Consider the following 57,671-nt stretch of genomic DNA (forward strand, 5'->3'; position numbering starts at 1 on the left):
GAGTGTCTTAGGGTTCTCTCAGACGATCCGTGCCGCACTGGAGGACCATCCTCGCCATGTCCACTCGCACCATGCTGTCCTTCGGGCTGTCCTCCCATGTTCGGGCTGCCGTGGCCTCCTCCGCTGTGGGCCTGGTCCTGGCCTGTGGTCTGGCGGTCGCCCCCGCCCAGGTGGCCAGCGCCGAGCCGGACGCCGTCAAAGAGGCGCAGAAGAAGGTCAACGCCCTCCACGAGCAGAGCTCGCAGCTGGAACTGGAGCACAACAAGCTGGCGGAGAAGCTCGCCGCCGCGGACAAGAAGGTCGCCCGCCTCCAGAAGGACGCCACCGCCCAGCGGGCCAGGGTCAGCAGCATGCGCAAGAGCTTGCGCGGCGTCGCCCAGGCCCAGTTCCAGAACTCCAGGATGGGCCTGAGCGCACAGCTGGTCACGGCCAAGGACGAGACCTCGATGCTGCGCACGATGGCGACGGTGCATGCCACCACGCTGCGCACCACCACCCGCCTCCAGACCCTGCAGGCCGAGCAGGGCCGACTCACCACGCTGGAGAAGCAGCTGACCGACTCCCGTGACGAGATCAGGGTCGACAAAGAGAAGAAGTCGGACCTTCTCGCCGAGTACACGAAGAAATCCGAGGAAGCGGAGAAGGTCCTCAGCAAGCTCACCGCAGCGGAGAAGAAGCGCCTGGAGAAGCTACAGGACGAGGAGGCAGCCCGCCAGCTCGCGGCCCGGCGTGCTCGCGAGCAGCGCGCCGCCGCCACGCGCCCTGCGTCCACCGCAGCACAGGACAGAAGCACCACGGCGACGGACAGGACGCAGGACAAGAAGAAGCCGAACGCCACGTCCACCCCCGCCACCACGTCCACCCGGCAGGAGTCGACCCCCAGCGTGCCGGCGAGCAGTTCGGGCGCCGCTGCTGCGGTCGCCTATGCCCGCGCGCAGGTCGGGAAGGCCTACGTCACCGGTGCCGAGGGTCCCAACGCCTTCGACTGCTCCGGCCTGACCAGCGCTGCCTGGTCCCGCGCCGGGGTGAGCCTGCCGCGCACCTCCCAGGCCCAGGCCGGGGTCGGCGTCCCGGTCAGTCTGTCGAACATCCAGCCCGGTGACCTGGTCATCTTCTACAGCAGCGCCAGCCATGTGGGCATCTATGTGGGCGGCGGCATGCTGGTGGACGCGGCCAACCCGCGCAAGGGTGTCCGGCTCATCTCGCTGCAGAACTCCTGGATGCCCATCCACTCCATCCGTCGCGTTGGCTGAGTCGCAGCCGCGGATGCTGCCACTCGAGGCCGGGTGGCGCTGCGAGGCCGGGTGGCCCTGCTCTAGGGTGGGCACGTGCTGAGCATCGGTGTGGACATCGGCGGGACCAAGGTGGCTGCCGGGGTGGTCGACCCCATGGGCACGGTGATCCACAAGGTGCTCCAGCCCACGCCCTCCTACAGCCCCGAGGCCGTCGAGGACGCCATCTGCGCCGCGGTCGAGGAGTTGGGTCGCACGGATCCTGTGGTGGCGGTGGGCATCGGAGCCGCTGGCTGGGTGGACACCAACCAGGCGATCGTGCGTTTCTCCCCGCACCTCGCGTGGCGCAATGAGCCCTTGAAGGAGCGACTCCAACAGCGGCTGCCCTACCCGGTGTTGGTGGACAACGATGCCAATGCCGCTGCCTGGGCCGAGTTCCGGTTCGGCGCCGGGCGGAATGCGCGCGTCATGGTCATGATCACCCTCGGCACCGGGATTGGCGGCGCGCTGGTGATCAACGGCAGCCTCTTCCGCGGTCGCTACGGCATGGCCGGGGAGTTCGGCCACATGCAGGTCGTACCTGAAGGTCACTGGTGCCCCTGCGGCAACCGGGGTTGTTGGGAGCAGTATGCGTCCGGCAACAGCCTCGTCCGGGACGCCAGATCGCTGCTGTCCACCGGTTCCCCACAGGCAGCAGGCCTGCTCGACTTCGTGGGCGACCATGACATCAACGCCCTTCGGGGACCCGACATCACTGCCGCCGCCATGGCCGGCAATGCCACCGCCATCGAACTCATCGGGGACGTCGGGACGTGGCTGGGTCGCGGCATGGCCGATCTCGCAGCAGCCCTCGACCCGGACCTGTTCGTCGTCGGCGGGGGGGTGAGCGCTGCTGGGGAGATGCTTCGAGGGCCGGCAGAACAGGCCTTCCAGCGCACCCTCACCGGGCGTGGCTTTCGCGAGTACGCCGGCATCACCCTGGCCGCCTTCGGGAACGAAGCCGGTCTGATCGGAGCCGCCGACCTGGCCCTTCACAGCATTGAGCAGCCGCCGGGGGTGGCTCGTGGCTTCTGGCCACGCCGCCGCCGCAAGCGCATTCGTGGTGGCTTCCGCGGACTGGTGGACGCCCGCCGCAGCGTTGGCTGAGCCCAGCGGCGGGGATGCCATATCGTGAGGGCATGCTGGCGTACCACCTGTTCAAGAACCTCCTGTTCGCCCCGGTCTCCCGGGTCGCCTTCCGGCCATGGATCAGGGGTCAGGAGAACATCCCGCCGACCGGTGGCGTCATTCTGGCCGCGAACCACCTCTCGTATGGCGAGACCTTCCTGCTGCCAGCGCTGATCAAGCGTCGGATGACCTTCCCGGTGAAGGCGGAGATGTTCGAGATCCCTGGCGCCTGGGGCCGGGTGGTTGGCTGGTTCCTGACCTCGGTGGGGCAGGTGCCCATCGATCGTTCCGGGGGACGCGCGAGTGCCCAGGGCCTCGACCCGATCACCCAGGAGTTGGAGAGCGGCGGTGTGGTCGGCATCTTCCCCGAGGGCACCCGTTCTCCCACTGGCGACATGTTCAAGGGCAAGACCGGGGTGGCCCGCATGGCGCTCGAGGCCGGGGTCCCGGTCATCCCGGTGGGCATGGTGGGTACTGAGTTCCGCAAGGGCCGTCTGGGCATCCCCCTGATGCACCACCCGGGCATCATCATCGGCGAGCCGCTGGACTTCAGCGAGTACGCCGGCCGCGAGGGTGAGCTCAAGGTGTTGCGCCACATCACCGATGTCGTGATGACCGAGGTGCAGAAGATCACCGGGCAGCGATACGTCGACGTTTACGCCACCCGCGCCAAATTCGGCGACCTGAAGGACAAGGACCTGAGCCGCTTCGTGGTGGACCATCCCGGCGCCGGGCGCCCCCTGCCGGGCCCGGCGCCCGTTCGTGACGGAGTAGCTGAATGAGGCCGCAGGTGAAGGCCGGGCCGACCCTCGAGAGCGGGCGGGAGACCCTGCGCAGGGCTCGCAAAGTCGCGGAGCAGGCCATCACAGGGGTCGGGAGGAGGGCTGGGCAGCTGACCGAGCGGGTCACCGAGCCCGTCCAGGACTACCGCACCAGCCTGCGGGGGGAGGGCTCCGTCGAGGGAGCCGCACGTATCCCATGGGAGGGGCCGGCGATTCTGGTTGCCAACCATCGCCACCTGCTGGACGGTCGCGTCCTGCAGGCGCACCTACCCCGGGCCTCTCGCGTCATTGACGTGAACAGGCTCGGTGAGGCCGTCCAGCAGCGCCGGGCACACGAGGAGGACCGCAGCGACGCCTGGACCCGCGCCTTCGCTGCCCTGGGACGCGGCGAGCTGGTCATCGTCTTTCCCGAGGGAGCACCGTCCCCGGACCCGGCGGTGCACAAGGGACACACCGCGCTGGGATGGCTGGTGCTCGCCGCCCAGCGCATCGGCACCGTCCCGGTGGTCCCGATCTCGCTGGACAGCCGTCAGGGGCGCATCGTGGTCGGCCAGCCGGTGGACTTCAGCCGCCACGCCGACCTGGTGCCCGATCGCACCCTGGCGCGCGGGGTGGTCGACGAGGTGATGGATGAGTTGACCCGCGTCGTGGGCACCCACTACGTCGACACCCTCACCACCACCGCACGCGCCAGCCTGCGGAGCGCCGGGGCCACACGGCGTGATGGCAGGCGACTGGACGCGCTGGCCCGCAGGGACGCCGAACGTCGCGCTGAGGTGAAACGCCGGGTCGAGGCCCAGCTGGAGCGCGCCGACATGGCCGAACGCGCCAGACGCGCGTCCGAGGCCGCGCGGGCACAAGCTCTGGCAGCAGCAGAGCGTGATCGGCTTCGCGGCTCGGCAGAGCCCGGCGGGCAATGAGCGTGCCGCTGTCGACCGCACCGCTGCTGCGGTCCACCCACCGCGTCCTGGCCTGGCTTCGGTTGGCCCTGGCCGTGCAGACGATCGCCTTCAACATGGTGCGTGTGAACCAGGTCAGCCACCCTGTCGTCCTGATGACGCTGTCCGCGCTCACCCTGTTCTGGACGCTGGTGATGGCGCAGTGGAACCGCTTTCCACCGCGGTACCGCAAGCCGCTGGTGGTCATCGACGTGGTCGCCTGCCTGGTCGCGGTCCTGTGCAGCCGCTGGATCCTGGGACCCAATGCCAACCACGAACACGGCTTCGTTCCCTCCATGGTCTACTGGTACGTCGGCGCCTGCCTGGCCTGCGCCGTCAGCTGGGGCTCCTGGGTGGGCCTGGTCGTGGCGGCCATCTTCGGGGCGGCGAGCCTGCAGCAGGCCGGCACCATCCATGACCTGCGGGTCTGGACCACCAGCTTCGGCATCTGCCTGGCTGCCTGGGGAGCCGGCCAGATGGTCGACCAGTTGCGCCGGGCACTGAGCGAGCGGGATCGCAGCCTGGCGGCGTCCATCACCTTGGGCGAACGCGACAGGATGAACCGCATCGTGCACGACGGCGCCCTGCAGGTCCTCTCGCTCGTCGAGCGCGAGGGACGCAGCCTGGGCCCGCGCGGGGAACGTCTGGCGCAGCTTGCACGCCAGCAGGAGATCCAGCTGCGCAGTGTCCTGCAGGACCGCGCCGTGGAGGAACTGGCTGCCGAGGAGGGCCCCAGCGAGGTGGATGTCGCGGCGACGCTGGATGCCATGAGTTCGGACCGGGTGACGGTCTCGGTCATGGCCGGCGCAGTGCTGCTGCCCCCAGAAGTGGCCCGCGAACTGCAGGCGGCAGTGGCCCAGGCGCTACTCAACACCGAACTCCACGGCGGGCCCGAGAGCGAGTCCTGGATCCTGTTGGAGGAGGACACCGGCCAGCTGATCATCTCGGTGAGGGACAATGGCGTCGGCATGACCTCCGAGCAGGTCCAGGCGGCAGCCGATGCTGGACGCCTCGGTATTCGCCAGTCCATCATCGGACGCATGGAAGACCTGGGCGGGACCGCGGAGATGTCCTCCGCGCCGGGGCGTGGCGTGGAATGGGAGCTGAAACTGCCGATCGGTGTCGGTGAGGCGGGGCACCCCGCCGAGGAGAGGACGTGGAATGAGCGGGTCTGAGCACAAGCGCGTGATGCTCGTCGACGACCACCCGATGTGGATTGATGCCCTGGGTGACGACCTGGAGTCCGAGGGCTTCGACATCGTCGCGGTGGCCCACAATGGCGAGGAGTGCCTGCGCCGGGCCCGCGCCACGCGCCCTGACGTCATCGTGATGGACCTGCAGATCCCCGCCCCGGATGGCGCCACCTGTACCGAGATCCTGCTCAATGAGCTCCCCGGGACCCGCGTCCTGGTGGTCTCCGCCTCCGGCGAGCGCGAGGACGTGCTTCGCGCCGTGAAGGCCGGTGCCCTGGGCTACCTGGTGAAGTCAGCTCCCAAGGCTGAGCTGGTCGACGGCGTCCTGCGAACCGCCCGTGGCGACGCCGTCTTCACCCCCGGACTAGCCGGGCTGGTCCTGGGGGAGTTCCGGCGCATGGTCAACACCGCCCAGCAGCGCAATGAGCAGGGTCCGGTCCTCACCCCGCGCGAGGTTGACGTGCTCCGCCGGGTGGCCAAGGGGATGGCCTACCGGGAGATCGCCGAGGAGCTCGTGGTGAGCCACCGCACCGTGCAGAACCATGTGCAGAACGTGCTCCGCAAGCTCCAGCTGCACAATCGCGTGGAGCTGACCCTCTACGCGATCGAGCAGGGCTTCGACACCTGATCCCGGCCGCCCGGCGATCGGGCTCGCTGGGGGTGTCCCATGGCGGTGGACAGGTGACCCAGGTCACTGGGCCAGGTGGCTAGAGTGGCGACCATGACTTCGGCCATTCCGCCCCTCGACGAACTCCGCAGCCTCCCCCAGGTCCAGCAGCCGACCTATCTGGACGCCGCCGAGCGCGACGGTGTCGTGGAACGCCTTCGCCAGCTACCCCCCCTGGTGTTCGCAGGGGAATGCGACGACCTGCGCGACAAGCTGGCCGCCGTCGCCCAGGGCCAGGGCTTCCTGCTCCAGGGGGGCGACTGCGCGGAGACCTTTGCCTCGGTGCAGGCCGACAACATCAAGGGCAAGCTGCGCGTCCTGCTGTCGATGGCCGTGGTGATGACCTACGCCGCCCAGGTGCCGGTGGTCAAGGTCGGCCGCATCGCCGGTCAGTACGCCAAGCCTCGCTCGAAGGACACCGAAACGCGTGGCGGGGTGACCCTGCCGAGCTTCCGCGGGGACGCGGTGAACGGTTTCGAATTCACCGAGGAGGCCCGCCGCCACGACCCCGAACGCCTGATCAAGGTCTACAACGCCTCGGCCGCCACCCTGAACCTGGTCCGGGCCTTCGTCAAGGGCGGTTTCGCCGACCTGCGCGGCATCCACGCCTGGAATGCCGACTTCGTCGCGAACTCCCAGGTGGAGGCCAAATACGAGGAGCTGGCTGCCGAGATCGACCGTGCGCTGGCCTTCATGGTGGCCTGCGGGGTTGACGACCGCTCCATGAGCGAGATCGACTTCTACGCCAGCCACGAGGCGCTGCTGATGGAGTACGAGCATGCGCTGACCCGTATCGACTCGCGTACCAACGAGCCGTACAACACCTCAGGACACATGGTCTGGATCGGGGAGCGCACCCGCCAGCTCGACGGTGCCCACGTGGCCTTGATGCGCGCGATCCGCAACCCGATCGGCATCAAGCTCGGACCCACGACCGCCCCTGAGGACGCCGTCGCCCTGGCCGAGGCGCTGGACCCCGACTTCGAGCCCGGACGCCTCACCTTCATCATCCGAATGGGTGCCAAGAACGTCCGCGAGAAGCTACCGCCGGTGATCCAGGCCGTCGAGGCCACCGGACGCAAGGTGGTGTGGTCCTGCGACCCCATGCACGGCAACACCTTCGAGGCGGCCAACGGCTACAAGACTCGCTCGTTCACTGATGTCTGTGACGAGGTCAACGGGTTCTTCGAGGTGCATCGTCAGCTGGGCACCTGGCCCGGTGGCGTCCACATCGAACTCACCGGTGACGACGTCACCGAGTGTGTCGGCGGTGTGGACGAACTCCGCGAGGAGGACCTGGCCACGCGCTACGAAACCGCCTGCGACCCGCGCCTGAACCGCAACCAGTCCCTGGAGCTGGCCTTCATGGTGGCCGACAGGCTGCGCGAGGGCGCCCTTCGGGTGAACCCGGTGCAGGAGTTCACCGCGCGCGACCTCTGAGGGCGGCCCGGACCCTAGGGTGGGTGACATGGAGTTCACCCACCTAGGTCATTCCGCCGTGCTCGTCGAGGTTGCCGACACCCGAGTCCTGTTCGACCCGGGAAACTTCAGCGACGGTTGGCACCACCTGACCGGGCTGGATGCCATCGTCGTCACCCATCAGCACCCCGACCACTTCGACCCCGAGTTCGCCCCCGCGTTGATCGCCGCGAACCCGCAGGCGGTGCTGCTGGTCGAGCCCTCGGTCCATGAGAAGACCCATCGCGGCGAGCCCTTCGCTGCCGACGATTCCCGCACCGTCAAGAACCTGACGCTGACTGCGGTGGGCGGCCAGCATGCCGTGATCCACGCCGACATCCCCCGCATCGGCAACGTCGGGGTCATCCTTGAAGCTGAGGGCACCCGCTTCTTCCACCCGGGTGACGCACTGGACGCGGTGCCCAGCGACATCGACGTCCTCGCGGCCCCCGCCATGGGGCCCTGGGCTGCGATGAAGGAGGTCATCGACTTCATCCGCGCGGTCGATGCGCAGGCCGGCTTCCTGATCCACGAGGGGTTGCTCAATGACCGCGGCTGGACGCTGAGCTTTGACCGGTTCAGCGAGATGACCTCCACCCGCTTCCATGACCTTCGCGATGGGGAGCCGACGGAGCTGCCCCGGCGCTGACCCCGGCTTCTCTCGGCTCCGGGGTCGGGGATGTCCCGGCGCAGTCCGCCGGCTGGTTCCGCCGGGAAAGGAGGCCGCATGGTGCCGAAGGGGACCGTTGTGCAAGACGGGCTGTCGCGCTGCCCCTGGGCGTCCGAGGGGGGTGAACGTGATCGCGACTACCACGACACCGAATGGGGTCGCCCGGTCACCGACGAGCACGGCCTGTTCGAACGCATCAGCCTCGAGGCCTTCCAGGCCGGGCTCAGCTGGTCGATCATCCTGCGCAAACGGGACGCCTTCCGGCGAGCCTTCGCGGACTTCGATCCCGACCTCGTCTCCCGCTTCGGTCCAGACGACGTCGAGCGCTTGCTGAATGATGCGGGCATCGTGCGGAACCGCCGCAAGATCGAGGCGACCATCACCAACGCCCGCGCGGTGGTGGGGCTGCGCAACGGCCCCGGGCTGGTGGACCTGGTCTGGTCCCACCGGCCGCCGTGGCGCCCCGCGCCGCAGGGGGCCAAGGACGTGCCCGCCACCACACCGGAGAGTGTCGCCCTGTCGAAGGCGCTGAAGCAGGCGGCGATGGTCTTCGTGGGCCCGACCACCTGTTACGCGATGATGCAGGCGATCGGCCTGGTGAATGACCACCTGGCGAGCTGTGATTTTCGGGCCAGCTGTGACCTGGCTGCGCGCCGCGACAGCCTCGAGATCAGCTGACCCAGATTGTGACAGTGCTGCCCTTGGGCGCCATCTTCTGGGCACCCGGATCCTGCATGGCCACGACGTCGAGGCGCATCACCGGGCGGGTGTTGTAGACCACCTTCACCGCGAAGCCGGACCGCTCCAGGCGGGTGCGGGCTGACTGCTCATCTCTCCCGGTCACCTTCGGGACAACGACCAGCACGGGTCCTTTGGACACCACCAGCGTGACGGTGTCGCCCGCCTTGCCCGTTCCGCGAGCCGGGGTCTGCCGGATCACCTCGCCCTCCGGGATCGTGTCGTGATTCTCACCCGTCGCGGCGACGGTGAAGCCGAGGTCGGTGAGTGTCGCGCGTGCCCGGTCGTCGGAGCTGCCCACGGTGTCAGGAATCGCGATCGGCTTCGGCCCCGAGGACACCACCAGATCCACGGTCGCCTCAGGCTTGAGCCGGACGCCCTCGGCATGCTGGGCCGAGATCACTGTCCCTTTCGCGACCTTCTCGTCGTACTGGGTGCTCACCGCCCCAACCTTGAGGTGGCTTGCCTCGATGGCTTCGGTGGCACGCTGCTCGGTCAACCCGACCACCTTGGGCATGGCATAGCGCTCGGGCCCGCGGGACACGACCACGTTCACCGTGGACCCCTTGAGCACGCGCGTACCGGCCTCGGGGGTGGTCGAGATCACCAGACCCTTGGCCACGGACTCCGAATAGGCCTCGGTGGTGTGCACGGCGAACCCGGACTGGCTCGCCACCACTTCGGCCTGCTCCTGGGTCAGTGAACTGACCGCAGGCGCGGCCGTCCAGCGTCCGTGCTCGAGGTACCAGTAGCCGTAACCGGTGCCACCGAGGGTGAGGATGAGCAGAAAGAGCAACCCGACCAGCCCACGCCGGCGCTTGTGCACCGGGTCCTGGCTGATCTGGGGGAAGACCGGGGTGATGGCGCTGCGGGGCCGCCTGACCCGGCTGCTCTCCTCGCTCAGGTCCTCCCCGCCACCGCCTCCGTGGTCCCGCGCTGCACTGCCACGGGGACGCCCGGGGCGCGCCGCGGTGGAGTCCAGTGCCCGCGGAGCGCGTCGGGCCCCGGACCCTCCCCGGGGGCCGGCCGGGGGAGGGGGAACGGGGCTCCCGGCGCCCACGTGCTGCCAGAGCACCCGTTCGCGGGGCAGATCCACCGGCGACGTGGGGGTTCCCGGCCGGCTGGTGGCCCGGACCTGCCGCGCCCCGACCGGCTGCCGCGCGCCGATGGCATGCCTCGAGCTCACGGGGGAGGAGGCGCTGCGCTCCCGGAAGGAGACCGGACGCGCCGGCTCCTCGGCGGCGCGCAGGATTTTCTGGGGGGCCACCGCCGCGGTGGGGGCGGTGTGCTCCAGGTCGTGGTCGTCGACCATGACCGAGGCGCGCATGGCGTCGGTGAGTGCCGGGTCGTCCATGATGCCCTGGCTGAGGGCGGTGCGAGCCCGGCGCACCAGCTCCAGCAGCGCGCGTCCATCAGCAGGGCGGAGGGCGGGTTGGCGACGGGTGCAGGCGATGACCAGGGCGTCCAGGTAGGGCGGGATGATGCGTCTCGAATCGCGCTTCCAGGCACCGTCGGCATGCACCAGCGTGCTCGGGGCGGGAACATCGTTGTGGACGTGGCTCCACGCGACCTGGATCGGGGTGTCGCCCTTGTGCGGCTTCTGGCCGGTCAACATCTCGAACAGCAGGATGCCGGAGCTGTAGATGTCGGAGCGCTTGTTGGCGCGTCCATTGGTCACCAGTTCGGGCGGCAGGTAGCTCACGGTGCCGATCAGCAGGCCCTGGGTGGCGGTCGCGGTCTGAGCCGTGACAGCCCTGGCCAGCCCGAAGTCGGCCACCTTGATCTCGCCGCGCTGGCTGAGCAGCACATTTTCGGGCTTGACGTCGCGATGGACCAGCCCGGACTCATGCGCGGAGGCCAATGCATGGACCACCGGCTCGAACAGGTCAAGGGCCCGCAGCGGTTCCAGGGGTGCTTCCCTGGTCAGCACATGGCGGAGGGTGCAACCATTGACGAACTCCATCACGATGTAGGGGCGACCATTGTCGACGCCCTGGTCGAAGACACTCACCACGTGCGGATTGGAAAGACGTGCGGCGGCGCGAGCCTCGCGATCGAACTTGCGTGCGAACTCGGCATCGTCGCCGAGCCCGTCGTGCATCACCTTGACGGCGACCTCACGGGTCAGCCGGATGTCCTGGGCTCGGTAGACGGTTGCCATGCCGCCACGAGCCACTCGAGCCACGATCTCGTAGCGACCATCCAGCACACGCCCCACCATGGGGTCGCTCATGCCACGACTGGTCACAGAAATGCTCCAAACACGGTTCTTGGGGAAGGAAGAGGCCGTGTCAGCCTGCGGACAATACTAGGCGCAGGGATCGGCGGGCCCTGACGAGGATCCCCGGCGAGTCCCGGGCAGAATTTGTCAGAGGCTACTGCTATTTGCGGGGTGGGCCTTTCTGGCAAGCAGGCGTCCAGCGGGCGTTGACGACCTATCCTGACAGCGTGGTAGCACTCATCGGATTGCGCGAGAACCTGTTGCTCTCCCGCCTGCACCTGGTCGCCGACCTCCGCCGCTTCGACCATCGCGAGGACTTCGTCGACTTCGTCCATGCCATGTACGGAGCGGGGGTCGACATCATCCAGCTCCGCACGGAGGGTGTCTCCGAGGACAGGGCCCAGAAGCTCTTCGAGGCAGCAGTCCAGCCCGCCTTCGACCACCGCAAACTCCTGTGCGTGGGCAGTGACCCGAAACTCGCCGCCGCCGTGAAGGCCGACCTGCTGCACCTCAACGACGGCCCCGGACGAGTCCGGCAGGAGCGGGGCAGGCTGCACCAGTACTCGCTGGTGGGGTGCACCGTCGATTCGATCCATGAGGCTGACCGGGCGCTGACGGTACGCGCCGACTGGCTCAGCGTGGGCCCGGTGTTCCCCGGACGCACCCTGTTCGGGCGACGGGAGGGCGGTCTCGACCTGGTTCGCGAGTTCGCGGAGAAGTTGCCGGTCACCGACGAGCGCAGCGTCCCCTGGTTCGCCACCACCGGCATCACGCTGGACAACCTCGGTGACGTGCTCGACGCGGGGGCTGCCCGGGTGGCGGTCTCCACCGCGATCATGGACGCCGAGGCGCCAGCTGCCGCAGCAGCTCTCTTCGCCGACCGGCTCCGCGCCCACTGGGAAAGCCTGCCGGGGGCTGGGGACCACGCCTTCCGCGTCCTGGGCGGACCTCAGAAGAAGGCCACGTTCAGGGCTGTGCCGCCGATTCCCGGCGATTCCGGGAGCTGGGCGACGACGCGAGACCTCTCCCTCTGAGACGTGGGACTACTATGGCAAGAACGTGATCCACCCGGAGCCCCGGGGGAGGTCGAGACATGCTGCGCAGCAGCCCGAGTTGGCGGTGGTGTTTGCCCGATGACCCAGAACATCTTCGAGATCTTCAATCCGGGTGATCGGCATTGGCGCGAGAACAAGGATTTCGAGAAGGTCCATGTGTTCACCACCAAGAAGGGCGGACGCGGCCCGATGAAGGTCGACCTGGACGAGGGCAGCATCGTGCTGCCCTCACGGTTCTCCCGCACCCCTGCTGACGACAAGCCGGTGCGTCGAGGCTCGAAGCGTCCCGCTGCCCAGGACCCCGTGACCGACCCCGTGAAGGAGTCCGACGGGGATCAGGCCTGACGGTCGACCACGATCGCGGCCAGTAGTTCCAACGCCTCCCGACCCTCGGTGGTGACCGGGGTCTCGGCGAGAACGGACAGTGCCTGTGCGACGCTGGAGGCGATCTCGCCCTCCACGGCCTCGTGGGCGCCGACCCCCATGATGATCTCGCGTGCGCGGTCGATCTGTGCGGCCTCTAGGTGGGGATTGCCCAGCATGGCGTCGAGCTCCCTGGCCTGCTCCCGCGGCGCAGCCGCCAGGGCATGGGCGACCAGTACGGTCCGCTTGCCCTCGCGCAGGTCGTCCCCGGCCGGCTTGCCGGTCTTGTCCTCGTCGCCGAAGACACCGAGCAGGTCGTCGCGGAACTGGAAGGCACGCCCGATCAGAGAACCGAAGTCGCCCAGCCTGACCCGGGTGGAGTCCTCGGCCTCGGCCAGTGCGGCGCCGATCTCCAGTGGGTGGCGCGCGGAGTAGCGCGCCGACTTGTAGTCGACCACGCGGTAGATACGGTCGAGTTCGGCGGCCAGGTTGTCGGGGTTGAGCGCGTCCTGGTCGGCGAAGAGCTGGGTCTGGCTGACCACGTCCAGGAACTGTCCACAGGTGACCTCCTCGCGCATCTGCTCCAGCAGGCGCGTGGCACGCTCCCGGGTGGACATCGGCAGACCGGAGCGATCGAACATTTCGGCGCTCCACACCAGCAGCAGGTCCCCGAGCAGGATCGCGCCGGCGCGGCCGAAGGCCTCGGCGCCACCCCGGCCGTGCTCCCGCTCATGCCACTGCTGTAACTGGCGGTGCACGGCGGGGACGCCGCGGCGTGTGTCCGAGGCGTCCATCACGTCGTCATGGACCAGGGCGGAGACGTGCAGCAGGTCGAGGGAGGCGGCTGCGCGCACCAGCCAGCCTGCGTCCTCGGGCTGCTCTGCGATGGCGGTGTAGCCCCAGTAGCACAACGCAGGCCGGAAGCGCTTGCCGCCGGCGGTGAACTCTGTCGCCAGTCGGTGGAGCGGTTCGAGTTCCTGACCGATCCCCTGGAGGTGTTGCCCCTTCTCCGCCAGGAATGCGGAGATCGCCTCGCTCACCGCTTCGCGGAAGTCGGCGCCAACGGGGTCATCAGGACGGAATGAGGGAAGAGCCACGGATCGAGCCTAGCCCGGCCCCGGGGTAGGGTGACGTGGTGGACTCCGACACGCGCATTGGTTTCGAGGAACGAGACGACGCCGTCCGACGACTCCAGGGCCACCACGCGGCGGGTCGACTCGAGATGCACGAGTTCGAGGAGCGGATGCAGTCAGCGCTGCAGGCCCGTACTGCCGGGCAGGTGGCGGCGCTCTTCGATGACCTCCCCGACGACGGGTGGATCTACGGGCGCACGGCTGCTCCGCTGCCGGTGATGAAGCCGACGGCCGACCTGGTCACCCGGGTGGTGGAGGTGCCCCGGACCACTGGAGGGTTCTCGTCCATGGTCTGGGTGGCGCTGCCCCTGATCCTCGTCCTCGCGGCGGGCATCGGGTTCAGGCTCTGGCCGCTGTTCTTCGTTGTCGTCTTCGGGGCACCTGTCATGGGCGGGCTTCGCTCAGCCTTCCGCACCGACCAGCAGACCATCACCTACGAGCGCGGCGACATCACCTCTGAGGTCCGCGCACTGCTGGGGCATGGCCTGAAGATCCAGGCGATCAAGCGCTACCGCGAGGAGACCGGCGCCGACCTGGCCACGGCGAAGTATGCGGTGGAGCAGATCGAACGCGGCTCCTGAGGGCGCGCCCGCGGGGCCGGGTGAGCGCCTGAGGTCTCAGAGGACACGGCGCCAGCGGGCCGGTGCGTCCCCTTCGATGTCGAGAGTGACCAGACGCTGCGTCGGACGGGTCAGCGCCACGTAGAGCACCCGCTCCCCACCGGGGTTCTCGGCGACGATGTCGTCGGGGCTGACCACCACGACCGCGTCGTACTCCAGGCCCTTGGCCTGCAGCGGGGTCACGACGCGCACCCGCTCGGCACCCGGGGCGCCCTCCAGAGCATCGCGGGACAGGTCGATCAAACTCGGCGGGGCCAGCACGCCGATGGTGCCCTCGACCTGCCCGGCGAGATCGGCGACGTGCCGCGCGAGCGCGGCGGGCAGCTGCTCGACCGGGGCCGTGTCCAGCACGGGGTCGACCCCGGTGGAGCGCACAGCATGGGGCAGGTCAGCATGGGGGTGTGCCGCCGTCACCACCTTGGCCGCGAGTCGGAAGACCTCGGCGGGGGAGCGATAGTTCGTGGAGAGCCGGAAGCGCTGCTGCGGGCCCCTCCCGGCGATGTCGGCGATCGCCTGACGGGTCTCCTCCAGGTGGGGATAGGAGCTTTGTGCGACGTCGCCCACCAGCGTCCAACTGGCCTGGGGACCGCGGCGACGGAGCATCCGCCACTGCATCGGGGTGACATCCTGGGACTCGTCGACCAACACGTGGGCGAAGGTCTCCTGCGGATCCTCATCGGGGTCGACCTCGCGCTGTCGGCTGAGCAGGTCGGCGGTGGTGACCAACTCGGGGACGTCGGCTCCGCCCTCGATGAAGACGGGGCGGTCGGCCTCCGGGTCGGCCTCGGGCAGGCCGATGATCGCCACCAGCTCGTCGAGCAGCGCCACGTCGGCCACCGACCAGCCGGGGTTCCCGCGACCGCGCGACGAGCGTTCCATCAGGCCGGGGTCGTAGCTGGCGGCCAGCACGTCTCGCTCAGTGGTGGTGAGGTTGGCACCCACCCGGTCGAGCAGTTCGCGGTCCCCGAGCCGCGCCAGTACGTCGGTGGCCTCCAGTGAGGGCCACCAGGCGTGCATGAACATGACGAAGGAGGCCTGCGAGCTGGCGAGGTCGTCGAAGACCTCCCGGCCCAGCTCGTGCTCATTGGTGAACTGGTTCCACAGCGCATTCAGCAGCGCCTTCTCGGCGGCCTCACGAGCGCGATTGATGCGGCGTCCCTCGAGCACCTGGTTGCGGATGGCGGTGAGCTGGGCCGGTTGCAGGGTGAGGACCTCGCCCTTGACCGACACACGCAGGGGCTCCAGGCGCCCGGTCAACGGCTCATTGGCGACCGCCTTGAGCACCGGCAGCATCCGCAGCGAACCCTTCAGGGTCGCAGCCTCGGGGGCATCCACGCGCTCGGTGCTGAAGCCGAGCACGTCGCGGGCGACACCGCCCACCGGGTGCAGGGTGACGGCATCCTCGCCCAGGCTGGGGAGCACCCGCTCGATGTAGTTCATGAAGACCGCAGAAGGGCCGACCACCAGCACCCCACCCCGCTCGAAACGGCGACGGTGGGTGTAGAGGAGATAGGCCGCACGGTGCAGAGCCACCACGGTCTTACCGGTGCCAGGACCGCCGGCGATCATCGTCACCCCCTGGTGGGGTGCGCGAATCGCCTCGTCCTGCTCGGCCTGGATGGTGGCCACGATGTCGCGCATGGCGTCGCCGCGCGCACGCGACAGGGAGGCCATCAGCGCGCCCTCGCCCACGATCAGCAGACCGGAATCCTTGCTGGAGTCCAGCAGGTCGTCCTCGATGCCGACCACGCGGTCGTTGCGGCAGCGCAGCACGCGGCGCCGGATGACGTTCATCGGGGCCTGCGGGGTGGCGCGGTAGAAGGGCTCGGCGGCCGGGGCACGCCAGTCGATCACCAGCGGCTCGTAGTCGTCGTCGCGCACGCCGATGCGTCCGATGTAGCGGGTGTCATTGGTCAGGTCGAGGCGGCCGAAGACCAGGCCCTCGTGCTCGGAGTCCAGGGCTGCCAGCCGCTTGGCGGACTGGTAGGCGAACGCGTCGCGTTCGAACAGGGCCGTGCCGTCCTCCTCACGAAGGTAGTCACCGCGATCGGTCTGGTAGATCCGCTTGCCCTCGGCGGCCACCTGCTGGGCGGAGCGCGTCGCCACGTCCAGGGCTTGGTAGACCCGGTCGACGTGGGCCTGTTCGCCCGCGATCTCCTGGCTCACGACGTCATGTTCGGCGCCTTCGGATCCTCCTCGGCCAGCCACGTGGTCATTGCGGTCGACGCCACTGGTCTCGCTGCCGCGCGATTCGGAGGGATTTTCAGGGGACTTCTGCTCGTGCAAGATCTGGTCCTTCGAAAGACTGACGATCCAGTTTACCCGGTGGGCGGTCCGGGGACGACAGGTTCGGGGTGTGAGGGTCGCCACGCCGTCCGGGTTGGGAGTGGAGTTCAGGCTCGCCGCGCCCGGCCGAGCTCCTTGTTGGTCGGGCGGATGTCCTCGCCGGTGAGCAGTTCGTGCACCTCGTAGGTGACCAGGGCGCCGCTGAGCAGTTCGGCCCACGGCTCATTGCCAGCATGGGACGCCGACGAGGCTCGCCACGGCATGCCCTCCTGCTCGGGAGCCAGCAGGGGGCGCGCGACCCACGTGTCCCAACTGGCGAGGTCCCAGCCGTGGGCCGGGTCTGCCTCGCGCAGGTGGGTGTGGTCATGGCTGGTGACCAGCACCTGCCCGGCGAGGGTGGTGCGCTGCCAGCCGACCACCGGACCCGACGCGGTGTGGAAAACCGACTCCTGGAGGCCCTCGGGGGCGTCCAGATCATCATGCAGTTCATGGCTGACGGTCGGGGGACGCACGGCCACGGGCTGCACGGCCCGTCCTCGCCAGCGGGCCCACGCGGAGCCGCGACGCAGCGCGGGGGTGGGCGCAACCGCATCGATGTGGGCGTCGGCGTCCCCGGCATCGGGCTCGAGGTCGACCCTGCGTTCGACCAGCCGATCGGTGAGGACCTCGACCATGGCGCCCAGTGGCTGGGCCACGCCGGCGGCATCGGCCAGGTGCCAGCGCCCGAAGGTGCGCGGTAGCGTCCAGCGGGTCGCCAACCAGGCAGGTGCCCGTTCGGGATCACTGGCCCCGGCTCGCCAGCCGGCCATGAGGAGGAGGTCGGCGAGGCGCCGGTCGCGCAGTTCCCTGGCAAGTTGCCCCAGCGTACGGCGGCCCCACAGCTCCTGGACGCGCGAGGGGCCGAGATCCCCGGCGGGGAAGGGCCGCTCGGTCCCGGTCATCCGGAGGGCCTGCCACACGGTGTCGGCGCCGTCGAGCAGGGCGGTCCAGCGGTCGGCGGCCGCATCCCCCACGAGTGGGCGCAGGGCGTGCAACTGGCCGCCGCGGTCGTCGGGAAGGAGGAGCTCGATGCCGTCCTCCCAGCGGTGGACTGCCGGTGGGGCCGGGACCAGATCCAGGTCGTGGCGGGCGAGTTCGGCGGTGAAGGCGCGTCCGGATTTCTTGAGCAGGTCCCGCCAGGCGGCCGGGAGGGTGATGACGGGCTCGAGGTCGTCGACCAGCACACCCGGCAGGTCGTGGCCGCGAGCACGCCCACCCAGGGGGCCGGCGGGGTCGAGGCTGACATAGTGGCCGGCCTTGGCCAGGCGCAGGGCGGCGGCGATCCCTGCGAGCGTGCCGCCGGTGATGTGGACGTGGGTGGCCATCGGTCAGCTGCGTACCGCACGGTCGGGATTGCCGTCGGCAGTCGCCACCGCGGGCTCGCGACGAATCCAACGCGTGATGGCGCGGAAGCCCTGTCGGACCTTGGCGAAGAGGTAGAAGAAGATGATGGCGCCGGCAACCAGGAGGACCGCCGCGACCACCCCGGCCAGTACCGGGCTGACCGCAGCCAGGGACAGCACGCCGACCAGGCTGAGGTCATCGGCCACCGAATGGGTGATGTTGCTGACCGGCTCCGGGGAGGTATTGAGGGCCATCCGCGTGCCGGACTTGGTGATGTGGCTGAGCAGGGCCGTGACGCCGCCCACGCTGGCCAGGGTGATGGTGAGGAGGTCGCCGGAGGCACCGGCAATCAGCGCGCCGATCACGGCGCCGGCGATGGGGCGGATGACGGTGGAGATGCTGTCCCAGGCGGAGTCGAGGTAGGGAATCTTGTCGGCCACCAGCTCGAGCAGCCCGAGGATGCCCATGATCACCAACACGTCCAGGCGCTGGAAGCCGGGGGGCACCTGGTCCAGATGGGCGAAGCGGCCCAACAAGCCGAGTACGAAGACCGTGGCATAGGCGTTGAGTCCGCTGGCCCAGCCGGAGGCGAAGGTCAATCCGAACAGCTCCATGCTGCCAGCGTAGGGCAGGATGGCGACATGATCAGCGTGGACATCGTTGGCGGTGGAGTTTCCGGTCTGGCCCTGGCGGGCGCGCTGGATCCTTCCCGATTCCGGGTCCGGCTGCACGAGACCAATCCCGGCTTCATCAAGCTCGGCACTGTGCTGGGCATGTGGCCCGCGGCCATGCGTGCGCTGCGCACCCTCGGTGTGGACGACCAGGTGCGCGCGGTCGGGGTACCGGTCGAGAGTGCCCACTTGTGCGACAGTTCCGGGCGCCGGCTGACGTTCCATTCCGCTCCCGGCAACAGCTGGTTGATCCCCCGCCCCGACCTGCTCGCGATCCTGGAGAAGGCGATTCCGGGGGAGGTGGAATGGGTCCACGGGCAGGTGAGCGACCCTGCCCAGCTCACCGGTGACCTGGTGGTGGGTTGCGATGGGGTGCGGTCGCTGGTGCGTGACACCATCTTCGGACGCACCGCCCACCAGACCGGGGTGATGGCCTTTCGCGGCATCGTCGACGGGCCGGTGGAACAGTACGCACCCGGCCAGCATGGGTTGGTGGAGTATTGGGGCGGAGGCGCACTGTTCGGCATGTCGCCCAATACCCGCGACGTGACCAACTGGTACACCGCGACCCGGGAGTTCGAGGTCACCCCCCAGCAGGCGCTGGACTGGTCGCGGGAGAAATTCGTCGAATTCCCGGCCCCGGTCAGGGCCGTACTGGCCGCAGCGGATCCCCGCCGGACGCTGGTCAATCGCGTCCTCGAGGCACCGATGCTGACCAGCCTGGTGCGTGGCCGGTACGTCCTGGCGGGGGACTCGGCGCATGCCATGGCGCCCAATCTGGGTCGAGGTGCCTGCGAGGCGCTCGTCGATAGCGCCGTGCTGGCCAAGGAACTGTCCACCCAACCACTGGAGCGTGCCCTGCGACGCTACAACGAGCGTCGGGTGGTCGCCGGGCAGGCCGTCAAGCTGGCTTCGGCGGCTGTCTGTCGGACGGCGCTGGCCTGGCCCTGATATGGCTCCACCTCAGAGGAGTGCGAAGCTGACCAGCCAATGGGTGCTCATGAAGTCACCCTCGCTGATCGGCTGGGAGGCCCAGGCGAACTGCTCGGCGGAGGACTGCAGGACGCGCGCGCGAGCGGGGTCCTCGAGCCAGGGGGCGATCCGGCGCAACATGGCCGAGCGCGAGAGGCCGAGCCCGTAGAGGTGGACCGCGTGCCCATCGGTCGGGTCGAGGACTTCCGGCAGGGCCAGCAGGGGGTCCCCGGGCTCACCGAGCACGGGCAGGAAGGTGCGCAGCCAGGGACCGAACTCCTCGGCGGACAGAACGCGGCGCATCAGGTCGGCCTCGGTGAGGGCGGGGGAGAGGAAGTCCGAGCCGGAAGGCTCCCAGGCGCTCGGGTAGTCCATGTCGGAGGCGAACCAGCCCATGGCGGCCTGGTCGATGGCCGTCACGACCTCTGGACGCCCCAGGGTCTCGTAGGCATCGCGGGCCAGGCCCAGGGCGAAGGCGGTGTTGCTGTGGACGCCATGGCGGACCGGAGCAGCCAGGTTCGGCAACCAGGCGACCAGGTGGTCGGCGATCACGTCGGAGAGCGGGCTGAGGGCCTCGGCCCACGTCTCTGCGTGGTTGGCCAACGGGTCCGAACCCTGCGCGAGGCGGGCGGCGGTGGCCGAGAGCAGTGCGGCCCAGCCCCAGCCGTAGGGACGCTCGTAGCTGCGGCGCTCAGCAAGGTAGGCCGCCTCGACGGCGATGTTCTGGGCGGTCAGGCGGGTGTCGAGTTCCTCGACCAGATCGCTGTGGGGGGCGGCGGTGATGTCCTCGGAGGACTCCAGCAGGAGCATGGCCGACCACTGCATGTGGGCTGCCGAATGCCAGTCCAGACTGGCGTGGAATGCCGGGTGCAGGACCTCGGGAACGGTCTGACAATCATCTGCTGACAAGCACATGTGCGCTGGTGCCCAGGGCCAGGCGGTACGCAGCACAGCCCGCACGGTCGCGGCCCACTCGGAGCCGTGGCGGGCCAGGCGTGCACTGGTGATCTCGTCCATGCGGTGCAGCCTACTCGCCTCTCCGCAGAGTTATCCACAGCCTGACAAGGGGCCTTGACGGATCTGTCGGGAGGCGGGTTATAGTGGAGGTGTTCGAACAGCGGTTCGATTGATTCGATCGCTGGGAGGACACCGGGACCGCCCCGGGTGGATGGCTTCGACCCCCATCCATCCGGGGCTCCGGTCACCCCGGGTCGAATCGGGTGTCGTCCATGGTCGAGGGCGGCAGGCGGTGGGGCACATCGAATGGATGGCCCGCAAGGGCATGTGAGTAGGGGAAGACTGACATGCGCAGACATGACGACCAGATCGAGGTCACCTGTGACCGCGATGGAGCACCCAGTAGGTTCCGCTGGCGGGGGGCGCTGTGGCGCGTCCTGGCGGTGGAGAACCACTGGAATGAAACGGGTTCCTGGTGGACCGGCCCCGCCGTGCGTGCTGCCCGCGGGGAGGACGTCGAGGGTTCGGACCTCGAGGTTGAACTCGTGGGTGGGGACCTGCTCGACGAGCTGGTGGTGTGGCGGGTCGAGGCGGCCAATGGGTTGCCCGGCAGCCGTGGCATCTACGAACTGGCCCATGCCCCTGCTCGCGCTGCCTGGCAGCTCAAGGGGGTGCTGGACTGATGCCTCCCACCTCCATACCGGCCTGGGTTCCCGACATCCGCCACGCCCGCAACCTCGTCATCGACGCCCTGCTGTGTGAGGATCGCGTCGATCGCTACCTACGGGCCCACCAGGCCGTGGCCCTCGCGGCCGACGCCGCGGTGCTGGCACGCACCGGTCGCCGTCTCCCCGAGGACCTGGCCGACCCCTGGGGGTTGGTGGCCCGCAGTGTCCCCGGACTGGCCGAATGGGCCACCTACTTCTCCGCCACCCAGCGGCGGCGACAGGCCGTGCGGGCTGGTCGTCTGGCCATCAGCGAACGAGAGGCCGACGACATGGTGCGCGATGCCGACCAGTTCTGCGATCTCGCCCTGGCCAGCGCCAGTTCCTTCAGCGCACCCCGCTGGGAGGAGATCGACCAGGCCAGCATCCGCATTGCAACGGGGCATGGGCGCACCCGCAGCGCCGGAGGTGCGGGATGAGCGACCCCTTCGTGCACCTGCGGGTGGCTTCGGGGTACTCCTTGCAACATGGGGCCTCCCACCCCGGTGAGCTGGTGGCGGCGGCAGCCGACCACGGCATGGACACCCTCGCCCTCACCGACCGCGACGGGCTCTACGGGGCGATCCGGTTCGCCAAGGCCTGCCTGCGCCATGGCATCGCTCCGGTATTGGGGGCAGATGTTGCGGTCCCCGACCCCCTGCAGCGGCGTCCGGCCCGGACGGTCTCTGCCGCCAGGGGAGGGGAACTGCGTGACCACAGGCTGCCCCGGGTCGTGGTGATGGCCACCTCTCGGCGGGGCTGGGCAAGCCTGTGCCGGCTCACCACCGCCACTCATCTGGCCGGTGAGCGGGGAGAACCGGTGTGCAGCCTGGACCTCATTGCCGAGCACGCCTCGAACGGTGGCCTGCTGGTCATGCTCGGCTCGGACTCCCCGCTGGGGCAGCGGGTCGCGGCCCGTGACCGGGTCGGGGCGGAGGCCGAACTGCGGTGCTGGGTGGGGGCGCTGGGCAGTGAGCAGGTCGTGATCGCCGCCACCAACCACCAGGTGAAGGGCCTCACCTCCGAGGGGATCGGAGTGAACTCGGCGCTGCATGCCGGGGCGATGGTGGACCTGGCCGACCAGTTCGGCTTGTCGAGCGTGCTCACCAACCAGGTGCGGATGGCCCATCGCCACCAGGCGCCGACCCTCGACGTGCTGGACGCTGCTCGACGGCTGGTGCCCCTGGACGTGCGCAATGTGGACCGGCGCAATGCCGAGGGCTGGCTCAAGCCGGGCAAGCAGATGATCGATGTCGCCGCCGAGGTGGCTGATCGCTCCGGTCGTCGCGGGGGACTCGAAGGGGCCGAACGTCTCATCGCCGACACTCGTGCCCTGGCCCTGCGCTGCCAGCTCGACCCCCGCGATGACATCGGCCTGGGCGAGATCCACCTGCCTGAGTTCGACGTGCTGGGCACCACTGCCGAGCAGGCCATGGGAGTGTTGCGCGAACGCTGCCGGGCCGGCATCCCCAGCCGTTATGACCGGGGCCAGGAAGAGGTGGTGCTGCAGCGGTTGGAGGAGGAACTGGACACCATCAGCCACCTGGGCTTCGCCTCCTACTTCCTGACGGTGGCCGACGTGGTCGACCTGGTCCGGGGGATGGGGGTGCGCTGTGCTGCCCGCGGATCGGGTGCTGGCAGCCTGGTCAACCACCTGCTGGGTATCTCCGGGGTTGACCCTCTGGCCCATGGCCTGATCATGGAACGTTTCCTGTCCCCGCTGCGGCGTGCGCTGCCAGACATCGATCTGGATGTGGAATCCGCCCGGCGCACCGAGGTCTACGAGAAGGTCTTCGACACCTTCGGCGGGGAACGGGTCGCCTGCGTGGCGATGCTGGAGACCTACCGGGTCCGCCATGCCGTGCGTGATGTGGGTGCTGCATTGAGCATGTCCCCGGCCGAGGTGGACGCCATCGCCAAGGCCTTCCCCCACATCCGTGCCCGGGACGCACGGGCAGCCCTCCGCGACCTTCCCGAGCTGCGGGCAGCCGGACTGGCCGAACGCAGGCTGGACGTGCTCTTCGAGCTGGTGGAATCCCTCGACGGGCTACCCCGCCACGTCGCCCTGCACCCGTGTGGGGTGCTGCTGAGTGACTCCACCCTGGGTGACCGAACCCCGCTGGAGGCCAGCTATGGCGGGTTCCCCATGAGCCAGTTCGACAAGGACGATGTCGAGGACATCGGCCTTCTCAAGCTCGACGTGCTGGGCATCAGGATGCAGTCCTCCATCGCCCACTGCCTGGCCGAGGTGGAGCGCACCGGGCATCCGGTCCCGCCGGTCGATGAGTTGGGGCCCTTCGACGACGTCGACACCTACGCGATGATCGGCCGGGCTGCGACCCTGGGGTGTTTCCAGATCGAGTCACCCGGCCAGCGCGAGCTGGTGGGCAAGTTCGGACTGGAGAACTTCACCGACATCATCATCGACATCTCCCTGTTCCGGCCCGGCCCGGTGAAGTCGGACATGGTGGTGCCCTTCCTCAATGCCCGGCAGGGCTGGAGGATGGCCGAATACCTGCACCCGGACCTGGAGCCGGTGCTGGCTGAGACCGGAGGGGTCGTCGTCTTCCATGAGCAGATCATCAAGATGGTCGCAGTGATGACCGGCTGCAGCCTGGCCCAGGGTGATGAGGTCCGCCGGGCCTTGGGGGACCAGGCCGGCCAACTCGACGTGAGGGACTGGTTCATCCCCCTGGCCCTGGAACGCGGTTACCCCCAGCACGTGGTGGACAAGGCCTGGCAGGTGCTGGTCTCGTTCGCGTCCTTCGGGTTCTGCAAGGCGCATGCCGCCGCCTTTGCGCTGCCCACCTACCAGTCTGCGTGGCTGAAGCGGCACTATCCGGCCCATTTCGTGGCCGGCCTGCTCACCCACGATCCCGGTATGTACCCCAAGCGCCTCATCCTGGAGGAGGCTCGTCGGATGAGGGTGCCGGTCCTCGGCATCGACGTGAACCACAGCCGTTCCACCTGGCAGGTGGAATGCCTCCACGAGCCGGGGCGCGATGCCCCCGAACTCGATGATGGCAGCGAGGGCATCAGCCACCATGCCGATCGTCGCCACCACCCGGTGCCGACGTCCGCGCTGGATGGGCAGGGGCTTCCCGATGACTCCGGGCATGGGCTGCGGATGGCCTTGTCGGAGGTGAAGGGGATCAGCCAGGCCGAGGTGGTGCGCATCGTGGCCGGGCAGCCCTACACCTCGCTCACTGACTTCTGGGTTCGGGCACAGGTGGAGCACCCTGTCGTGGAGCGGCTGGTGTTGGTGGGGGCATTCGATGAGATGTACGGGGTGGGGCGCGATGTCGCCGTGCTGCGCGCCGACCAGATCACCCGCCGCGACCTCCTCCTCACGGTGGCCGGGCTGCGCCGAGCCCAAGTGGTCGACAACCGGACCGCCTCCCGTGCACGGGGGTTGACCCGTACCCCCTCCTGGAAGCGTTCGGCCATCGGTGCCGACCCCGACGAGGTTCGTGACCGGGCCAGAGACCAGGCCCGTGCAGAAGTGGTGCCCTCCCGGACCCAGGAGGCCTTCCAGGGCATCCAGCTGGCCCTTGACTTCGCCGACCCCGTGGAGGGGGATCTGGAGGACTGCCCAGAGCACGTCGAGGACGGCGTCGAAGCGATCCCGGTCGACGTGCAGCCCACCGGGCTGCCGGAGATGACCCGCGCCGAACGGCTGGCCAGTGAACTGGACATCCTGGGCATGGATGCCAGCCAGCACATCATGGAGTTCTACCGCGACTTCCTCGACCAGCTGGGCACCATCCGCTCCGAGCGTCTGCACGACCAGCGCAATGAGTCCGAGGTGCTGGTGGCCGGGGTCAAGGTGGCCACCCAGACCCCGCCGGTGCGTTCGGGGCGTCGTGTTGTCTTCCTCACCGTCGACGATTCCACCGGTCCGGTCGACGCCACCTTCTTCGAGGACGCCCAGGGCGCCTATGCCAACACCGTCTTCTCCAGCTGGCTGTTGGTGGTGCGGGGACTGATTCGCCGGACGGGTCCGCGGGGGCTTTCGCTGCGCGCCACTGGCGCCTGGGACCTGCAGTCGCTGTTCGACCTGTACCAGACCGGAGTGGACCACGGCCTGGGCAGGCAGCAGGCGATGGCGCCGGTGGTGGACCTCATCATGTCCTCGCCCGATCCGGTGAGGGCACCCCAGCCGATGGCCCCCCGGATCCGTGCCCATCGGTTCGCCGATTGGGATCCGGGCGTTCCCGGGCAGGAGGGGCCCCAGCAGCACACCCGCGCCGGCGGGATGGGCCAGCGGCGCGTGCTGGTCCACCCCAGCGGGTACAAGCAGTCGCCCTATGCCGATGTCCAACCCGCGGGTGCGCCAGCGTCCCAGGCCCCGCGCAAGCTGTGGCATTCCAGCCCCGGAAGTTCAGGGAGGTGACCATGACCCCAGACATGACAGGGTCCCCCATGCCAGACCACCACCGGGTCATCGTCCACGTCGACATGGACGCCTTCTACGCCTCGGTGGAACTGGCCCGTCGTCCCGAGCTGAGGGGGCGTGCGATGTGGGTGGGGGGTGCCGAACGCGGAGTGGTGCTCTCGGCCAGTTACGAGGCGAGGGCACGCGGGGTCCGGTCGGGAATGCCGAGTTCCCGGGCACGCCGGTTGTGCCCTGAGGGCGTCCCCGTGCCACCGGACTTCGACCGCTACACCGAGGTCAGCGACGGAGTGTTCGCGATCTTCCGCACCCTCACCGGGCAGGTGGAACCAGTGTCGATCGACGAGGGGTTCCTCGACATCACCGGTACCGGGCGACGGCTGGGCACCCCGCTGGAGGTCGGGGAACTCCTGCGCGCCCAGGTCAGTGACGAGCAGCGGATCAGCTGCTCAGTCGGCATCGGGCCGAGCAAGTTCGTCGCGAAGCTGGCCTCGAACCACTGCAAGCCCGATGGGTTGCACCAGGTGTTGCCCGACCAGGTGACGGCCTTCCTCCACCCGCTGCCGGTGGAGAAGATCTGGGGGGTGGGGGAGAGCACCGCTGCCCAGCTGCACAAGCTGGGGCTGACGACGGTGGGGCAGCTTGCTCATACTCCCAAACCCACCCTGCAGCAGGCGCTGGGTGCCCACCTGGGCGGGTGGCTGTACGACCTGTCCTGGGGCCGGGATTCTCGTCAGGTCGAGGGCGAACCCACCGAGCGCAGCATCGGTTCTCAGGAGACCTTCTCCCGGGACACCGATGATCCCCGTCTGGTCCACACCGAGATCCTGCGGATGGCGGCCCGTACCTGTTCACGGATGCGCCAGGCCGAGGTGCTGGGTCGAGGGGTGAGCCTGTCGGTCAGGTTCGCCGATTTCACCACCATCACGCGCACCACGCAGTTGGCCACCCCCACCGACGTCACCGACGAGGTCTATGCGGCAGCCATGCGCTGCTGGAACAAGTTGCACCTGCAGCGGGCCAGGGTCCGTCGGGTCGGGGTGCGGGTAGAACGGCTCATCGACAAGGAGGATGCCTTCCAGCAACTCACCCTGGACGCCCCTGAACGGGGAATGCGCGAGGCGGAACTGGCCGCAGACGCCGCCATCGCTCGGTTCGGCCCAGATGCAGTCCGTCGGGGCAGCCTCACCGAGAGGAGCAGGCTGCAGGTCAGAGGTCCTGCTGGCGTCGGCGCCAGCGGTCCTCCATCTTGTCCATGAACGGCGTCTGCTTGGTCGGCCGCCCACCAGCCGGTCGATCGCCCAGGCGACCACGCTGCGGGTCGCGCCCACCGGAAGGCGCACCGTCCCCGTCGACGTCGGGGGGCCCGCCGCGATGGCCCACCACCCCGAAGAGATGGGCAGCTGCGGCAAGCATCACCAGGAAGCCGACCACGCTGACGGTCCAGTGCCACTGCATCCCAGCCACGAGCAGAGCGATACCAACGAGAAAACCTGCACCGCCGACCAACGCTCGGCGTCCAGTGATCGGGTTCGGACGCGTGCCCCGCAGGGTGTGGGCAAGGTGGGGATCGTCCTCGGCCAGCAACGCCTCAAGCTCCTCGAGCCGCCGCTGCTCCTCGCGTGACAGGGCCACGGGTCACCTCCCAATCAGATCCGGGTGCCGAACTGACCTCGCACCGCACCTCGAGTCGTGCTGGGGTCGTGTGCAAGGCCAGGTGCCACCAGTGTATGCGCTGCGCAAGTCCCCATGCGGCCCACCTCAGGGTCGGCGGCCGAGGAGCTTCAGGAACAGGGAACGTGGTAGCAGCAGGGCGCTGAGCTTGTTGCCGGTGGTCTGCTTCACGCGCATGTCGGTGGTGACGTACCTGACGTCGTCGACGAAGCCGTCGGGGACCCCGTCCAGACCGCGCGAATAGCGAGAACGCTCCACCACGGCGGCGATGCGGTCGAGTGCCTCCTGGGCCGGCTGATCCATCGCGGCGCCCACTCCGGCAGCCTTCTGGCGCGGGGACCCCTGGGGCCATGTCGTCCGCACATCGGCCACAGTGTCGCGCAACTCGGTCCACAACCCCTCCACCACTTCGGAGGGTGTTCCGGTCAGGCCGAAACGCCGACGACGTAGCAGGAGCCTGATGAGCATTGGGACCAGCAACAGGGCGATGATGCCCAGGGTCGCCCCCACCGCCGCCAGGATCGTCCGCAGCGGAATGCCGGGTGCGGTCTCGCCGACCTGGGGGCCCTCGCTGGCCCCCAACGTGGTTTCGTCCGAGGCCGAGACCGATGGGGTGCTGGACGAGCTCGGCGAGCTGCTGGGGGTCGACGAGGCGGACGAGCCTCCGCTGGCACTGGGGCTGGAGGTGGGCGACTGCCCCTGCACCACGGTCCACATGGGGGCGTCAGCGACGCCTGCGGTGGGCTCGAAGCGCACCCAGCCGTAGTTTTCGAAGTAGAGCTCCGGCCAGGCATGCATGTCGCGTCCCCGGACCTGCCAGGTGTCGCCCTTCTTCTCCCCGGGCAGGAAACCGATCGACACTCGGGACGGTATCCCGGAAATGCGCGCCATCAGCGCCATCGCGGAGGCGAAGTGGATGCAGTAACCGGAGCGATCCTCCAGCAGGAAGTTGCGGATCACCTCATAACCGTCGCCGGGAGGCGCTTCGGTGGAGTAGGTGAACCTCCGCGGGTCGCGCAGCCAGGCCTGGATGGCGGCAGCCTTCAGCACGGGGCTCCCTTCCGAACGCGTCACCTCGGCGGTCAGGTCGACGATCTCCTGGGGAACGTCCTTCGGCACCACGCTCGTGATGGTGTCGTCCGGGGGGATGCCGACCTTCGCCGTGGAGAAGGCGACCGGGTCCGGGGCAGTCGACAGGCTGGTCACCGTGTAAGCCAGGTTGCGGGTGGACTCGGTGTTGTTCTGCGCCGTCGACAGGATCATCAGTGAGACCGGGTCGAAGGCCCACGGACCCTCGGCCTGGAAGGACAGCGGTGCGTAGGGCGTCGGCAGGTACTGGGAGCCGAAGTCACCCATCTGGACTCGGGTCGTCTCGCGGGGCTGGCTCCCGTCGAGGCCTGGGGCGGGAGAGAGGTCTCCGTCGCGCAACTGCACGGGGGTGAGCTTCCAGGAATCCCGATCCAGCACGGTCAGGCTGGCCAGGCGCAGGTACTGGCCCTGGGGATTGTCGGAGTTGTAGGTGAGCACGACATCCGCAGACTGCTTGGTGAGGTTGCGGTTCAGCTCGATGGTCGGATCCTGCATCTGGATAGGTCCCTGGCCGCGCGGACGCCGGGAGGTGAGGTCGAGATCGCCGAAGGTCGGCAGGATGTTGCCGACGATGAGGGAGAGCGCCAGCACCGGTGCACCGATCAGGGCCGCCATACTCCACAGCCCCGTCGTCGTGCTGCTGCGGCGGGCATTGTCCCGGTCGAGGTTGCGAGTCCAGGTCGACAGGTCGCGGCTGGTATCAGCAGCCAGAACGATCAGGAAGCCTGCCGCCAGCGCCACGAAGCTCCACCAGCGCATCGGGTGCCGCATGGCCAGAGCCGGGATGAGGTACAGCGTGAGCATCGGTGCTGCAACCCACGCAGGGGTGGCCAGCGACAGCACCAGGGCGTCGGCAATGATCGTCACCAGGCCGATCAGCAGCACGAACAACAGGCTTGTACCGGGATTCGGTGCCATCGGGGCCATGGTCGTCTGGATGTGCAGGAGGCCGTCGAGCATGAGGTGCCAGACCTGGATCAGCGGGTTGCCGCCCCCGGGTTGAGACGCAGCTCCCAACCCGATCACTGAACCTGCCAGCGCCAGCACCTGCCACAGGTGGATCAGTCCGGAGTGGATGGAGAACCGCCGCGAGACCGCCGAGATGCCCAGCAACATGGCGATCACGGGTATCCCGTAGAGCAGATAGGTCGGGTCGACGGTCAGTTCCATCAGGGTCACGGACGCCAGCGACATCGCCACGAAGACGGCCAGCACCATCAGTCCGGTCGTGCGGGTCCAGGGTCTCACAGCGAAGCTCCCATCCGGCCCAGCTGTTGCCAGGCCTGATCGACGGTCATCGACTGCTGCACCGGCACCACTCGCCAATTGGCGTCAGCTAGTGCAACCAGGCATCTCTCATGCTCCTCGATCTGCTCGGGGGTGGCGCGGAATCGTCGCGCCGTGAAGGAGTCAACGTCCAGCACGAAGGCCAGTCCCTGTGAGCGCCGTTGGCGCATCGCCGCCATGGCCGCGACGTCGGGTTGGCTGAGGCGGCCCATCACCGCGAAGAGCATCTCGCCGCCGGCGCCCAGATTGACGGCCTCGGTGGCAAGGCGCAGGTCGGGGTCATCAGGGGTGAGGGCGGCATCGGTGAGTGCCAACAGCACCGCATTCTCCGCCGCAGCAGGGTCGAAGCCCCGGGTGTCGATCAGCGGTCCGGCGGCGTCGACGATGGTGACGGTGAAGTCGCTCTCCTGAAGGTGCAGGGCAATGGAGGCGACAGCTGACACTGCCCACTCGAAGGACGCCTCCGGGCCGGTCCCGGCGTGGGCCTGGATGCGCGAATCAAGCAGCAGGGTGACCGAGGGGTCCCAGGACTGCTCCTCGCGGCGCACCATGATCTCGCCCTTGCGGGCGGTGGACCGCCAGTGGATGCGACGAACATCGTCTCCGTCGCGGTACTCACGCACCATCACGTCGTCCTGGCCGACCAGCCCGATGCGCATCGGGGTGGATTCGCCGCTCTGGCCGGAGCCGGGAGCATTGGACAGGTCAGCAAGCGGCACCACCTGCGGGGTGACAATGACGGGGCTCGTCGAGGTGAAGCGACGGTCAACGCGTGCCAGCCCGAACGGATCCATGGCACGAACCAGCAGGGGGCCCACTGTGTAGCGTCCTCGAGCCAACCCGACAAGGGGGTAGGTGAGCAGGCGTTCCCAGCTGGTGCGCATGGTGTGGACCGTGAAACGGGGTCGGCGACCCAACTCCCGGGGGACCGCTTCCTCGAATTTCAACACCGACAGTGGGAAGGTGCCCTTGTTGGTGAGGGTCAGCTGCCCTTGCAGTTGTTGCCCCAGGGTTCCGCGCGGGGGTTCCAGACGTCGATCGACGCGCAGCCGCAGCCCGCTCTGGGTGACCGCGACCAGGGCGACCAGGGGCAGCAGCAGGAGCACCAGTGCCAGCCAGAGGGTGTCGCGCTGGCCGTAGGCCATTGACGCGATGGCCCCTGCGATGCCGAAGAGCAGCAGGGCCCACCCACGTCCGGTGAACAGCTTCCAACGGGCCTTCATCGAACCGCCTTCATCGTCGACGGCATCAGCGGTGGTCGGGGATCTCCACCGAGGCGACGATCTCGGACAGGATGTCGCGCACCGAGCGTCCGCCCAGCTGGGACGCGGTGGAGGGCAGTACGCGGTGGCTGAGCACTTGGACGGCCAGGGACTGGACGTCCTCGGGGATCGCGTAGTCGCGGCCCTTCATGGCGGCGCGCGCGCGTGCGGCACGCAGCAGCGCCAGGCTGGAACGGGGCGAGGCGCCGAGGCGCAGGTCCTCGGACTTTCGCGTCCCGGCGACGACGTCGACGATGAAGTCCTTGACGGCATCGGCGACGTAGACCTCGCGCACGAGCTGGATCATTCGGACGATCTGGTCGCGGCTGACCACAGGACGCAGCCCCTCGAGCGGGCTGACGCCGCCGTGATGCTCCAGCATGTCCAGCTCGGCGCGGCGGGTCGGGTAGCCCATTTCGATGCGGGCCATGAAGCGGTCGCGCTGCGCCTCGGGGAGGGGATAGGTGCCCTCCATCTCGATGGGGTTCTGGGTCGCGATCACCATGAAGGGACGTTCCAGTTCGTGGGTGATGCCATCAGAGCTGACCTGGCGCTCGGCCATCGCCTCGAGGAGGGCAGACTGGGTCTTGGGGGAGGCGCGGTTGATCTCGTCGCCGACGACGATGTTGGCGAAGATGCCGCCCGGCTTGAACTCGAACTCGTGGCTGACCTGGTTGTAGACGCTGACGCCGGTGATGTCGGAGGGCAGCAGGTCGGGGGTGAACTGCAGGCGGCGCACGCTGCAGTCGATGGCTCGGCCGAGGGCCCGGGCGAGCATGGTCTTGCCGACACCGGGCACGTCCTCCACGAGCAGGTGCCCTTCGGCCAGCAGCACGATGAGGGCCAGGTCGATCTGTTCGCTCTTGCCCTCGATGACCCGCTCGATCGCCTCACGGACCTGACCCATCGTGCGGACCACCTCGTCGACCGCGACCGGTGCCGAGGTGTGGGAGGGCTGGGGGCTTGCCTGTGATTGGGGATGGTTGTCGACCGTCACGGGTTCTCCTTCTCCGGGGGGAGTGGTGGACCAGGGGTCGCTCCACCAAGGTGCTGTCGTTGCTGTCGTGTGGTCACACCTCACCATCGGCACCGTGGGACGTCGGGGTGGGCGCGTGATCAGGCCCAGCCTAGTGGCTGGGGTCAAGATGCTGACACATCTTCGTGCCGCGGGGACGCACGACTGAGTGCCTCTCATGGTCTTCACGACGTGTCTGGGTGGTCCTCCACCTTCCTCCCTGCGCTCCACGTCATCGGTCGGCGATCACCGGCGACGGCTGCCTGCCGCGTCCGTGTCACCTGCCCGTTCCGGGAGCGCTGCAGGCTGCAGCCGTGCGGGCACGTCGCCGCCGGCGGCGGTGAGTGGAGGAAAAAGGTCCGAAATGGCTAGGTCGGTGGAGCAAAGTGGAGTACAGTGGAGCGCAGTGGAGCGAACAGGCGCTGTGCGAGGAGCGAGGGGGTTCCGGGAATGTTCCTGGGCACGTACACCCCCAAGCTCGACGCCAAGGGCCGGTTCTTCCTGCCAGCCAAGTTCCGGGAGGGACTCACCGAGGGTCTGGTGATCACCATGCAGCAGGAGCGCTGCCTGGCCATCTACCCCCGCGAGGTCTTCGCCCAGAAGGCAGCGACGGTGTTGGAAGCTCCCAGCACGGTGGCTCGCGTCCGCGCCATGCAGCGCATGCTCGCGGCGAGTGCCTCCGATGAGGTTCCTGATGCACAGGGGCGGCTCACGATCCCGCCGCAGCTGCGCTCCTATGCCTCGTTGGAGACCGAGATCGCCGTCGTTGGGGCCATCGACCGGGTCGAGGTCTGGAACAAGGAGGCATGGGAGACCTACTCCGCTGAGCAGGAAGCGGCCTTCGCCGAGATGAACGAGGAGATCTTCCCCCTGTAGGAGGATCCCCCGGGCCCGCACAGCGTGGCTTCGGGCCGACGTCCCGACGCCCTGGCGCACCTTCCCCGGTGCCAGGTCGTCTCTTCCCGGGCGTTGGACCGAAACCTCGCCAGGCGGTCCCCGCGACCGCGCGAGCGGCGACCGAAGAGTGCAGCAGCGCCAGTGAGAGGGGTGCGGATGAGTCAGGACGTCACCGCGGCAGACGCCCGCGCCGCGCATGTCCCTGTCATGCGTGACCGCATCCTGGACCTGCTCGCGCCTGCCCTGGAACGTCCCGACGCCGTCTACGTGGACGGCACCACCGGCATGGGCGGCCACTGCGAGGCCGTGCTGGAACGCTTTCCCCACGTCCGTGTCGTCGGTATCGATCGGGACCCCCAGGCCCTCGAACTCGCCGCCGCTCGGTGTGCCCCCTTTGCTGGGCGCGTCCAGTTCGCCGAGGCCGTCTACAGTGAGCTCGAGGACGTCCTCGAGGTGCTGGGGATCCCCGCCATCGACGGGATGCTGCTCGACCTCGGCGTGTCCTCCCTGCAGATCGACCGACGCGACCGAGGCTTCTCCTATGCGGCGGACGCACCGTTGGACATGCGGATGGGCCAGGGCGGCCCGACCGCGGCCGACATTCTCAACTCCTACTCCAGTGCCGAGCTCACTCGAATCTTCAGGACCTTCGGCGAGGAGCGCTTCAGCGACCGGATCGCACGCCGCATCGTCGAGGAGCGCGAGGCCGAGCCCTTCACCACCTCGGCCCGACTGGTCCAGGTCATCACCGGTGCCATCCCGGCGGCCGCCCGCGCGACCAGCACCGGGCACCCCGCCAAGCGGGTCTTCCAGGCCCTCCGCATCGAGGTCAACCAGGAGCTGGAGGCACTCGAAGCCGTGCTGCCGCAAGCCCTCGACGCTTTGCGCGTCGGCGGACGGCTCGCGGTACTGGCCTACCACTCCCTTGAGGACCGTCTCGTCAAGAATTCCTTCCGGGAAGCGTCCAGTGACCAGGCTCCGCCCCATCTACCCCTGGTGCCGGACCACCTCAAAGCTCGGTTCGCTGTCCTCACCCGTGGGGCCGAGAAGCCGACCGGCGCCGAAACAGCAGAGAACCCCCGCGCAGCATCTGCCAGGTTGCGCGTGATCGAACGAACCAGGGAGCCAGCATGAGCGCAGTGGAAGCCATAGAGCCACTCGACCGACTGCCTCCCGAGCGCAGGGTGGCGGCGACGCCCCAGCGCCAGCGTCCCCGGCTTCGACTCCTCGCAGCACCCTCAGGTCATGGGGACGCCCAGCCGGTCGCCCGATTGCCCTTTGCGCTGATGCTCCTGGCAGTGCTGGCACTGGGCATGGGACTGCTGGTGATCGTCAACACCCAGATCCAGACGCGAGCTTCCGAGTTGGCCGCCCTGGAGCACCAGGCCAGCCAGCTGACCAACCAGAAGGCGCAGTTGCAAACCGAGGTCAACCAGAAGCGCTCGGCCTCGAGCCTGCAGGTCCAGGCCCATCGCCTCGGGATGCGTCCCAACCCGAAGCCCGCGTTCATCGTGCTCCCGAGTGGCCAGATCCTGGGCACGCCGACCAAGGTGAACGGCAACGAGCTGCCGCATCAGGTCTACTTGGGGTGGGAACAGACCCAGCAGGCACAGGAGGACTCCCGCGCCGCCGTCGCCCGTGAGAAGGCGGAGGAGGCAAGGAAGGCCGAGGAGGCGCGCAAGGCGCGTGAGGCCAAGCTCCGTGAACAGCAGAAGCAGCAACTGGAGAAGCAGAAGGCCGAGCAGAAGAAGGCAGCTGAGAAGAAGGCAGCCGACCCGAAGGCCGCTGAGAAGAAGCCCGCCGACCCGACGACGTCCGCAGACCCGAAGAAGAAGCCCAACCCCGGAGGAAACTGATGGTGGAGGACCGCCGGCGCCGCTCGGCGGCTTCGCCGCGCCCCGCTCGCCCGCAGCCCGCGAGTACGTCCCGAGTCACCCGTGACCGACGTGATCACCGCTCCCAGCGTGACCGGGGCCGCAAGGTCTACAAGCCCGCCCTGCGCATCCCCCTGAAGCGTCAGGCCACACGCATCAACATCCTGGGCCTCATCATGGCCCTGGTCCTGACCAGCTTCCTTGGCCGCGCCTTCCTCCTGCAGGCATTCGATGCCCGCGCCTACGCGAGCCAGGCCGCTGCCGCCATGAAGGCGTCCAAGACGTTGGTGCCCCAGCGTGGCTCGATCACCGACCGCAACGGCATGGTGCTCGCGGCGTCGGAGCCGGCAGTCAAGATCATCGCCGACCCACTGATGATCGCCCGGAACGGGGTTGACCCGCGCCTCGAGATGGGGCCCAAGCAGACCGCGAAGGCGAAAGCCGCACCCGGCGCGATCGCCGACATCCTGGTGAAACACATCGGCGGCAACCACGACGAGTACCTGCGCGTCCTGACCGACACCGGACGCAAGCACTACGCGATCGTTGCCGAAAAGGTGCCGGCCTACACCTTCCAGCAGATCGCGAAGGAGCTGGCTGAGGGGAAGTGGTTCGGGGTCTACAAGGAGGATGACCCGATCCGCTACTACCCCTCGGGCGACGTGGTCTCCGGGGTCGTCGGCTTCATGGGCACGGACGACAAGACCGGCCAGCCAGTGGGCACCGGTGGGCTGGAATACACCTTCAACAAGCAGCTCACCGGCACCTATGGCAAGGAGATCTTTGACACCTCCCGCAATGGGCGCATCCCGCTGGGCAATCGCACCCTCATCCCGGCCACCAACGGTGCCGACCTGCAGTTGACCATCGACTCGGAGATGCAGCTGTTCGCCAACCAGGCGCTGGCCAAGGGCATCACCGACGCGGGTGCCAAGAACGGCATGGCCATCGTCATGGACGTCAAGACTGGCGAGCTGCTCGCTATCTCCACGTCTCCTGGCTTCGACTCCAACACTCCCGCCAAGGCCGACCCGGAAAACCTGGGCAATACGGCCGCGAGCGCCCCCTATGAGCCCGGTTCGGTCCAGAAGGTGCTGACCCTGGCCGCGCTGACCGACGCGGGGAGGATGACCCCCGATACCCGCGTCGAGATCCCTGCCCGCCTGCCCTCCGGTGACGGCCTGATCAAGGACGCCTGGCCCCACGGCACGATCTACCTCACCGGGCGCGGCGTGATGGCCAATTCCTCCAACATCGGCACGGTGCTGCTCGCGCGGCAGATGCCCAAGGCACAGATGCTGTCCTACTACGCCAAGTTCGGTCTGGGTCGCAAGACCAATGTCGGACTGCCCGGCGAGTCCAGCGGCTGGCTGCCGAAGGAGGACATGCCCAACTACTCCTATGACCAGATCGTGTTCGGCCAGGGCCTCACCACCAATGCCCTGCAGATGGCGGCCGCTGTCGCCGCCGTGGCGAACAAGGGCGTCTACGTTGCACCCAAGCTGCTGCGGGCCAGCAGCAATGACGAGGGCCAGCTGGTGCCCACCCCGCAAGGGGAAACCCGGCGGGTCATCTCGGAGAAGGCTGCCCGCCAGACGGTGGAGATGATGGAGTCAGTCATCACCAAGAGCGAGGATCGCACCATCGCCAATTACAGGGTCGCGGGCAAGACTGGGACGGCCCAGCGCGTCGACCCGAGCTGTGGCTGCTACCGCGGTTACACCGCCAGCTTCGTCGGGGTTGCCCCTGCCGAGGACCCGCGCCTGCTGGTCTACGTGGTGATCGACCAGCCCACCCGTGGCAGCGATGGCTCGAAGCTCGCCCTTCCGGTGGCCCAGCAGATCATGTCGACGGCCCTGCCGCGATACGGTGTGAAACCATCCAGCACTCCGGCTCCGAAGGGGCCGCTCGAGTACAAGCCGTGAGGTCGATGTGAGCACGCCGCAGGAAGAGTGGAGCCTTCGTGCCCTCCTGGACGCCGCCGGTGTCCGGGCCGTCATCCACCACGCCGACGCCCCCCTCCCGGAAGCCCCGGGCGATCCGGGTGAGGAGAGCCGCCAGGGCGACTCAACCGACCCGCGGGTCACCTCCCTGCAGTTCGACTCCCGCCGGGTACAGCCCGGTTCCCTCTACCTGGCCATGCCCGGCCAGAGCACGCATGGCGCACGCTTCGCGCAGGGAGCCGTCGAGCAGGGGGCTGTCGGCGTCCTCACGGATGCGGAAGGGCTCAAGATCGCCGGGGACGTGCGGGTGCCCGTGGTCGTGGTCGAGGAACCACGTGTTGCCATGGCCGCACTGGCAGTGGCCTTCCACCACCAGCCCTCCTCCCGCGTCCCGATGTTCGCCGTGACCGGCACCAATGGCAAGACGACGACCATGTTCCTGCTGGACGCCGCCCTGAGCGCGCTGGGTCTGAAGGTCGGCACCCTGGGCACCATTGGCTTCCGGCTGGGCGGGGAGGCGTTGGAATGGCAGACCTCGACGGTCACCACCCCGGAGGCCCCCGACCTCCAGGAGCTGTTCGACCAGATGATCGGCCGTGGTGCCATGGCGGTGGCGATGGAGGTCTCCTCCCATGCCCTGGCGCTGCACAGGGCCGACGGCACCCGCTTCCGCGTGGCCGGCTTCACGATGCTCGGGCGCGACCACCTGGACTTTCACCGCACCATGGAGGACTACTTCTGCGCGAAGGCGCGGCTGTTCACCAGTGACCTGAGCGAGCAGGTGGTGGTCAACGCCGACAGCGACTGGGGTCGGCGTCTGGTCGGGATGGTGCGCGAAAGCCAGCCCGGCAAGCCCATCACCACCGTCGGACGGCACCCGTCCGCGGACGTGCGCATCGTCCATGACGTGCTCACCGGCGATGGGTTGGGCCGCCATGTCGGCCTCGAGGTGGCCGGCGAACGGGTGGACTTCATCCTGTCCATGCCCGGAGACCACAATGTGGAGAATGCCGCCCTCGCCCTCGCCATGGTGCGCGCGGCCGGCCTGGACCTGCGCGTGGCCAGCCGCGGGCTGGCCCACGCCCAGGTGCCCGGGCGCATGCAGCAGGTGGACCTCGGCCCCGGTGCGCCCACGGTCGTCGTCGACTTCGCCCACACCCCCCAGGCGGTCGAGGAGGCCATCGAGGCGGTGGTCGTGCCCGGCCGCACCATCACGGTGATCGGCGCCGGCGGCGACCGCGACCGCGAGAAGCGACCCTTGATGGGTGCCGCCGCCGGACGGGGCTCCGACATTGTCGTGGTCACCGACGACAACCCCCGCACCGAGGACCCGGCCGCGATTCGGGCGGCTGTCACCGAGGGTGTCAGCACCACCAACGCTGAACTCCTCGAGATCCCGGGGCGCCGCCAGGCGATTCGCGAGGCACTGCAGCGCGCAGGTGCCGACGATGTTGTGCTGGTCCTGGGCAAGGGTCACGAGCGCGGACAGATCGTGGGGGCCCAGGTACTGGACTTCGACGACGTCGAGGTCGCGCGTGAGCAATGGGCCTCCCTGCAACGCGAATCGGAGGGATCGGCACGATGAGGAAGCGCACCGCCAGCTGGCTTGCGGAGGTGACCGGCGGACGGGTCGTCGGTGGAGCCGTGGAGGACCTCGGCGCCCTCGAAGTCGGTCCCGATGTGGTGATCGACAGCCGCAAGACCACCGCCGGCGCACTGTTCGTTGCACTCCAGGGCGAGCACGTCGATGGCCACGACTTCGTGGAGTCCGCTCGCGACGGAGGTGCGGGAGCTGCCCTGACCAGCCGCGACATGGGCACAGTCCTGCCCCAGGTGATGGTCGAGGACAGCCTCACAGGACTGACCGACCTCGCCACCGCCGTGGTGGCTGATGCCCACCAGGAGAACGCGTTGATCGTGCTGGCGATCACCGGGTCCTCGGGCAAGACCTCGACCAAGGACATCCTGGCCCAGCTGCTGGAGGCCGCCGGCCCGACCGTCTCGCCGGTGGGCTCCTTCAACAACGAGATCGGCGTGCCGCTCACCGCCTGCGGGGTCGACAGGACCACCCGCTACCTGGTCAGCGAGATGGGGGCTCGCGGTCCGGGTCACATCACCTGGCTCTGCGACATCGTCCAACCCGACGTCTCGCTCGTGCTCAACGTGGGCAGCGCCCACCTCGGTGAGTTCGGATCGGTGGAGGGCATCGCTCGGGCCAAGGGCGAGATCGTCGAGGCACTCCAGGACTCCGGCTGGGCCGTCCTCAACCTCGACGACCCGAGGGTCGCCGCGATGGCAGGACGCACCAGCGCCCGCCATGCCTGGTTCACCACGACGGACGCGCCCGCGCCCTCCGGTGAACTGGTCGTCCGCGCGCTGGACGCCCGGTCCGACGACCTCCAGCGACACAGTTTCACCCTCGTGGTGGACAACCCCGGCGTCCTCGAGGGAGTTCCCGAGCACAGCGAGCACTCGATCAGCCTGAGCCTCCTCGGCAGCCACCAGGTCGCCAACGCCGTGGCGGCCGCAGCCGCCGCTCTGGTCGCCGGCGTCCCCCTGGAGACCATTGCCAGCACGCTGTCAGCTCTGGAGCATCGGTCCCGCTGGCGCATGGAACTGGTCGAACGCGCCGACGGTGCTGCCGTCCTGAACGACGCCTACAACGCGAACCCTGACTCCATGCGCGCTGCCCTGGCCACGCTGGCCCGGCTGGGGGAGTCGCGCCGACGCGCCCATCCCGGCGCCCACGTCATCGCAGTCCTGGGCGACATGCTGGAACTCGGCCCTGACGCCGCTCACCTCCACCACCAGGTCGGCCGCGCAGCCGCCGAGGCGGGTGCCGATGAGGTGCTGGCCCTGGGTGACCACGCCCGGGACCTGCTGGCGGGCGTCCTCGAGGCGGGGGGCTCTGGTCGCATCGCGACACGGGAGGAGGCCTCCTCGCTAGTCTTGCGCCCAGGTGATGTCATGCTGGTCAAGGCATCGCGAGGTCTTGGTCTGGAACGGGTCGCGGACGCGATCCTGTCGGCGACCGGAGCCGAGCAGAACGAAGCGAAAGAAGAACAGGTGAACGTGTCCCGGGAGCCCCACGCATGAGAACGATCCTTCTGGCCGGCCTCTTCTCGCTGGTCGGAACCCTGCTGGGGACTCGGTTGCTGATCACCTTCCTGGTGCGCAAGGGCTATGGCCAGTTCATCCGCGATGACGGCCCGACCAGCCACAACACCAAGCGCGGCACGCCCACCATGGGCGGCATCGTCATCATCCTGGCGGTCGACCTTGCCTATGTCATCGCCCACCTGATCACCCTCACCCCGCCGACGATCCCCGCGGTGCTGGTGCTCTACCTGTTCACCGGGCTCGGTTTCATCGGCTTCCTGGACGACTGGACCAAGATCAGGAAGCAGCGCTCGCTCGGCCTCAACGCCAAGGGCAAGCTTTTCGGGCAGACCTTCGTGGCCATCAGCTTTGCCGCGGCGGCCCTCCTCTGGGAGGACCAGCGCGGCCTGACCCCCGCCTCCCCGGCGATCTCCTTCCTGCGCGACATCTCCTGGGCACACCTGCCGATCTGGCTGGCAGCCCTCTGGATCATCCTTCTCATCGCCGGCGCCTCGAACGCGGCCAACCTCACCGACGGTCTGGATGGCCTGCTCGCCGGGTCGGCGACCATGGTCTTCGCCGCCTACGGAATCCTCAGCATCTGGCAGTTCAACCAGTGGTGTGGCCGGACCTCCAGCTACAGCCCACAGTGCTATGACGTGCCCGCACCCCATGACATGGCGGTCGTGGCGGTCGCCCTCGCCGGAGCCTGTTTCGGCTTCCTCTGGTGGAATGCCAAGCCCGCCAAGATCTTCATCGGTGACACTGGTTCCCTGGCCCTGGGTGGCGCCTTCGCAGGCCTGGCCGTGACCACTCGGACCGAGATCCTGCTGGCAATCCTTGGCGGCCTGTTCGTCATCGAGACCCTGTCGGTGATGGGCCAGGTCGGCTGGTTCAAGTTGACCAAGGGCAAGCGCCTGTTCAAGATGGCCCCCATCCACCACCACTTCGAACTCAAGGGCTGGGCCGAGGTCACGGTGGTGATCCGCTTCTGGATCATCTGCGGCCTCTTCGTTTCCGCCGGTCTGGGCATCTTCTACGCCGAATGGTTGTCAGGACTGTGAGCCTCGACTGGATTCCCTCCGCTGATTCCTCCTCCCCCTGGCACGAGGCACATGTCGTCGTCGCCGGCCTGGGACGCTCGGGGTTCGCCGCCGCCGACGCCCTGCTCGAACGTCACGCCCGCGTCACCGTGCTCGACGACGTCGACACCGAGGAGAACCAGGAGAAGCGCACCCTGCTGGAGTTCCTCGACGCCGAGGTGAAGCTCGGCCGCGGCTCCACGGCGGTGCTGCCCCAACAGGTCGACCTGGTGGTCACCTCGCCCGGTTGGCGTCCGGTCGCGCCGCTGCTCGCCCAGGCCGCCGAGCGGGGCATCCCGGTGTGGGGTGAGACGGAGCTGGCCTGGCGCTTCATGCACCCCGGCAGAGTGGTGCCGTGGCTGGGCATCACGGGCACCAATGGCAAGACCACCACCACGCAGATGCTGGACTCGATCCTGCGGGCAGCCGGGCTGAAGGTGGCCTGCGTCGGCAACATCGGGCGTCCGGTGATGGAGGCCGTCAACGACGAGGTTGACTACGACGTCTTCTGCGTGGAGTTGTCCAGCTTCCAACTGCACTACTCGCCCTCACTCCAGTTGCACTCGGCGGCCGTGCTGAACCTGCACGACGACCACCTGGAGTGGTACGCCCACGAGCCCGATCCGATGGCCGCCTACCTCGCCGACAAGGCGCGGATCTACCACATGGTCGCCCACTCCTGCGTCTACAACGTCGCCGACCGGCGCACCGAGCAGATGGTCGAGGACGCTGAGGTCACCGAGGGTGCTCGCGCCATCGGCTTCACCCTGGGCATCCCCGGTCCCTCAATGGTGGGAGTGGTGGAGGACCTGCTGGTCGACCGCGCCTTCGTCGAGCAACGCAAGACCTCCGCCCTCGAGGTGGCCAAGGTCTCCGATGTCCACCCGCCGGCCCCCCACAACATCGAGAACGCCCTGGCAGCGGCTGCACTGGCACGCAGCTTCGGCGTCCCGCCGCAGGCTGTGGGGCAGGGGCTGCGCGAGCTCACCCTGGGCGGCCACCGCATCCAGACGGTTGCCCGCCACGACGGCATCACGTGGGTGGATGACTCCAAGGCCACCAACCCGCACGCGGCGAACTCCTCGATGCGCGCCTTCGACTCCATCATCTGGATCGCCGGCGGCCAGGCCAAGGGGGTCACCTTCGACGAGCTGGTCGAGACCCATCGCGATCGGTTGCGCGGGGCGGTACTGCTGGGGGTCGACCGACAGGTGATCGCGGACGCGCTAGGCCGACACGCGCCGGATGTTCCCGTTCGCGTCATCGACTCGGGTGACACTGGAGCCATGGTCGAGGCGGTGCAGGCCGCCGCCGAGCTCGCCGGCCCGGGTGACACCGTGCTGCTGGCTCCCGGGTGCGCCAGCCGTGACATGTGGACCGGCTACGACGTCCGGGGCGACGACTTCGCCGCCGCCGTTCGCCAGCTCATCGGCCAGGGGGCAGACCGCCCCGAAGCTCCTGAGCAGGCCCAGGAGCCAGAGCAACCATCGTGACGAGAAAGGGGAGGGGCCAGTGACCAGCATCAGGGAGTCCGGCACCCACGCCCCCGGCACCTCCGCGATGCGCTCGCGTTCGAGGTCCGCGAATTCCGGGCTCCCGAAGACCAGCCGTACCGCTCTCGGCCCCGCCGCTGCGCCCGGACGCCAACCCGCCTGGCTTCGATCGGTCCTCGACGACCCCTTCAGTGACCAGTGGCTGGCAGTCTCCTCGGTCGCCCTGCTGGTGGGCATCGGCCTGCTGATGGCGCTGTCCTCCTCCTCGGTGTACGCGCAGGCCAACGGCGACAGTGCCTACTACTACGCGATCCGCCAGGTCATGTTCCTGGCCATCGGTATCCCCGGCGCCTGGATCCTCTCTCGCATGAACGAGCGGGCGCTCAAACCGTTGGGCTGGGCGGCCATCATCCTGGCGCTGGTGCTCCTCCTGCTGACCTTTACCCCCCTGGGGCAGAACATCAAGGGCAACCGCAACTGGCTGCTGCTGGGCCCGATCAGCATGCAGCCCTCGGAGTTCGCCAAGGTCGCCATGATCCTGTGGGGCGCCACGGTGCTGTCCACCAAGGAGAAGCTGCTGGACCAACCCAAGCACCTGCTGTTCCCCCTGCTCGTGGGGGCCCTGGCTGTCTGTGGCCTGGTGCTGCTCCAGGGCGACCTGGGCACCGGCCTGGTCATCGTGGGAATCCTGTTCTCGATCCTGTGGCTGATCGGGACCCCCTGGGTGGTGATGGGCATGCTCATGGGCAGCGGCCTAGCCGTGGTGGGGTTGCTCGTGGTCTCCAGCGAGAACCGCATGACCCGAATCCGGCTCTTCCTGAACCCACCGGACAGCGGAGACATCACCGTCTCCCAGCAGCCGCTGAGTGCGATCTACGCCCTGGCCACCGGTGGGTGGTTCGGCGCGGGACTGGGGGAGTCGAAACAGAAGTGGGGCGGCCTCTATGACGGCGCCCAGAACGACTACGTCTTCGCCGTGCTGGGGGAGGAGATGGGCCTGCTGGGCACCTTTCTGGTGATCCTGCTGTTCGGGCTGCTCGCCTGGACCGGCCTTCGTATCGCGAAGCGCTCCGACACCCTCTTCCTGCGGGTGGTGTCCGGCGCGGTGACCTGTTGGATCATGCTGCAGGCCATGATCAACATCGCCGTCGCGATGAACATGATCCCGGTGATCGGTGTCCCCCTCCCGTTCATCTCCGTGGGTGGCTCGGCGCTGTTGGCCAACCTGCTGGGTGTCGGACTACTGGTGGCCTGTGCCCGTCAGGAGCCTGCTGCCCGCCGTGCTCGCGCTGCCAGGTTGCAGCCCGAGCCTGCCCAGCCCCGCGTCACGACCGTGGTCCAGCGCCGACGCGCGACAGGCCGAGGCTGACCCCCGACGCGGCGGCCTCCACGCGATACCGTGAAGGTGCCTTGGCAGATAGGTTTGCCATGGTGCCGGATGCCACGGAACCGGGACTGACGGGAGTGTGAGATGGACAAGCCCTTGCGGGTGGTGCTGGCTGGTGGGGGCACGGCAGGGCACACCTCACCCCTCATTGCCACTGCGCAGGCCCTCCAACAGGCCACCGACGTCTCTCTGAGCTGCATCGGGACTGCCCGCGGCCTGGAGACCACCGTCATTCCCGCCGCCGGGCTCGAACTCGACCTGGTCGACCCCGTCCCGATGCCGCGTTCGCTCACCCCGCAACTCGCCCTGGTGCCCGCCCGTCTGGTCGGAGCTGTCCGCCAGGCTCGGGCGATCCTGCACAAGCGGGGGGCCGACGTCATGGTCGGCTTCGGAGGCTACGTCTCGATGCCCGCCTACCTGGCCGCGCGCAGCCTGCGCATCCCCATCGTGATCCACGAGCAGAACGCGGTGCCCGGGTTGGCCAACAAGGTTGCCGCTCGCTTCGCCGCCGTCACCGCGACCTCCTTCCCCCAGACCCCCCTGCCCGGTGCCCGGTTCATCGGCCTGCCGGTGCGCACCGAGATCGCGACCCTGGCCACCCAGGGACGCCCGACTCGCGCCGAGGCACGAGAGTCTCTCGGGCTCGACCCCGAGCGTCCCGCCCTGCTGGTGAGCGGCGGCTCGCAGGGTGCCCGCTCGATCAACACCGCCACCGTCGCCGCGCGCGACGAGCTGCTCGCCCAGGGGTTCCAGGTCCTGCACGTCTGGGGGAAGAAGAACTTCAAGCCCGACGAGCATCGCGCCATGACCGACGAGGCCACCGGCGGACGCTACGTCCCCCTCGCCTATGTCGAGGGCATGCAGGAGGCCTATGCCGCCGCCGACCTGATGCTGGGACGCTCCGGGGCCGGGACCGTGGTCGAGACCGCCGTCGTCGGCCTGCCGGGTGTCTTCGTGCCGCTCCCGCACGGCAACGGTGAGCAGGCCCGCAATGCCGATCCCCTGGTTGCTGCCGGGGCAGCAGTCCTGGTGCCCGATGCCGACCTGGACGCCTCTCGACTGGTCTCCGAGGTCAGCCCCCTGCTCTCCGATCACACGAGGCTGGAGGCCATGGCCCGGGCAGGTCGTGACCTGATGCCCGCCGATGCTGCCGCCACGCTCGCCGGTCTGGTGATCGGCTCCGCACGCCCCGAGAGGTCCGCATGAGCCTGCGCACCCCAGTTGACGTCCCGGCCGCGCTCGAACTCGGGCGCGTCCACTTCATCGCCATCGGTGGCGCCGGCATGAGCGGAATCGCCCGGCTCTTCCACGAGCTGGGCGTCCCGGTCAGCGGTTCTGACCAGGTCGACTCAGCCACCCTGCACGAACTGGCGGACCAGGGCATCACCACCTTCGTCGGACACTCCGCCGCCCAGCTCGGCGAGGCGGACACCGTCGTGGTCTCCTCAGCGATCCGGGAGAGCAACCCCGAACTCGTGGAGGCCCGCCGCCGCGGCCTGCGTGTCCTGCACCGTTCCGCCGCCCTGGCCGCCCTGATGCGGGGACGCGTCGGTATCTCCATCGCCGGCACCCACGGCAAGACCACCACCACCGGTATGTGCGCAGTCATGCTCACCGCGGCCGGGGCAGACCCCAGCTATGTCATCGGATCCCCACTCGCATCCAGCGGGACCAGCGCACACCTCGGCACCGGCCAGGCCTTCGTCGTGGAGGCCGATGAGTCCGACGGCTCCTTCCTGCAGTACCCCACCACGGTCGCAGTCGTGACCAATGTCGAGGCAGACCACCTGGACAACTGGGCCACCCCGGAGGCCTACCTGCAGGGCTTCGAGAAGTTCGCCTCCCAGCACGGGGTGCGCGCGCTGGTGGCCGGCGTCGATGACGCGGGTGCCGCCGAACTCGCCCGCCGCATGCGCGACAACGGGCTCGAGGTGATCACCTACGGCACCGGGTCCGACTGCGACGTCCTGCTCGGCAACCTCGACTTCGAGGGCACCCATGCCTCGGCCGACCTCACCTACCGGGGCCACACGGTCCGGCTGCAGCTGCAGGTCCCAGGCAAGTACAACCTGGAGAATGCCGCCGCTGCCTACGCCGTGGGCCGTTTCCTGGGCCTGGACCACGAGGCACTGTTGCGTGGTGCCCGCAGCTTCACCGGCACCCTGCGCCGCTTCCAACTCGTCGGACGGCCGGCGGGCATCGCGGTGTACGACGACTATGCCCACCATCCGACCGAGCTGCGCGCGGCGCTGACCGCCGCCCGCCGTGCCGTCGAGGGTGGGGGACGCCTGGTGGCCTGCTTCCAGCCGCACCTGTTCAGCCGCACCACGGAGTTCGCCGAGGAGTTCGGCGAGGCTCTGGCACTGGCTGATGTCTCCTTCGTGACCGACATCTACGCGGCCCGCGAGGACCCGGTGCCGGGCGTCACCGGAATGCTCGTGGTGGAGGCCGCCCGCCGCCACGGTGCAGACGTCCGCTGGGTGCCGGACAAGGGGGATCTGGCCGGCGAGATCGCCGCGCAGATCCGCCCGGGTGACCTGGTGATGACCCTCGGCGCCGGAGACGTCACCTTGGTCGGGCCCCTGCTGGTTGGCCAGCTCGGGGGGAGCACCGCCTGATGGCCTCCTCGAAGGGTCGTCGACGACGCCGTGAGGGTGTTGCGGCCCTGCCGGTCACGATCACGGACGCCGCCCTGGCCCGACGTCGCAAGCGTTCTCGCCAGCGCCGCAGGCTCTGGCGTCGGCTGGCCGTGCTCGGGACGGCCCTGCTGTTGGCAGTGGTCATCACCTGGCTGGTGGCCTTCAGCCCCGTCCTGGCAGCCAAGCGGGTGCAGGTGAGCGGGGTGCAGGTGCTCAGCGCCCCCAGCGTGACACAGGCAGCAGCGGTACCGCTGGGGCGTCCCCTCGCCCGGATCGACACGGCAACCATCGCGCAGCGCGTGGCGGCACTGCCGCAGGTGGAAAAGGTCCACGTGAACCGTGCGTGGCCCCATACCGTCACCATCGCCGTGACCGAACGCACCCCTGTGCTCCAACGTCGCGACGCTGGTACCTGGCACTGGGTGGATGCCACTGGTCGCAGCTTCCACCAGACCCCGGAGCCGAAGGCGAAGCTCGTCGTGGTGGAGGCCCCGGCGGACCAGCGCATCCTGCGTGACTGTGCCACGGTGTCGGCCTCCCTGAGCCCCAAGCTGCGGCAGGCCCTTCACAAGATGAGTGCCACCTCCCCCGACACCATCACCCTTCACCTGAGCGGTGGACGCACCGTGATCTGGGGCTCAGCCGCGGAATCGGACACCAAGAGCCAGGTGGCGACCGCCCTGCTGGGGGTGAAGGCGACTGTCTTCGACGTCTCCTCCCCGGCGAACCCGACCTCGCGCTGAGCCAGCCCAGGACCTTGGGGCGGGCGTCCCCTCATCGGCCACCACCAAGGTCTAGACCCATGGTTGAGGTTCGCCGATTCCGGGCCCGTTCGATGGACACCCTCGGCGGGGCATCCCATAGGCTGGCGTGGACGACGGGACCGAATGAGCCCGTTCAGAACGAGTGTCCACAGGACGAGTGTTCGGGCAGAGGTGGACAGCCTCGCGTCCCGGGCGTGCTGATATCAACGAGTGAGGCGGGACTGAAGTGGCCAGTGCATCCCAGAACTACCTGGCGGTCATCAAGGTGGTCGGTGTCGGCGGCGGCGGTGTGAATGCTGTCAACCGCATGATCGAGGCCGGTCTGAAGGGTGTCGAGTTCATCGCGATCAACACCGACGCGCAGGCCCTGCTGATGAGTGACGCGGACGTCAAGCTCGACGTCGGCCGTGAGTTGACCCGTGGTCTCGGCGCCGGTGCCGACCCCGAGAAGGGTCGCCAGGCCGCTGAGGACCATTCCGACGAGATCGAGGCCGCCCTCAAGGGTGCCGACATGGTCTTCGTCACCGCAGGTGAGGGTGGTGGCACCGGCACCGGTGGCGCTCCCGTGGTCGCCAAGATCGCCCGCTCGCTGGGCGCGCTGACCATCGGTGTCGTCACCCGCCCATTCAGCTTCGAGGGGCGTCGTCGCTCCAACCAGGCTGAGGAGGGCATCAGCCGCCTCCGCGAGGAGGTCGACACCCTCATCGTCATCCCCAACGACAAGCTGCTCGCCATGACCGACCACCAGGTCGCCATCCTGGAGGCCTTCAAGCAGGCCGACACCGTCCTCCTGCAGGGCGTATCGGGCATCACCGACCTCATCACCACCCCCGGCCTCATCAACCTCGACTTCGCCGACGTGAAGTCGATCATGAAGGACGCCGGCTCGGCCCTGATGGGCATCGGTTCGGCGCGCGGGGAGGACCGCGCCCGCGCCGCCGCCGAGATGGCGATCAGCTCCCCGCTGCTGGAGGCCAGCATCGACGGGGCCCAGGGTGTCCTGCTCTCGATCGCCGGTGGCTCGGACCTGGGCCTGTTCGAGGTCTCGCACGCCGCCCAGCTGATCGAGGAAGCAGCCCACGACGAGGCCAACATCATCTTCGGTACCGTCATCGACGACTCGCTGGGTGACGAGGTGCGCGTCACCGTCATCGCGGCCGGCTTTGCCGATGGAGTGCCCAACCGCCGCCCGCAGCAGGCCCGCCCGAACCTGCAGCAGCGTCCTGCCCAGCAGCCCCCGCAGCAGCCGGGCCAGTCGGGTGCCGGCCAGCCCGGCGTCGGCGGGCAGCCCTCGGGCCAGCAGACCTTGTCCGCTCCCGCCCAGCCGGTGCAGGAACGCCCCGAGCAGATCAGCCGCCCGCGTCCCCAGTTCACCAACGAGACCCTGGGCACCCAGCGTCCGGCCGCCCCGAGCGGCGACGACGACCTGGACGTGCCTGACTTCATGAAGTGACCATGCACCTGTGAGAGGACGCCGCATCCTGCTGGGGTGCGGCGTCCTGTGCATGCGGGCTAGGCTCTGCGCGTGTTCAGACTTCGCATCGGGCCCGAGGCCAATCGTGGCGTGGGCATCGCCTTCACTGATCGCCACGGGGGAGTCTCGGCCCCCGACATGGGCCCGCTCAACCTGGGCCGCACCCTCGACGACGAGCTGGCCAATGTCGAGACCAATTTCGAGCGCGTCCGGCGCGCCCTGGGGGTGCAGAAGCTGGTGACCACCAGCCAGGTCCATGGGCCGGAGGTACTCACCGTCGACGATGACGTGCTCCACCAGTGGGGTCCGCGTGCGCATCTGGGGGCACCGGCAGGAGAGCGCAGCCTGGTCGAGGCCGACGCCATGGTGACCGCACTGCCCGATGTCGGACTCTGCATCCGGGTCGCCGACTGTGTCCCCGTGCTCCTGGCCGACGTGGACTCCGGTGTGCTGGGCGCCGCGCATGCTGGGCGCGTGGGGTTCCTGGCGGGCGTGCTGGTCAGGACTGTCGAGAGGATGCGGGAGCTGGGCGCCGGGGAGATCGTGGCCTGGATCGGGCCCCATGTCTGTGGTGACTGCTACGAGGTGCCCGCCGAGATGGCAGAGCAGGTGTCCAGGACCCACCCCGAGGCGGTGACCCGCACCAGCTGGGGGACGCCTGGCCTCGACCTGGGGCAGGCTTGCGAGGTGCAGTTGGTCGAGCTGGGCGTGCAGCCCGTGCGACTTGACCCCTGCACCCGGACCGAGCCCGACCTGCACTCCCATCGTCGCGATGGTGAGCGTGCCGGCCGCATGGGCGCCCTGATTTGGCGCGTGTCGCGCCCCACCTGACACCACCGAGCACGCCATTCCGTTAGCGTGGACGCCGAGTCGCCGTTGGCCCGAAGCACGGCGGGACCGCACCACGGTTGCCACGGGAATCACAGTTGGAAGGGGTACTTCACATGGCGGGACAGATCCGCAAGGCCGCTGCCTGGTTGGGCATCGTCCCTGACGAGCGCTACGACGAGGACTACGACGTGGACGACGCCTATGACGAGTACACCGAGCAGTTCGTGGACGCCGACGTGGAGGAGGCGGAGCCCTCCGCCGTGACCCGGCTCACCCGCGACCAGGGGCACCGCGACCAGGGGCACCGTGATCAGGGGCACCGTGATCAGGGGCACCGTGAGTCCCGCATTCGCGAGAATGCAGTCGTTCGTCGTGAGGAGGACCAGCCCGTGGCCCAGACCCGAGGCGCCAGCGTCGCCACCACCCGCTCGTCGCGTCCCGAGTCGGTGGCCACCGACCTGAGCCGCATCGTGACGGTGCACCCCCGCACCTACAACGAGGCGCGCACCATCGGGGAGCACTTCCGTGACGGCGTGCCGGTGATCATGAACGTCTCCGACATGGACGACGCCGACGCCAAGCGACTGATCGACTTCGCTGCCGGGCTCACCTTTGGGCTGCGTGGCACGATTGAGAAAGTGACGAACAGGGTCTTCCTGCTCTCGCCACCCAATGTGAACGTGACCGCCGAGGACAAGGAACGCATCGCCTCGGGAGGATTCTTCAACCAGAGCTGACCTCTGGACCGATGACGAGGAGGGGTCGTGGCAATGATCGGCCTGGTGCTGGCGCTGGCACTCAACCTCTACATGTTCCTCTTCTTCGTCAGGATGATCATGTCCTTCGTGCCGTTGGCCAGTCCCGGCTTCCAGCCGCGCGGGCTGGTGCTCGTCCTCTTCGAGACCGTCTACACGCTCACCGACCCGCTCATCCGGTTCTACGAGCGGTTCATCCCTCCGCTGAGGCTGGGTGGAGTTGCCGTCTCGCTGGGTTTCCTGGCCGCCTGGTTCACCCTGGTGCTGGCACGGCGGCTTGTCTGGCTGCTGTTCTGACAGACCCGGAGCCAGCTCTGAGGAGCTCTGCGTTGGCCCACTTCTTTCCCGCAGCGACAGGCTGCGATAGCCTGAACCCGATCCGTGCGCGGGAAACGCGCTGCGGTGCCACTGTTGTCCGCTTCCTCCGGCGCGTCCGCGCGGGAGGGGGCCCCGATTCTTGGAGTAGACAATGACGCTGAGCCTCAACGAGGTCCGCGACGTTCGGTTCCCGATGGCACGCCGCGCCAATGAGGGCTACCGTGCCGGTGAGGTCGACGACTTCGTGGACAAGGTGTACGCCACCATGACCACCCTCACTGACGAGAACGAACGCCTCAAGTCGCAGATGAGCGCCCTCAACGAGGATTCTCGCGTCGCGCAGAACAGCGCGGCCTCCGACGAGCTGCGCGCCGAGAACGAGCGTCTGAAGTCAGAGCTGGAGGCAGCCCGTGCCGAGAGCCAGACCCGTGTCTCCGTGACCCAGCCCGACCAGGGCCAGCTGAGCCAGGCCCGCGAGGAGCTGGACCGCCTCCGGCGTGAGAACGCAGAGCTGCAGCAGCGCGAGCAGCAGCTGCGCTCCGAGCTCGACACTGCCCGTACCCAGCAGGCGCAGAGCCTTGCGGGTTCCGGCAAGGTCGAGCACATCACGGTCAGCACCAGCGATCAGGCCTCCCCGGTGGTCATCCGTCTGGTCCAGCTGGCCACGGAGCAGGCCGAGAATTTGGTCTCCGAGGCCGAGGCCGAGGCAGCCCGCAAGCGCGCCGACGCCGAGCGCGAGGCCGACCAGACCACCTCTGCGGCCCGCGCGGAGGCCGAGCGCATCAACAACGAGGCGCGCGAGAACTCCGAGCGCATGGCCCGCGAGGCCCAGCAGCGCGCAGACCAGGTGGACGTCGACGCCCGCAACCGCCGTGGCGAGCTGTTCACCGAGCTGGAGCGTGAGCGCGACGAGTTCCAGGGCAAGGTCGACCAGCTGCGCAGCTACGAGTCGGACTATCGCCAGCGCATCATCGGTCACCTGCGCCAGCAGGCCGAGGCCATCGAGAAGCACGACATGCAGCCGGGAGAAGCGCCCTCGCTGCTGGGTGACGAGCGTGGCAAGTCCGCCACCCCGCGCCTGGACGCCCTGCTGGCCAACAAGCACTGACAGCCGGGCAGGTCCGACCAGACTCCCTGCACCCCTCCGCTCCGGGTGGGCCCCCAGCCCCCCGGAGCCTTGTGCGTCGTCCGGGTGTTGCGCGCAGGGGCCTATTCGGTAGGGCTTGACAATGGGTGTATCTTGCTTCCCATCACACTGCACTTCCCCACAACCTGTACTTCAAGGAGAACCCATGACGGCCAAGGCTGCCGAGGACGCCGCTGTCCAGCTGCCCGTGCGCGAGGGCGAGGACCCCTGGACCGACGAGGAGGTTGTGGAGGTTCGCGAAGAGTTGACCAGTGAGATCGAGCGCATGACGCGTGCGATCGCGGCCGCGGAGGCTGAACTGGCCGAACTGCTCTCCGAGGGCTCGGTGGGAGCTGGCCGAGACCCCGCCGATGTCGGTTCCTCCAACTTCGAACGCGACCAGGAGATGTCCCTGGCGAGCAACAGCCGCGAGATGCTCGAGCAGAACCAGCACGCCCTGCGCCTGTTGGAGCAGGGCAAGTACGGCTATTGCGAGAACTGCGGCCAGCCGATCGGCAAGGCCCGCTTGCAGGCCTTCCCGCGCGCGACCATGTGCGTGGCCTGCAAGCAGCGCTCGGAGCGCCGCTGACTCGTGGAGACCATGGTGGAGACCGCGGCAACGACCCCGGCTACTGGCCGGGGTCGCGCTGTGGTCACCCTCGTGTCGGTCTTCCTGCTCGGGCTGCTGCTGGACCAGGGATCGAAGATCCTGGCCGTGCGTGAGCTCGACCCGCAGAATCCGCCGGCGTTGCTCGGAGGGCTGCTCCACCTGAAGCTCATCCGCAACCCCGGCGCAGCCTTCTCCATGGGAACCTCGGTGACGATCGTGTTCACCCTCCTGGCCATGGCAGCGCTGGTCTTCTGTGTCGTCTGGCTGGTGCCCAAGGTGACCACCCGGGCGCAGGGGTTCGTCCTCGGCATGGCCATGGCAGGCATTGCCGGCAACCTCATCGACCGCATCGCGCGCGGCCCGGCACCGCTGCGCGGCCATGTCGTCGACTTCTTCGCCGTGCCGCACTTCGCGATCTTCAACGTGGCAGACATCTTCCTCACCCTCGCGGCTGCCCTGGTGATCCTGTGGACCGTCCGCGAGTCCCTCCTGGAGAGATGTGACGACAAGGCGTTGGAGGACACCGGTCGAGCAGCGAAGGACTGACGTGGCGATCTTCTTGGTGCCCGACGGCCTTGCCGGCGAACGAGTGGACGCCGCCGCCGCCCGCATCACCGGACTTTCCCGCAGCCGTATCGGCGAACTGATCGGCACCGGGGCGGTCTGGCTGGGTGGTAGGACGATCGACAAGCCCTCCCAGCGCGTCCAGGCGGGGGAGATGCTGGAGGTCGATCTGGAGCGCCCCGAACGTAGCGTGAACGTCACCCCCCAGGTGGTGGAGGGCATCGGCATCGTGCACGACGATCGCGACATCGTGGTGGTCGACAAGCCGGCCGGGGTCGCTGCCCACCCCTCCCTCGGCTGGGAGGGGCCCTCGGTGGTGGAGCACCTCGCCGGCGCAGGATTTCATATTTCCACCTCAGGAGCCCCTGAACGACAGGGGATCGTGCAACGGCTCGACGTGGGCACCTCAGGCCTGATGGTGGTGGCGAAGTCCGAACGTGCCTACACGCTGCTCAAGCAGGCCCTTCGGGACCGCACCGTGGAGAAGGTCTACCACGCACTCGTCCAGGGCCATCCCGACCCCTTCACCGGCACCATCGACGCCCCGATCGCCAGGCATCCCGGGCATGACTGGAAGATGGCGATCATCGAAGGGGGTCGTGCCTCGATCACCCACTACGAGACCATCGAGGCCTTCCGTGCCGCGACCCTGCTCGAGGTGCACCTGGAGACCGGGCGGACACACCAGATTCGCGTCCACATGAGTGCCATCAAGCACCCCTGTGTGGGCGACCCGCTGTACGGCAGCGATCCCGTCCTGGCCCAACGGCTGGGGCTCGAACGGCAGTGGCTGCACGCCCATCGACTCGGCTTCATCCACCCCGGGACGGGGGAGTGGGTGGAGTTCACCTCCGACTACCCCCAGGATCTGCGGCACGCCCTGGACGTGGTCCAGGGTTGACCACCCGCCTGCGGGCGGCCAGTCCATGCGAGCGAATCACCTTGTCGGACGGGGTTCTCAAACGTTCATGGCGGTGGGGGGTCCATTGGGCACGCCCGTCGTCTAGGGTGGGACTGTGCGTAGAGCAAAGATTGTGTGCACGCTGGGGCCGGCTGTCGAGAGCCCCGAGCGTATGGAAGGGATCATCAACGCGGGCATGAACGTGGCCCGTCTCAACATGAGCCATGGCGACTACACCGAGCACGCCTACCGGTACAACCAGGTGCGCGAGACCGCCAAGAGGCTCAACAAGCGCGTCGCGATCATGGCCGATCTCCAGGGGCCCAAGATTCGCCTTGGCAAATTCGAGAACGGCGAGAAGCACTTCCTCAGCGTGGGGGATCCGTTCACCATCACGGTCGATGACATCGAGGGCACCGCCGAGCGCTGCTCCACCACCTTCAAGGGGCTGCCCGGCGACGTGAACGTCGGCGACAAGCTGCTGATCGACGACGGCAAGGTCATGCTGGAGGCCGTCGAGGTCACCGAGACCGACGTCGTCTGCAAGACCGTTGTTCCTGGTTACGTCAGCAACAACAAGGGCATCAACCTGCCCGGCGTTGCGGTCTCGGTTCCCGCGATGAGCGAGAAGGATGAGGCCGACCTGCGGTGGGCGCTGAAGCAGGGCGTCGACCTGTGCGCGCTGTCCTTCGTGCGCTCTGGCGATGACGTCACCCGCGCTCACGAGATCATGGACGAGGAGGGGCGTCGCGTCCCGATCCTGGCCAAGCTCGAGAAGCCGCAGGCGATCGAGAACATGCAGGACATCATCGACAAGTTCGATGCGGTGATGGTGGCCCGCGGTGACCTGGGCGTCGAGCTCCCCCTCGAAGAGGTCCCGATCGCCCAGAAGAAGATCATCGAGGCTGCTCGAGTCTGGGCCAAGCCGGTGATCGTCGCCACGCAGATGCTGGAGTCCATGGCGAGCAATCCCCGCCCCACCCGTGCTGAGGCCTCCGACGTCGCCAACGCCGTGATCGACGGCACCGACGCGGTCATGCTCTCGGGGGAGACCTCGGTGGGTGACTACCCGGTCGAGACCGTCACCACGATGGCCAAGATCGTGGAGAACGTCGAGAACCATGGTGTGGAGAAGATCGCCGGGATCAATTGGAACCCCCACACCACCAGCGGGATCATGGCCAAGTCGGCTGCCGAGATCGCCGAGAGACTGGGGGCCAAGTACCTGCTCGCCTTCACCAGCTCGGGCGACACCGCACGACGCCTGTCGCGTCTGCGTCCCACCACCCCCATCCTGGCCTTCACGAACCGGAACGAGACCGCCCAGCAGCTGTGCCTGAGCTGGGGTATCGAGTCCTATGTGACCCAGACCTACTCCGTCTTCAACGAGATGGTCGCGGGGGTCTCGGAGATCCTGCTCCAGAACGGCATGGTGGAGGACGGTGACCGTGTGGTCATCGTCTACGGCTCGCCCATGGGCACCGCCGGCAAGACCAATGCGATCCGCGTCCACAAGATCGGGACGCCGCTCAGCTGAGCAACTGTTCCAGAACAGCACGAGGGCCGAGCACATCTGTGCTCGGCCCTCGTCTCTTGTCGTACCCGGAAGGGGAGTCGAACCCCTAAGGTCTCTCGACCAGACGGGTTTGAGCCGTCCGCGTATACCATTCCGCCACCCGGGCAGGTGCAACCTCGCCATTGTGCCACATCGGCAGGCGCCCCTGCCGCAGCCGCCTGCCACCACAGCCGTGCTTGTGCGGAGCCATTAGTATTCACACTGTCCGGCGCTTGCCGAGACGGCGCTGCGATGTAATTGTCTGACGTCGCAGTGTGAACGAAAGACTTGCAGGAGGCATCGTGGCCGAGGACACCACCGATCGGGACGACCGCAAGAGGCCGGCGTCGAAGGACCACCGTCCGCGCGTCCTCGTCGCCGAGGACGAGGCGCTGATCCGGATGGATCTGGTCGAGCTGCTCGAGGACGAGGGCTATGACGTCATCGGCCAGGCCGGCGACGGCGAGGCCGCGCTGGCGATGGCGCGTGACCTGGAACCCGATCTGGTGGTGATGGACGTCAAGATGCCCAAGATGGACGGCATCACTGCTGCCGAGCGCATCGCCGAGGAGCGGATCTGCCCGGTGGTGATGCTCACTGCCTTCAGCCAGCGCGAGCTGGTCGAGAAGGCCCGCGAGGCCGGGGCGATGGCCTATGTGGTGAAGCCCTTCGACGCCTCCGACGTGGTGCCCGCCATCGAGATCGCCATGGGCCGCTACAACGAGCTGCGGACCCTGGAGGACGAGATCACCGACCTGGAGGACCGTCTGGCCTCCCGCAAGGCTGTGGACCAGGCCAAGGGCCTCCTCCAGCAGGGCTTGGGTCTCTCGGAGCAGGAGAGCTTCCGCTGGATCCAGAAGACCGCCATGGACCTGCGCAAGTCAATGCGCGAGGTTGCCGAGGGCGTCATCGAGCACGCCCGCCAGGGCAAGAAGCTGGGCTGACGGTGACCGAATCGGTCCCGGACCCGCGCGTGGTGGACCCGGCCATCTTCGAGCTGCCCGCGTCCGAACGGCTGCCGGAGTGGGCCCAGGGCATGGTCAGCGCACTGGACGATCGCATGGGGGTGGTCGTGGGTGAGCTGAGTGCCGAGCGATGCATCGCGCGGGCCCCGGTGGAGGGCAACACCCAGCCCTTCGGCCTGTGGCATGGCGGCGCCTCCGGGGTGTTGGTGGAGTTGACCGGTTCACTGGTTGCCAATGCCTGGGCTCGAGACTTCGGACGCGCGGCAGTGGGCGTCGACCTCAACGTCACCCACCATCGCGCCGTGCGCCGTGGCCACGTCACCGCCGTCGCCACGCCGCTGCGTCAGGGCCGCACCGTGGGCAGCTACCAGGTCAGCCTCCACGACGATGGCGGTGGGTTGGTGGCGACGGGTCGACTGACCTGCCAGCTCGTCGCCGGCCCACCCGCCTGAGGGCCCCCCACCGCCACCTGGATCCCGGGCCCGCAGCAATTGTCGGACACGGACAGTAGGCTCGAGGGGTGAGCCAGAACCCTGTTGATCGTCCCGTGAAACTGCTGCTCGTCGATGGGCACTCGGTGGCCTATCGAGCCTTTTTCGCGCTCCCGGTGGAGAACTTCTCCACCACGACCGGGCAGCACACCAACGCGGTGTATGGCTTCACCTCCATGCTGATCAACGTCCTGCGTGACGAGGAGCCGACGCACGTGGCAGTGGCCTTTGACGTGAGTCGGCAGACCTTCCGCGCCGAGGAGTATGCCGACTACAAGGCGAACCGCTCGGCGAGCCCGCAGGAGTTCAAGGGCCAGGTCCAGTTGGTCAAGGAGGTTCTCGACGCGCTCAACATCCGCCATCTGGAGCTCGAGGGCTTCGAGGCCGATGACATCATCGCCACCCTGGCCACCGGGATGCCCGAGCAGGTGGAGGTGTTGATCTGCACCGGAGACCGCGACGCCATGCAGCTGGTGAACGACCACGTCACGGTCCTGTACCCGCGCAAGGGCGTCTCCGACCTGGCCCGGATGACCCCGGACTCGGTGGAGGAGAAGTACCTGGTCCCCCCCGCCCGGTATCCCGAACTGGCCGCCCTGGTGGGGGAGACCAGTGACAACCTGCCCGGCGTCCCCGGGGTGGGGCCCAAGACGGCCGCCAAGTGGCTGGCCCAGTTCGACGGGTTGGAGAACCTGTTGGAGCGGGCCGACCAGGTGCCGGGGAAGGCTGGACAGAGCCTCCGCGACCACCTTGAGGACGTTCGTCGCAACCGCAAGCTCAATGCGCTGGTCCATGACCTCGAGCTAGGCGTTCGGCTGGACGACCTGGTGCGGGCGGACTGGGATCGTGAAGCCGTCCACACCCTCTTCGACGGTCTGGAGTTCCGTGTCCTGCGTGACCGGCTCATCGAGCAACTGCCCAACGGCCCGGTGGTTCCCGAGGGAGGCTTCGAGATGTCGGGGAGGATGCTGGC

Annotated in this window: 51 protein-coding genes, 1 tRNA gene and 1 pseudogene (1 of these 53 running past the window's edge); 41 read left to right on the top strand and 12 right to left on the bottom strand. The window is 68.5% G+C overall.

Annotation, left to right across the window (positions count from 1 at the left end; translation table 11 throughout):
* Nucleotides 1-56: 56 nt before the first annotated feature.
* The 9 genes from M3G03_RS04875 (at nt 57) to M3G03_RS04915 (ending at nt 8,785) form a co-directional block, all read left to right on the top strand.
* Nucleotides 57-1,253, top strand: coding sequence for an NlpC/P60 family protein (locus tag M3G03_RS04875; protein WP_259808528.1), 1,197 nt, complete (start codon nt 57-59; stop codon nt 1,251-1,253).
* Between the two features lie 75 nt (nt 1,254-1,328).
* Nucleotides 1,329-2,378 carry an ROK family glucokinase gene (locus M3G03_RS04880; RefSeq protein ID WP_259808530.1) on the top strand — a complete coding sequence of 350 codons (1,050 nt, stop codon included), beginning with the start codon at nt 1,329-1,331 and terminating at the stop codon, nt 2,376-2,378.
* A gap of 32 nt (nt 2,379-2,410) precedes the next feature.
* A complete protein-coding gene (locus M3G03_RS04885) occupies nt 2,411-3,181 on the top strand; it encodes a 1-acyl-sn-glycerol-3-phosphate acyltransferase (protein ID WP_259808532.1) in 771 nt (256 codons plus the stop codon).
* Nucleotides 3,178-4,101 (top strand): 1-acyl-sn-glycerol-3-phosphate acyltransferase, encoded by a 924-nt coding sequence (locus M3G03_RS04890; protein WP_259808533.1) that lies wholly within the window; start codon nt 3,178-3,180, stop codon nt 4,099-4,101. The genes M3G03_RS04885 and M3G03_RS04890 overlap by 4 nt, the downstream gene beginning before the upstream one ends.
* On the top strand, nt 4,098-5,294 hold the full coding sequence (locus M3G03_RS04895) for a sensor histidine kinase (protein WP_259808535.1): 1,197 nt from the start codon (nt 4,098-4,100) through the stop codon (nt 5,292-5,294). The genes M3G03_RS04890 and M3G03_RS04895 overlap by 4 nt, the downstream gene beginning before the upstream one ends.
* On the top strand, nt 5,281-5,940 hold the full coding sequence (locus M3G03_RS04900) for a response regulator transcription factor (RefSeq protein WP_259808537.1): 660 nt from the start codon (nt 5,281-5,283) through the stop codon (nt 5,938-5,940). Before M3G03_RS04895 ends, M3G03_RS04900 begins: the two co-directional genes overlap by 14 nt.
* A gap of 93 nt (nt 5,941-6,033) precedes the next feature.
* Nucleotides 6,034-7,419, top strand: a complete 1,386-nt coding sequence (locus tag M3G03_RS04905) for a class II 3-deoxy-7-phosphoheptulonate synthase (protein ID WP_259808538.1) — start codon at nt 6,034-6,036, stop codon at nt 7,417-7,419.
* Between the two features lie 28 nt (nt 7,420-7,447).
* The gene (locus M3G03_RS04910; protein ID WP_259808539.1) at nt 7,448-8,086 is read left to right on the top strand and encodes an MBL fold metallo-hydrolase; all 639 of its coding nucleotides are present in this window, start codon (nt 7,448-7,450) and stop codon (nt 8,084-8,086) included.
* Between the two features lie 78 nt (nt 8,087-8,164).
* A complete protein-coding gene (locus tag M3G03_RS04915) occupies nt 8,165-8,785 on the top strand; it encodes a DNA-3-methyladenine glycosylase I (RefSeq protein ID WP_311197479.1) in 621 nt (206 codons plus the stop codon).
* Here M3G03_RS04915 and M3G03_RS12915 read toward each other — a convergent pair.
* Together M3G03_RS12915 and M3G03_RS04925 are read right to left on the bottom strand one after the other, a co-directional pair.
* Nucleotides 8,778-9,362, bottom strand: coding sequence for a PASTA domain-containing protein (locus M3G03_RS12915; RefSeq protein WP_396121889.1), 585 nt, complete (start codon nt 9,360-9,362; stop codon nt 8,778-8,780). The two genes, M3G03_RS04915 and M3G03_RS12915, sit on opposite strands and share 8 nt — an antisense overlap.
* A gap of 33 nt (nt 9,363-9,395) precedes the next feature.
* Nucleotides 9,396-11,078, bottom strand: a pseudogene (locus tag M3G03_RS04925) (protein kinase); the annotation flags it as partial.
* A gap of 215 nt (nt 11,079-11,293) precedes the next feature.
* On the opposite strand from M3G03_RS04925, the gene M3G03_RS04930 reads away from it, so the two are divergent.
* Nucleotides 11,294-12,100 carry a thiamine phosphate synthase gene (locus M3G03_RS04930; RefSeq protein ID WP_259808540.1) on the top strand — a complete coding sequence of 269 codons (807 nt, stop codon included), beginning with the start codon at nt 11,294-11,296 and terminating at the stop codon, nt 12,098-12,100.
* Nucleotides 12,101-12,199: 99 nt separating this feature from the next.
* Complete coding sequence (locus M3G03_RS04935; protein ID WP_259808541.1) at nt 12,200-12,466, top strand: hypothetical protein; 267 nt, start codon at nt 12,200-12,202, stop codon at nt 12,464-12,466.
* On the opposite strand, the gene M3G03_RS04940 is transcribed toward M3G03_RS04935, so the two are convergent.
* On the bottom strand, nt 12,457-13,581 hold the full coding sequence (locus M3G03_RS04940; protein ID WP_259808542.1) for a polyprenyl synthetase family protein: 1,125 nt from the start codon (nt 13,579-13,581) through the stop codon (nt 12,457-12,459). The genes M3G03_RS04935 and M3G03_RS04940 overlap by 10 nt on opposite strands.
* Before the next feature lie 38 nt (nt 13,582-13,619).
* On the opposite strand from M3G03_RS04940, the gene M3G03_RS04945 reads away from it, so the two are divergent.
* A complete protein-coding gene (locus tag M3G03_RS04945) occupies nt 13,620-14,198 on the top strand; it encodes a DUF1707 domain-containing protein (RefSeq protein ID WP_259808543.1) in 579 nt (192 codons plus the stop codon).
* 36 nt (nt 14,199-14,234) lie between these two features.
* On the opposite strand, the gene M3G03_RS04950 is transcribed toward M3G03_RS04945, so the two are convergent.
* From M3G03_RS04950 to M3G03_RS04960, 3 genes are all read right to left on the bottom strand, one after another.
* Complete coding sequence (locus M3G03_RS04950) at nt 14,235-16,523, bottom strand: HelD family protein (protein WP_396121875.1); 2,289 nt, start codon at nt 16,521-16,523, stop codon at nt 14,235-14,237.
* Nucleotides 16,524-16,630: 107 nt separating this feature from the next.
* Nucleotides 16,631-17,887, bottom strand: a complete 1,257-nt coding sequence (locus tag M3G03_RS04955) for a hypothetical protein (RefSeq protein WP_259808544.1) — start codon at nt 17,885-17,887, stop codon at nt 16,631-16,633.
* A 3-nt stretch (nt 17,888-17,890) separates the two neighbouring features.
* The gene (locus M3G03_RS04960; RefSeq protein ID WP_259808545.1) at nt 17,891-18,520 is read right to left on the bottom strand and encodes a DUF4126 domain-containing protein; all 630 of its coding nucleotides are present in this window, start codon (nt 18,518-18,520) and stop codon (nt 17,891-17,893) included.
* 27 nt (nt 18,521-18,547) lie between these two features.
* Between M3G03_RS04960 and M3G03_RS04965 the strand changes: the two genes are divergently transcribed.
* The gene (locus M3G03_RS04965) at nt 18,548-19,528 is read left to right on the top strand and encodes an FAD-dependent monooxygenase (RefSeq protein ID WP_259808546.1); all 981 of its coding nucleotides are present in this window, start codon (nt 18,548-18,550) and stop codon (nt 19,526-19,528) included.
* Between the two features lie 12 nt (nt 19,529-19,540).
* On the opposite strand, the gene M3G03_RS04970 is transcribed toward M3G03_RS04965, so the two are convergent.
* Nucleotides 19,541-20,566, bottom strand: coding sequence for a DUF2891 domain-containing protein (locus M3G03_RS04970; protein WP_259808547.1), 1,026 nt, complete (start codon nt 20,564-20,566; stop codon nt 19,541-19,543).
* A 287-nt stretch (nt 20,567-20,853) separates the two neighbouring features.
* Between M3G03_RS04970 and M3G03_RS04975 the strand changes: the two genes are divergently transcribed.
* The 4 genes from M3G03_RS04975 to dinB are packed head-to-tail and all read left to right on the top strand — an operon-like array spanning nt 20,854 to nt 26,862.
* Nucleotides 20,854-21,189 (top strand): DUF6504 family protein, encoded by a 336-nt coding sequence (locus M3G03_RS04975; protein ID WP_259808548.1) that lies wholly within the window; start codon nt 20,854-20,856, stop codon nt 21,187-21,189.
* Nucleotides 21,189-21,650, top strand: coding sequence for an SAV_6107 family HEPN domain-containing protein (locus M3G03_RS04980; protein ID WP_259808549.1), 462 nt, complete (start codon nt 21,189-21,191; stop codon nt 21,648-21,650). Before M3G03_RS04975 ends, M3G03_RS04980 begins: the two co-directional genes overlap by 1 nt.
* On the top strand, nt 21,647-25,603 hold the full coding sequence (locus tag M3G03_RS04985; RefSeq protein WP_259808550.1) for a DNA polymerase III subunit alpha: 3,957 nt from the start codon (nt 21,647-21,649) through the stop codon (nt 25,601-25,603). Before M3G03_RS04980 ends, M3G03_RS04985 begins: the two co-directional genes overlap by 4 nt.
* Before the next feature lie 29 nt (nt 25,604-25,632).
* Entirely contained in the window at nt 25,633-26,862 is a 1,230-nt protein-coding gene (dinB, locus tag M3G03_RS04990; protein WP_259808551.1) for a DNA polymerase IV, read from the top strand.
* Here dinB and M3G03_RS04995 read toward each other — a convergent pair.
* The 4 genes from M3G03_RS04995 to M3G03_RS05010 all read right to left on the bottom strand — a co-directional run bounded on the left by M3G03_RS04995 (nt 26,813) and on the right by M3G03_RS05010 (nt 31,822).
* Nucleotides 26,813-27,238: a DUF3040 domain-containing protein gene (locus M3G03_RS04995; RefSeq protein ID WP_259808552.1), complete on the bottom strand. Its 426-nt coding sequence runs from the start codon at nt 27,236-27,238 to the stop codon at nt 26,813-26,815. The genes dinB and M3G03_RS04995 overlap by 50 nt on opposite strands.
* A 126-nt stretch (nt 27,239-27,364) precedes the next feature.
* Nucleotides 27,365-29,614 (bottom strand): DUF3488 and transglutaminase-like domain-containing protein, encoded by a 2,250-nt coding sequence (locus M3G03_RS05000; protein WP_259808553.1) that lies wholly within the window; start codon nt 29,612-29,614, stop codon nt 27,365-27,367.
* Nucleotides 29,611-30,876 carry a DUF58 domain-containing protein gene (locus M3G03_RS05005; RefSeq protein WP_259808554.1) on the bottom strand — a complete coding sequence of 422 codons (1,266 nt, stop codon included), beginning with the start codon at nt 30,874-30,876 and terminating at the stop codon, nt 29,611-29,613. The genes M3G03_RS05000 and M3G03_RS05005 overlap by 4 nt, the downstream gene beginning before the upstream one ends.
* Before the next feature lie 25 nt (nt 30,877-30,901).
* Nucleotides 30,902-31,822 carry a MoxR family ATPase gene (locus M3G03_RS05010; RefSeq protein WP_259808616.1) on the bottom strand — a complete coding sequence of 307 codons (921 nt, stop codon included), beginning with the start codon at nt 31,820-31,822 and terminating at the stop codon, nt 30,902-30,904.
* A 558-nt stretch (nt 31,823-32,380) separates the two neighbouring features.
* Between M3G03_RS05010 and mraZ the strand changes: the two genes are divergently transcribed.
* The 21 genes from mraZ to pyk all read left to right on the top strand — a co-directional run bounded on the left by mraZ (nt 32,381) and on the right by pyk (nt 55,224).
* Nucleotides 32,381-32,806 (top strand): division/cell wall cluster transcriptional repressor MraZ, encoded by a 426-nt coding sequence (mraZ, locus tag M3G03_RS05015; RefSeq protein WP_259808555.1) that lies wholly within the window; start codon nt 32,381-32,383, stop codon nt 32,804-32,806.
* Nucleotides 32,807-32,977: 171 nt separating this feature from the next.
* Nucleotides 32,978-33,961 (top strand): 16S rRNA (cytosine(1402)-N(4))-methyltransferase RsmH, encoded by a 984-nt coding sequence (gene rsmH, locus M3G03_RS05020; protein ID WP_396121876.1) that lies wholly within the window; start codon nt 32,978-32,980, stop codon nt 33,959-33,961.
* A complete protein-coding gene (locus M3G03_RS05025) occupies nt 33,958-34,683 on the top strand; it encodes a hypothetical protein (protein WP_259808557.1) in 726 nt (241 codons plus the stop codon). The genes rsmH and M3G03_RS05025 overlap by 4 nt, the downstream gene beginning before the upstream one ends.
* Nucleotides 34,684-34,835: 152 nt before the next feature.
* On the top strand, nt 34,836-36,626 hold the full coding sequence (locus tag M3G03_RS05030; RefSeq protein ID WP_396121890.1) for a peptidoglycan D,D-transpeptidase FtsI family protein: 1,791 nt from the start codon (nt 34,836-34,838) through the stop codon (nt 36,624-36,626).
* Nucleotides 36,627-36,633: 7 nt separating this feature from the next.
* Entirely contained in the window at nt 36,634-38,229 is a 1,596-nt protein-coding gene (locus M3G03_RS05035) for a UDP-N-acetylmuramoyl-L-alanyl-D-glutamate--2,6-diaminopimelate ligase (RefSeq protein ID WP_259808559.1), read from the top strand.
* Complete coding sequence (murF, locus tag M3G03_RS05040) at nt 38,226-39,740, top strand: UDP-N-acetylmuramoyl-tripeptide--D-alanyl-D-alanine ligase (RefSeq protein WP_259808560.1); 1,515 nt, start codon at nt 38,226-38,228, stop codon at nt 39,738-39,740. The genes M3G03_RS05035 and murF overlap by 4 nt, the downstream gene beginning before the upstream one ends.
* Nucleotides 39,737-40,807 (top strand): phospho-N-acetylmuramoyl-pentapeptide-transferase, encoded by a 1,071-nt coding sequence (gene mraY / locus M3G03_RS05045; RefSeq protein WP_259808562.1) that lies wholly within the window; start codon nt 39,737-39,739, stop codon nt 40,805-40,807. The genes murF and mraY overlap by 4 nt, the downstream gene beginning before the upstream one ends.
* Nucleotides 40,789-42,318 carry a UDP-N-acetylmuramoyl-L-alanine--D-glutamate ligase gene (murD, locus tag M3G03_RS05050; RefSeq protein WP_259808563.1) on the top strand — a complete coding sequence of 510 codons (1,530 nt, stop codon included), beginning with the start codon at nt 40,789-40,791 and terminating at the stop codon, nt 42,316-42,318. Before mraY ends, murD begins: the two co-directional genes overlap by 19 nt.
* A gap of 19 nt (nt 42,319-42,337) precedes the next feature.
* Nucleotides 42,338-43,687: a putative lipid II flippase FtsW gene (gene ftsW, locus M3G03_RS05055; RefSeq protein ID WP_259808564.1), complete on the top strand. Its 1,350-nt coding sequence runs from the start codon at nt 42,338-42,340 to the stop codon at nt 43,685-43,687.
* Between the two features lie 102 nt (nt 43,688-43,789).
* Nucleotides 43,790-44,911, top strand: a complete 1,122-nt coding sequence (murG, locus tag M3G03_RS05060; protein WP_259808565.1) for an undecaprenyldiphospho-muramoylpentapeptide beta-N-acetylglucosaminyltransferase — start codon at nt 43,790-43,792, stop codon at nt 44,909-44,911.
* Complete coding sequence (gene murC / locus M3G03_RS05065) at nt 44,908-46,323, top strand: UDP-N-acetylmuramate--L-alanine ligase (RefSeq protein ID WP_259808566.1); 1,416 nt, start codon at nt 44,908-44,910, stop codon at nt 46,321-46,323. The genes murG and murC overlap by 4 nt, the downstream gene beginning before the upstream one ends.
* On the top strand, nt 46,323-47,087 hold the full coding sequence (locus tag M3G03_RS05070; protein WP_259808567.1) for a cell division protein FtsQ/DivIB: 765 nt from the start codon (nt 46,323-46,325) through the stop codon (nt 47,085-47,087). The genes murC and M3G03_RS05070 overlap by 1 nt, the downstream gene beginning before the upstream one ends.
* Before the next feature lie 247 nt (nt 47,088-47,334).
* Nucleotides 47,335-48,561 (top strand): cell division protein FtsZ, encoded by a 1,227-nt coding sequence (ftsZ, locus tag M3G03_RS05075; protein WP_259808568.1) that lies wholly within the window; start codon nt 47,335-47,337, stop codon nt 48,559-48,561.
* 72 nt (nt 48,562-48,633) lie between these two features.
* The gene (locus tag M3G03_RS05080) at nt 48,634-49,413 is read left to right on the top strand and encodes a polyphenol oxidase family protein (RefSeq protein WP_259808569.1); all 780 of its coding nucleotides are present in this window, start codon (nt 48,634-48,636) and stop codon (nt 49,411-49,413) included.
* A gap of 113 nt (nt 49,414-49,526) precedes the next feature.
* Nucleotides 49,527-50,150, top strand: coding sequence for a cell division protein SepF (locus tag M3G03_RS05085; protein WP_259808570.1), 624 nt, complete (start codon nt 49,527-49,529; stop codon nt 50,148-50,150).
* 33 nt (nt 50,151-50,183) lie between these two features.
* A complete protein-coding gene (locus M3G03_RS05090) occupies nt 50,184-50,465 on the top strand; it encodes a YggT family protein (RefSeq protein WP_259808617.1) in 282 nt (93 codons plus the stop codon).
* A 172-nt stretch (nt 50,466-50,637) separates the two neighbouring features.
* Nucleotides 50,638-51,594: a DivIVA domain-containing protein gene (locus M3G03_RS05095; protein WP_259808571.1), complete on the top strand. Its 957-nt coding sequence runs from the start codon at nt 50,638-50,640 to the stop codon at nt 51,592-51,594.
* A 184-nt stretch (nt 51,595-51,778) separates the two neighbouring features.
* A complete protein-coding gene (locus M3G03_RS05100; RefSeq protein ID WP_259808572.1) occupies nt 51,779-52,201 on the top strand; it encodes a TraR/DksA family transcriptional regulator in 423 nt (140 codons plus the stop codon).
* Nucleotides 52,202-52,213: 12 nt separating this feature from the next.
* Entirely contained in the window at nt 52,214-52,768 is a 555-nt protein-coding gene (locus M3G03_RS05105) for a signal peptidase II (protein ID WP_259808573.1), read from the top strand.
* Between the two features lies 1 nt (nt 52,769).
* Nucleotides 52,770-53,687, top strand: coding sequence for an RluA family pseudouridine synthase (locus M3G03_RS05110; protein WP_259808574.1), 918 nt, complete (start codon nt 52,770-52,772; stop codon nt 53,685-53,687).
* Between the two features lie 115 nt (nt 53,688-53,802).
* The gene (gene pyk / locus M3G03_RS05115; RefSeq protein ID WP_259808575.1) at nt 53,803-55,224 is read left to right on the top strand and encodes a pyruvate kinase; all 1,422 of its coding nucleotides are present in this window, start codon (nt 53,803-53,805) and stop codon (nt 55,222-55,224) included.
* 62 nt (nt 55,225-55,286) lie between these two features.
* Here pyk and M3G03_RS05120 read toward each other — a convergent pair.
* Nucleotides 55,287-55,369, bottom strand: a tRNA-Leu gene (locus M3G03_RS05120).
* 175 nt (nt 55,370-55,544) lie between these two features.
* Between M3G03_RS05120 and M3G03_RS05125 the strand changes: the two genes are divergently transcribed.
* From M3G03_RS05125 to polA, 3 genes are all read left to right on the top strand, one after another.
* Entirely contained in the window at nt 55,545-56,186 is a 642-nt protein-coding gene (locus M3G03_RS05125; protein WP_259808576.1) for an ANTAR domain-containing response regulator, read from the top strand.
* 92 nt (nt 56,187-56,278) lie between these two features.
* Entirely contained in the window at nt 56,279-56,659 is a 381-nt protein-coding gene (locus M3G03_RS05130; protein WP_259808618.1) for a hotdog fold thioesterase, read from the top strand.
* Nucleotides 56,660-56,727: 68 nt separating this feature from the next.
* On the top strand, nt 56,728-57,671 hold the 5' portion of the coding sequence (gene polA, locus M3G03_RS05135; RefSeq protein WP_259808577.1) for a DNA polymerase I. The gene runs 1,756 nt beyond the window's last position; 944 of the gene's 2,700 nt are visible here — the first part of the coding sequence; the start codon lies at nt 56,728-56,730; its stop codon lies off the right edge, out of view.

It is taken from the genome of Aestuariimicrobium sp. p3-SID1156 (assembly GCF_025144225.1).
Classification (GTDB): Bacteria; Actinomycetota; Actinomycetes; order Propionibacteriales; family Propionibacteriaceae; genus Aestuariimicrobium.

Bases quoted from the DNA above. Each gene is read 5' to 3' on its own strand.
- M3G03_RS04875 (WP_259808528.1), top strand. From the start codon at position 57: ATGTCCACTCGCACCATGCTGTCCTTCGGGCTGTCCTCCCATGTTCGG.
- M3G03_RS04885 (WP_259808532.1), top strand. From the start codon at position 2,411: ATGCTGGCGTACCACCTGTTCAAGAACCTCCTGTTCGCCCCGGTCTCC.
- M3G03_RS04890 (WP_259808533.1), top strand. From the start codon at position 3,178: ATGAGGCCGCAGGTGAAGGCCGGGCCGACCCTCGAGAGCGGGCGGGAG.
- M3G03_RS04895 (WP_259808535.1), top strand. From the start codon at position 4,098: ATGAGCGTGCCGCTGTCGACCGCACCGCTGCTGCGGTCCACCCACCGC.
- M3G03_RS04900 (WP_259808537.1), top strand. From the start codon at position 5,281: ATGAGCGGGTCTGAGCACAAGCGCGTGATGCTCGTCGACGACCACCCG.
- M3G03_RS04905 (WP_259808538.1), top strand. From the start codon at position 6,034: ATGACTTCGGCCATTCCGCCCCTCGACGAACTCCGCAGCCTCCCCCAG.
- M3G03_RS04910 (WP_259808539.1), top strand. From the start codon at position 7,448: ATGGAGTTCACCCACCTAGGTCATTCCGCCGTGCTCGTCGAGGTTGCC.
- M3G03_RS04915 (WP_311197479.1), top strand. From the start codon at position 8,165: ATGGTGCCGAAGGGGACCGTTGTGCAAGACGGGCTGTCGCGCTGCCCC.
- M3G03_RS12915 (WP_396121889.1), bottom strand. From the start codon at position 9,362: ATGCCCAAGGTGGTCGGGTTGACCGAGCAGCGTGCCACCGAAGCCATC.
- M3G03_RS04935 (WP_259808541.1), top strand. From the start codon at position 12,200: ATGACCCAGAACATCTTCGAGATCTTCAATCCGGGTGATCGGCATTGG.
- M3G03_RS04955 (WP_259808544.1), bottom strand. From the start codon at position 17,887: ATGGCCACCCACGTCCACATCACCGGCGGCACGCTCGCAGGGATCGCC.
- M3G03_RS04960 (WP_259808545.1), bottom strand. From the start codon at position 18,520: ATGGAGCTGTTCGGATTGACCTTCGCCTCCGGCTGGGCCAGCGGACTC.
- M3G03_RS04965 (WP_259808546.1), top strand. From the start codon at position 18,548: ATGATCAGCGTGGACATCGTTGGCGGTGGAGTTTCCGGTCTGGCCCTG.
- M3G03_RS04970 (WP_259808547.1), bottom strand. From the start codon at position 20,566: ATGGACGAGATCACCAGTGCACGCCTGGCCCGCCACGGCTCCGAGTGG.
- M3G03_RS04975 (WP_259808548.1), top strand. From the start codon at position 20,854: ATGCGCAGACATGACGACCAGATCGAGGTCACCTGTGACCGCGATGGA.
- M3G03_RS04980 (WP_259808549.1), top strand. From the start codon at position 21,189: ATGCCTCCCACCTCCATACCGGCCTGGGTTCCCGACATCCGCCACGCC.
- M3G03_RS04985 (WP_259808550.1), top strand. From the start codon at position 21,647: ATGAGCGACCCCTTCGTGCACCTGCGGGTGGCTTCGGGGTACTCCTTG.
- dinB (WP_259808551.1), top strand. From the start codon at position 25,633: ATGCCAGACCACCACCGGGTCATCGTCCACGTCGACATGGACGCCTTC.
- M3G03_RS05005 (WP_259808554.1), bottom strand. From the start codon at position 30,876: ATGAAGGCCCGTTGGAAGCTGTTCACCGGACGTGGGTGGGCCCTGCTG.
- M3G03_RS05010 (WP_259808616.1), bottom strand. From the start codon at position 31,822: ATGGGTCAGGTCCGTGAGGCGATCGAGCGGGTCATCGAGGGCAAGAGC.
- mraZ (WP_259808555.1), top strand. From the start codon at position 32,381: ATGTTCCTGGGCACGTACACCCCCAAGCTCGACGCCAAGGGCCGGTTC.
- M3G03_RS05025 (WP_259808557.1), top strand. From the start codon at position 33,958: ATGAGCGCAGTGGAAGCCATAGAGCCACTCGACCGACTGCCTCCCGAG.
- murF (WP_259808560.1), top strand. From the start codon at position 38,226: ATGAGGAAGCGCACCGCCAGCTGGCTTGCGGAGGTGACCGGCGGACGG.
- mraY (WP_259808562.1), top strand. From the start codon at position 39,737: ATGAGAACGATCCTTCTGGCCGGCCTCTTCTCGCTGGTCGGAACCCTG.
- murD (WP_259808563.1), top strand. From the start codon at position 40,789: ATGGTTGTCAGGACTGTGAGCCTCGACTGGATTCCCTCCGCTGATTCC.
- murG (WP_259808565.1), top strand. From the start codon at position 43,790: ATGGACAAGCCCTTGCGGGTGGTGCTGGCTGGTGGGGGCACGGCAGGG.
- murC (WP_259808566.1), top strand. From the start codon at position 44,908: ATGAGCCTGCGCACCCCAGTTGACGTCCCGGCCGCGCTCGAACTCGGG.
- M3G03_RS05070 (WP_259808567.1), top strand. From the start codon at position 46,323: ATGGCCTCCTCGAAGGGTCGTCGACGACGCCGTGAGGGTGTTGCGGCC.
- M3G03_RS05085 (WP_259808570.1), top strand. From the start codon at position 49,527: ATGGCGGGACAGATCCGCAAGGCCGCTGCCTGGTTGGGCATCGTCCCT.
- M3G03_RS05090 (WP_259808617.1), top strand. From the start codon at position 50,184: ATGATCGGCCTGGTGCTGGCGCTGGCACTCAACCTCTACATGTTCCTC.
- M3G03_RS05095 (WP_259808571.1), top strand. From the start codon at position 50,638: ATGACGCTGAGCCTCAACGAGGTCCGCGACGTTCGGTTCCCGATGGCA.
- M3G03_RS05100 (WP_259808572.1), top strand. From the start codon at position 51,779: ATGACGGCCAAGGCTGCCGAGGACGCCGCTGTCCAGCTGCCCGTGCGC.
- M3G03_RS05105 (WP_259808573.1), top strand. From the start codon at position 52,214: ATGGTGGAGACCGCGGCAACGACCCCGGCTACTGGCCGGGGTCGCGCT.
- M3G03_RS05130 (WP_259808618.1), top strand. From the start codon at position 56,279: ATGGTCAGCGCACTGGACGATCGCATGGGGGTGGTCGTGGGTGAGCTG.